Genomic DNA, 56,284 nt, shown 5'->3' with positions numbered 1-56,284 from the left:
ACGTCGTGAGAGGCCCGCATGGTTCCTTTACGGCGAAAACCGCCTCCGGGGCCATGTCCCGGAAAATCCTGTGACTCCGGCGGCCGTCGGCGGGATCATGGGAGGCATGTCAGGGCCGCCCCCACTCGTCGTCCGCGGCTCGGTCTCCGTACCGGATGCCGAGCTGATGTGGCGTTTCTCCCGTTCGTCCGGACCGGGCGGCCAGCATGTGAACACCTCGGACAGCCAGGTCGAACTGCGATTCGATCTCGCCAATTCCGAGTCGCTGCCCACGGTGTGGAAGCAGCGCGCCCTGGAGCGGCTCGCCTCCCGCCTGGTGGGCGGCGTCCTGGTCGTACGGGCCTCCGAGCACCGCTCGCAGTGGCGCAACCGGGAGGCGGCGATGACCCGCCTGGCGGCGCTGCTCGCCGAGGCCACCGCGCCGCCGCCCAAGGTGCGCAGACCCACGAAGATCCCGCGCGGCATCAACGAGCGGCGGCTGAAGGAGAAGAAGCGCCGCGGCGACACCAAGCGCGGCCGCGACCCGCGGGGCTGGTCCTGAGCTCCGGCGGTGTCCTTGCCGCGGGGACGTGCGGCGCGCCTCAGCCGAGGTGCCGGTAGCGGCCCCGGAAGTACATCAGCGGGGCGCCGTCCGCGCTGGGGGTGCGCGCGGTCAGCACGCGGGCGATCACCAGGGTGTGGTCCCCCGCCGGGACGCGCTGCTCGGTCTCGCACTCGAGCACGGCCAGGCCGCCGCCGAGGATCGGGGCGCCCGAGGCCTCGCCGCGGTAGTAGGCCACGTCCTCGAAGAGCAGCCGGTCGCTGATGCGGCCGCGCATGGCGAAGCGCCCGGCGATGTGCCGCTGGCTCTCGCTCAGCACGGACACCGCCCAGCGCCCCTGGCGCTCCAGCAGCTCGTCCATCCGGGATCCCTCGCGCAGGCTCACCATCACCAGGGGCGGCTCCAGGGAGACCGAGACGAAGGCGGTCGCGGTCATGCCGACGTCCTCCCCCCGCGGGCCGTCCTCGGGGTCGTGGGCGGTCACCAGGACCACCCCCGCGGCGAGGCGGCTCATGACGGCGCGGAAGGCGTCGCTGTCCACGCCGGACAGGGGTGGCTCGGAACCGTCGGGCACGGTCCCAGGATGCGGGATGCGGGGCGTGGAGGTGATTGACTGTGACACGCCCCGACGCTAGCCGGACTGCCGCATCACCCGCATCGGACTTCGGATCGAGCCGGGTCCTAGGACCTCCGGCTGTAGTCGCCTCCGGTCGTACAACCCCCGCTCACCTGCTCGATTGTGTTCAATGGGTGAGGGGGAGCACCCGGTCTGCTCTACGCTGCGTGATCGGAACACGACAACCAGATGTGACTTGAGTCACAAGGGGCATGAATTGTTGACCCTGTGTACCGGTCGAACTGCTCGCTGTGATTCAGTTGCGGTGGGAATTGGACCACAACGGACCACAAGCAGTCTCAGGAGTTGTCGTCGAGGGCCCGGGGAGAGCGCATGGACACCGAGTCGGAGCCGTATGTCCGCCTCGCGACCCTGCGCCAGGTGCACCAGGTCGTGGCGGACCTCAACTGCGCGCGCAGCCTCGCCGACACCCTGCAGGCCGTGGCCGACGGCGTCGTCAAGGGCCTCGGCTTTGAACTGGCCGTGGTCAACCTCGTCCGCCCCGACGGCGACCTGGTCGTCGCCGCCGTCGCCGGGAGCGCCGCCGCGGAGGCCCTGATGGCCGGCCGGGTCGGCTCACGCGCCTCCTGGGAGCGCCGGCTCACGATGGGGGAGCGCTGGGGCACCCTGCGCTTCATACCCCACCACGAGGGCTGGGTGCTGGACGGCGACGACGTCCCCAGCTGGCCCGGTGACGGCCCGCCGCCCCGCTTCCCCGACGAGTGGCACCCCGAGGACCGCCTCCTCGCCCCCATGCACGCCAACCCGGCCGGCGCGGGCGAGCTGATCGGCGTCATATCCGTCGACCGCCCCGTGGGCGGCCGCCGTCCCGGCCCGTGGGGCCGCGAGGCGTTGCAGATGTACGCCTTCCAGTCCGCCATCGCCATCAGCAACGCGCGTCTACGTGCAAATATGCAACGCGCCCTGGTCCGTCTGGAGCGCGAGCAGCAGGCGCTGCGGGCCAGCGAGGAGAGCTTCCGGCAGGCCTTCGAGTACGCCCCCAGCGGCATGGCCATCGCCGAGATGGGCGGCGACCAGCACGGCAAGCTCGTCCGCACCAACGACGCGCTGTGCCGGCTGCTCGGCCGCCCCGCCGCGGTGCTGCGCCGCCACTCCTTCTCCGACCTCGTCCACCCCGAGGACGTCGGCGTCCTGCTGCGCACCAGCGCCGAGGGCGGCCGCGCCGAACTGCGGCTGCAGCGCCGCGACGGCAGCTACGTGTGGGTCAACCTGCGCAACTCCGTCGTCGCCGACACCGCCGACGGCCCGCGCTTCCTGCTCACCCACGTCGAGGACATCGAGGAACGCAAGGGCCGCGAACTCGCCCTCGCCCACCGCGCCAGCCACGACTCGCTCACCGGGCTGCCCAACAGCGCCGAGCTGCGCGCCCGGCTGTCCGGCAAGATCTGCGCCCGCCCGCAGGCCCCGGACGCCGACGGCCACACCGCCGCCCACGCGGGCACCGACGAGTTCGCCTACACCTACGACTACGACCCGGTCGACGGCACCGCCCGGCTGTCCGGCTTCGACCACCACACCCACACCGTCCAGCCGTCCGACGAGGCGGACGGCGGCAAGGGCCTGGCCGTGCTCTTCTGCGACCTGGACGGCTTCAAGTCGATCAACGACCGCTTCGGGCACCACACCGGCGACGCCGTGCTCATCGAGGTCGCCCGCCGCCTCACCAGCGCGGTGCGCGACGGCGACACGGTGGCCCGGCTGGGCGGCGACGAGTTCGTCGTCCTCGCCGACGGCCTCGGCCGCGAGGACGCCGAGGACCTCGCCGTCCGCCTGCGCAACGCGATCATCCCGCCGATCCGCTTCGAGGGCCGCGCGGTCCGGGTCGGCGCCAGCTTCGGCATCGGCTGGGCCGGCTGCGGGATGACCGCGGACGAGGTGCTGCAGTCCGCGGACCAGCGCATGTACATCGAGAAGCGCTCCCGCAACGGCACCCGCAGCCACCGCCGCGCCGCGGGCTGACCGGGCGGGGGCGCACCCCCGGGCGGCCCGCCGCCTCCTCCTCGGCGGAGGGCGCGCGTCCACCCTGGGGAGTACCCCGGATCGCTCCTCCGGTTGACTCCCGCACACATCCGGGATGCCTACGCTGGGTTACGTGCAGCGTCTCTACGATTTCCTCCGCAGGCACCCGACCTGGGTCGACAGCTTCTGGGCTCTCGTCCTGCTCGGGTTCTCCTCCCTGTGGATCGCCAACGACGAGCTGCACGCGCACTCCCGGGCCGCCGCCGTGCCGCTGGCGCTCGCGCTGTCCGCCGTGGTCGCGCTGCGCCGCCGCATGCCGGAGAAGATGCTGCTGCTCGGCATCCTCGTCGGGGTGCTCCAACTGGTGCTGGACGTCCAGGCCAACCCGGGCGACTTCGCCATGCTGGTGATCATCTACACCGTCGCGGCCAACGGCGCCCGCTGGGCGTCCCGGCTCGCCTTCGCCGGCGGCCTGGTCGCCTCCACCATCTCCACGCTGCGCTGGCCCAACGAGAGCGAGGGTCAATGGGCCGACGCCGTCTCCGCCGTCTTCCTCGCCGTCCCCTTCCTGCTGGCCTGGGTGATCGGCGACAGCCTCCGCACCCGCCGCGCCTACTACGCCGAGCTGGAGGAACGCGCCGCCCGCCTGCAGCGCGAACGCGAGGCCCAGTCCAAGGCCGCGGTCGCCGCCGAACGCGCGCGCATCGCCCGCGAACTGCACGACGTCGTCGCCCACAACGTCTCCGTCATGGTCGTCCAGGCCGACGGCGCCGCCTATGTGCTGGACGCCTCGCCCGAGCAGGCCAAGCAGGCGCTGGAGACCATCTCCACCACCGGCCGCCAGGCCCTCACCGAGATGCGCCGCCTCCTCGGGGTGCTGCGCACCGGAGACGACGGCGGCGGAGAGTACGTGCCGCAGCCCGGAGTCGACCAGCTGACCGACCTCATAGAGCAGGTCCGCGGCGCGGGGCTGCCCGTCGCCTTCGAGGTCGCGGGGGAGTCCCGGCCGCTCGCCAGCGGCGTCGAGCTCACCGCCTACCGCATCGTGCAGGAGGCGCTCACCAACACCCGCAAGCACGGCGGACCCGAGGCGCACGCCAAGGTCCGGCTCACCTTCGGCGACGGCGACCTCAGCCTCCTCATCGAGGACGACGGACGCGGCGCCCAGCAGGAGCTGTACGAAGGCGGCGGCGAGGACGGCCAGGGCCAGGGCCTCATCGGCATGCGCGAACGCGTCGGCATGGTCAGCGGCACCCTGGACGCCGGGCCCCGCCCCGGCGGGGGCTTCCGCATCAGCGCGGTGCTCCCGGTGAAGGCCGCGCGCTAGCGGGACGCGCTGCGCGGCAGCGGCAAACAGAGACGACAGGCAAAGGGAAAGAGGGACCGGACCGATGGCGATCCGCGTGATGCTCGTCGACGACCAGGTGCTGCTGCGCACCGGCTTCCGCATGGTGCTGCAGGCCCAGCCCGACATGGAGGTCGTCGCCGAGGCCGGGGACGGCGCGGAGGCCGTCGAGACCCTGCGCACCACGGCGGTGGACGTGGTCCTCATGGACGTCCGCATGCCGCGCCTGGACGGCGTCGAGGCCACCCGCCATATCTGCGGCGCCCCCGACCGCACCCCTGACGACGGCGGGCCCCGCGTGCTCATCCTGACCACCTTCGACCTCGACGAGTACGCCTTCTCCGCCCTCAAGGCAGGCGCGAGCGGCTTCATGCTCAAGGACGTCCCCCCGGACGAGCTGCTCGCGGCGATCCGCGCCGTCCACAGCGGCGACGCGGTCGTCGCCCCCAGCACCACGCGGCGCCTGCTCGACCGCTTCACCCCGCTGCTGCCGAGCGCGAGCCAGCCGACGCACAAGGAGCTGGACCGGCTGACGGACCGTGAGCGCGAGGTGCTGCTGCTGGTGGCCCAGGGGCTGTCCAACGGGGAGATCGCGGCGAAGCTGGTGCTCAGCGAGGCGACGGTGAAGACGCATGTCGGGCGGATCCTCACGAAGTTGGAGCTTCGGGACCGCGTGCAGGCGGTGGTCCTCGCGTACGAGACGGGTCTGGTCCGCGCGGGCGCCGGCGCGGGCGGCGGCGCCTGACCCGTGTCGCCGTGTGCGGGTCGTTTGCGCCTGCGGCGGGCGGCTCTCCCACCCTCCCGCCCGATTGCCCGGCGCGGTCAGTGCGGGCCTCGCGCCGTGTGCGTGGGTCGGGGCCGCGCCGGCGCACGTCCTCAACGCTCGCGGTTTACGTCGACATCATTCGGCGCCCGGGTCCACCGCTCGTCGTTTCCGGGCGCACCCCGCCACACCCCCTCCCGTTTGTTGGGGCGCATGACGGCCGGAGGGTGTGGAGGGCGGTCCGGGGTTGCCGCACGTGCCTAACTGAACCCCCCCTCCGGCCGTCAGCCGCCCATGCGACAGAAGGGGGTGTGGCGGGGTGCCCCCATGGGGGTCCCCCCGGCCGAAGGCTGGGGGAGACGAGCGGAGCACGCGGCACGGAATGACGTGAGGCAGCGCCGCGAGCGCCGAGGTGGGGGTCCCCCCGGCCGAAGGCTGGGGGCGTACCCCGGCGCGGCACCGACCCCATACGTACGCAGCGAGGTGGTCACTGACCGCGCCGGGCAAACGGGCGGGCGGCGGGGAAACCGCCCGCCGCAGGCGCAAACAACCCGCACACAACCACCGAGCCGCACACAACCACCGGGTAGCCCGGCCCAGCCGCGATCAGGCGGCAGCCACGAGGCGGAGGAAGTCCGCGACGGCGTCCCCCACGGTGGCGGGGTCCCACTCGAGCGCGGACGCCCCCACCGTGACCTCCGTCATCGCGACCCCCGGCACCTCCGCCGGGGCCCAGCGCCCGAAGAGCGCCGTCTTGGTCTCCTCGGCCTGCCGCACCGTGGCCTCGTTGAGGACGTCCGGGGACTCCGCCAGCCACACCTGGAACTGGTGCGTGTGCGGTACCTCCGGGTGCACCCGGACCCAGCCCGCCCCCGCGGCGAGCGCGTCCCGCAGGGCCGCCGCGACGCCCTTCGCGTGGGCGACGTACTCCGGCAGGCGCGGCAGTTCGTGGTCGAGCCCGTCGAGGGCGGCCAGCACCGCGGGCCACTGCTGGAAGACCAGGCCGCCGTACCGGTGCCGCCAGGTACGGGCCTCCGCGGCGAAATCGGCGGGGCCCGCCAGCGCGGCGCCGGAGACGCCGCCGAGGGACTTGTAGAAGGAGACGTACACGCTGTCGGCGAGGCCGGCGATCTCGTCCAGGGGGTGCCCGAAGTGCGGCGGGCACTCCCACAGGCGGGCGCCGTCGAAGTGGACGACGGCGTCGCGCTCGCGTGCCGCTTCGACGACGGCGGTGAGTTCGTCCCAGGTCGGGAGGACGAAGCCGGCGTCCCGGAGCGGCAGTTCCAGCATGAGCGTGCCGAAGGGCTCGTCCATGCCGCGCACCTCGTCGGCGTCGGGTATCCGGCGGGCCGTGGTGGGGTGGACGGTCCGCAGCCCGCTCAGCGCGGACAGCGCGCCGCGCTCGTGCATCTCGGGGTGGGCCAGCGGGTGCAGCGCGACGACGGGGTTGCCGGTGCGTCCCGCCCAGCAGCGCAGGGCGACCTGCTGGGCCATCGTGCCGGTGGGGAACCAGACGGCCTCCTCCGTGCCGAGCAGCCCGGCCACCCGGTGCTCCAGTTCGGCGACGATCCCGTCGCCGTACATGTCCACGGGGCCGTCCAGGCCGTCCCGTCCGGCCAGCCTGGCCAGCCGTTCGCGCATCGTGGGGGGCTTCCCGTGGGACAGCACGCGGTCGCAGGAGCGTATGGCGGCGATGCGCCGCGCCTTCTCGTCGTCGGCAGAGGTCATGGACCGATCCTGCCGCCCCGGAGGGCGCCGGGAAACATTCGCGTAGCATTGACGAGAACGTCCGGTACCCCCGTGAGGACTGGAACGGAAGGCCAGCGCAGCGTGAACGCATCGCACACCCCGGGGCCCCTGCCCCCCGACGTGGAGGCCCGCCCCGCGCGGCTCACGGTCGGTGTCGTCGGCGCGGGGCGGGTCGGTCCCGCGCTCGCGGCCGCGCTGAAACTGGCCGGGCACCATCCGGTCGCGGCGTCGGGTGTGTCCGACGTCTCACGCCGCCGCGCCGCCGCCCTGCTGCCCGACGTGCCGATGGTCGAGCCGGCCGAGGTGCTGGCCCGCGCCGAGCTGGTCCTGCTGACCGTGCCGGACGACGCGCTGCCCGGGCTGGTGACCGGGCTCGCCGAGACCGGGGCCGTACGGCCGGGCCAGCTGCTGGTGCACACCTCGGGCCGGTACGGGACCGGCGTGCTGGCGCCCGCCCTGCGCGCGGGAGGGCTGCCGCTGGCGCTGCACCCCGCGATGACCTTCACCGGCACCTCCGTCGACGTGCAGCGGCTGGCCGGCTGCTCCTTCGGCGTCACGGCCCCCGCGGAGCTGCGGATGGCCGCCGAGGCCCTGGTGATCGAGATGGGCGGCGAGCCCGAGTGGATCGAGGAGTCGGCGCGTCCGCTCTACCACGCGGGCCTGGCGATCGGCGCGAACCACCTGGTCACCCTGGTCGCCCAGTCGATGGAGCTGCTGCGCGCCTCGGGCGTCACCGAGCCCGGCCGCATGCTGGGCCCGCTGCTGGGGGCGGCCCTGGACAACGCCCTGCGCTCCGGTGACGCCGCCCTGACCGGCCCGGTCGCCCGCGGCGACGCCGGCACGGTCGCGGCGCACCTGGCGGAACTGCGCCTGCACGCGCCGGAGATGGTGGCCCCGTACATCGCGATGGCCCGCGCCACGGCGGACCGCGCGCTGGCGGGCGGAATGCTGAAGGCGGAGTTCGCCGAGGCGCTGCTGGGCGTCCTCGCGGACGGTGCCGAGGGGGGAGAGCGATGACCGGGCTGGTGCACACCGCGCGGGAACTGCGGGAGGCCGTCGAGGGCAGGCCCGGCGGGGTCGGCGTCGTCATGACCATGGGCGCGCTGCACGAGGGGCACGCCACGCTCGTGCGGACCGCCCGCGAGCGGGTGGGGGACGGCACCGTCGTCGTCACCGTCTTCGTCAACCCGCTGCAGTTCGGGCCGAACGAGGACTTCGACCGCTACCCGCGCACCCTCGACGCCGACGTCGCGACCGCCGCCCGGGCCGGCGCCGACCTCGTCTTCGCGCCCTCCGTCGACGAGGTGTACCCCGGCGGGCAGCCGCGGGTGCGGATCAGCGCGGGGCCGATGGGCGAGGGCTACGAGGGCGCCTCGCGCCCCGGCCACTTCGACGGCATGCTGACCGTCGTCGCCAAGCTGCTCCACCTGACCCGGCCGGACGTGGCGTTCTACGGCCAGAAGGACGCCCAGCAACTGGCCCTGATCCGCCGCATGGTGACGGACCTGAACTTCCCGGCCGAGATCGTCGGCGTGCCCACGGTCCGCGAACCGGACGGCCTGGCCCTGTCCAGCCGCAACCGCTACCTCTCCGACGGCGACCGCGAGAGCGCCCTCACCCTCTCCCGGGCCCTGTTCGCGGGTCGCGAGGCGCTGGACGACGGCCCGGACGCGGTACGCGCGGCGGCCCGGACGGTGCTGGAGAAGGGCGACGGCCTGGCGGTGGACTACCTGGCCCTGATCGACCCGGATGACTTCACCGAGGCCGCCCCCGGCCACACCGGACCGGCGGTGCTCGCCGTCGCCGCCAAGGTCGGCACGACCCGGCTGATCGACAACGTCCCCCTGGAGTTCGGAGTCCGCCGATGAGCGGCACAGGTACAGGCATACGGCTGCACGCCCCCGCGCCCGGCTGGGAGCACGAGGCGGACGTGGTGGTCGTCGGTTCCGGCGTCGCCGGGCTGACGGTCGCGCTGCGCTGCGCCGCGCAGGGCGCCAAGGTCACCGTCGTCACCAAGGCACGGCTCGACGACGGCTCCACGCGCTGGGCGCAGGGCGGCATCGCCGCGGCCCTGGGCGAGGGCGACACCCCGGAGCAGCACCTGGACGATACCTTGGTGGCGGGCGCCGGGCTCTGCGACGAGGAGGCCGTGCGCACCCTGGTCACCGAGGGCCCCGACGCCGTCCGCCGGCTGATAGCGACGGGCGCGCACTTCGACACCAGCGAGACGACGGGCGAGATCCTGCTGACCCGGGAGGGCGGTCACCACCGCCGCCGGATCGCGCACGCGGGCGGCGACGCGACGGGCCTGGAGATCTCCCGGGCGCTGATCGAGGCCGTAGGCGAGGCCGGGATCGAGTTCATCGAGAACGCGCTCGTGCTGGACCTGCTGACCGACGCCGAGGGCCGCGCCGCGGGCGTCACCCTGCACGTCATGGGCGAGGGGCAGCGCGACGGCGTCGGCGCCGTGCGGGCCCGCGCCGTGGTGCTGGCCACCGGCGGCATGGGGCAGGTCTTCTCGGCCACCACCAACCCGGCGGTGTCCACCGGGGACGGGGTGGCCCTCGCGCTGCGCGCCGGCGCGGAGGTCTCGGACCTGGAGTTCGTGCAGTTCCACCCGACGGTCCTCTTCCTCGGCCCGGACGCGGAGGGCCAGCAGCCGCTGGTCTCCGAGGCCGTGCGCGGGGAGGGCGCCTTCCTCGTGGACGCCGACGGGGTGCGCTTCATGCAGGGGCAGCACGAGCTGGCCGAGCTGGCGCCCCGCGACATCGTCGCCAAGGGCATCACGCGCCGCATGCAGGAGACCGGCACCGAGCACATGTACCTCGACGGCCGGCACTTCGGCCCGCGGATGTGGGAGCGGCGCTTCCCGACGATCCTGGCCGCCTGCCGCGCCAACGGCATCGACCCGGTCACGCAGCCGATCCCGGTGGCCCCCGCCGCGCACTACGCCTCCGGCGGCGTCCGCACCGACCTGCACGGCCGCACCACGGTGCCGGGCCTGTACGCGTGCGGCGAGGTCGCCTGCACGGGCGTGCACGGCGCGAACCGGCTGGCGTCCAACTCCCTCCTGGAGGGACTGGTCTTCGCCGAGCGCATCGCCGCCGACATCGCCGAGCACCCGGCGTCCCCCGGCGCCCCCGTGGTCCCCGACCCGAGCCGCTTCCCGCTGCTGCCGGCCGGGGCGCGCTTCGAGATCCAGCGGATCATGACGCGCGGCGCCGGGGTGCTGCGCAGCGAGGCCAGCCTGGACGGGGCGGCCGGGGCGCTGGGCCGGATGTACGCCGACGCCGCGGAACTGCTGGAGCGCGACGGCAAGACGGCCGAGCCCTGCGTGGAGAGCTGGGAGGCGACCAACCTCTGCCTGGTCGCCCGGATCCTGGTGGAGGCGGCCCGCCGCCGCGAGGAGACCCGCGGCTGCCACTGGCGCGAGGACCGCCCCGAGCGGGACGACGAGAACTGGCGCAGGCACATCGTCGTACGGCTTCCGTCCGGTGCGGCGGCACCCGTCGCACCCACTAGTCTCACCATCCGCACCACCCCCACAGCGGACCTTCCCCCGACCCGTTCCGGAACGGAGCACCTGCGATGAGCACGCCCGACCTCCCCCTCCTGCAGATCGGCGGCGCCGGAGGCGGTGGCTGCGGCGACGGCTGCGGCTGCGGTTCCGACGGCGACTACGCGCACGACCCGGGCGAGTGCGGTCTCGACCCCGACCTGGCGCAGCTGCTCGTCGACGCCGGGCTGGACCCGGTCCTGGTCGAGGACGTCGCGCACATGGCCATCGAGGAGGACCTGGACGGCGGGGTGGACGTCACCACGGTGGCCACCATCCCCGAGGACGCCATGGCCACCGGTGACTTCACCGCGCGCGAGGCCGGCGTGGTCGCCGGTCTGCGGGTCGCCGAGGCGGTCCTGTCCATCGTCTGCACCGACGAGTTCGAGGTCGAGCGGCACGTCGAGGACGGCGACCGGGTCGAGGCCGGTCAAACGCTGCTCTCGGTGCGCACCCGTACGAGGGACCTGCTCACCGCGGAGCGCAGCGCGCTCAACCTGATGTGCCGGCTGTCCGGGATCGCCACCACCACGCGCCGCTGGGCGGACGCGCTGGAGGGCACCAAGGCGAAGGTCCGCGACACCCGGAAGACGACCCCGGGCCTGCGGGCGCTGGAGAAGTACGCGGTCCGCTGCGGCGGCGGCGTCAACCACCGCATGTCGCTGTCGGACGCGGCCCTGGTCAAGGACAACCACGTGGTCGCCGCGGGCGGCGTGGCGGCGGCCTTCAAGGCCGTCCGCGACGAGTTCCCCGAGCTGGCGATCGAGGTCGAGGTCGACACCCTGCACCAGGTCCGCGAGGTCCTGGACGCGGGCGCGGACCTGATCCTGCTGGACAACTTCACCCCCTCCGACACGGAGGAGGCGGTCGCCATCGTCGCGGGCCGCGCCCTGCTGGAGTCCTCCGGCCGGCTCACCCTGGACAACGCCCGCGCCTACGCCACCACCGGCGTCGACTACCTGGCCGTGGGCGCCCTGACGCACTCCTCGCCGATCCTGGACATCGGACTGGACCTGCGGTCCGAGGGGTCGGAGCGGGACTGATGCTTCTCACCATCGACGTCGGCAACACCCACACCGTCCTGGGGCTGTTCGACGGGGACGAGATCGTCGAGCACTGGCGGGTCTCCACCGACCCGCGCCGCACGGCGGACGAGATGGCCGTGCTCATGCAGGGCCTGATGGGCATGCACCCGCTGCTCGGCGAGGAACTGGGCGACAACATCCACGGGATCGCCATCTGCTCCACCGTCCCCTCCGTGCTGCACGAGCTGCGCGAGGTGACGCGCCGCTACTACGGGGACGTGCCCGCGGTGCTCGTGGAGCCCGGCGTCAAGACCGGCGTCCCGGTGCTCACCGACAACCCCAAGGAAGTCGGCTCCGACCGGATCATCAACGCCCTGGCCGCCGTGCACCTCTACGGCGGGCCGTGCATCGTGGTGGACTTCGGCACGGCCACCACCTTCGACGCGGTCACGGCGCGCGGCGAGTACGCGGGCGGCGCCATCGCCCCCGGCATCGAGATCTCGGTGGACGCCCTGGGCGCCCGCGGGGCCCAGCTGCGCAAGGTGGAGCTGACCCGCCCGCGCAGCGTCATCGGCAAGAACACCATCGAGGCCATGCAGTCCGGCATCCTCTACGGCTTCGCGGGCCAGGTGGACGGCGTGGCCGAGCGGATGGCGCGGGAGCTCGCCGACGACCCGGACGACGTCACGGTCATCGCCACCGGCGGACTGGCGCCGCTGGTGCTGGGCGAGTCGGCGGTCATCGACGTCCACGAGCCCTGGCTGACCCTGATAGGCCTTCGGCTGGTCTACGAGCGGAACGTGTCCACGACCTGACGGCCCGACGAGCTGCGGCCCGACGACCCGCGGTCCGCCGGGGGACGGACGCGGCACGCCCGGCCATATCTGGTTACGCGTATTTTGTCCGGTTAGTACGTAAAGTCGGACCATGCCCACGCCACACGGGTCCCGAGGCGGAATGGCGTTCAGCGCGGATGAACTGCGCGTGCTCCGGCGCGCCCTCTCAGCGGCCCTCCAGTCCAGCACCATGATCCCCACCCCCGACGAGGTCAGGGACTATCTGCGCCTTGCCGAGGACGTCGACGAGGCGGCCCGCGAGGGCGGGCGGCTGCGGACCTTCCAGCTCGCGGAACTCGCCAGGTACCGGGCGGCGCTGCCGGGCAGCGCCGCCGGCTACCTCGAGCGGCTGACGGGAGCGCTCGACATGGGGTACGTACCCCTGCCGGACGACCTCGCCGCGCTGCGCCGGCTGCACGACGCGCCGTGCACCGACGCCGAGGCGCAACGCAGGCGGGCCGTGCTGCGCCGCTGCGAGCACCTGGCGGAACTCGACGTGCGCGCCCGCCTGGAGGCGCGCATCCCCGCTCCCTCGCAACCCTGCGGCACGCCCTCCGCGGGCAGGGCCCGGCTGCGCGCGCTGCCCGGCGGACGGTCCGCCTCCGACGACCCCAAGCCGGGCCCCAAGCCCGAGCCGAAGGCGCCCCCCGCCGAGCCGGCCGCGCCGGAACCCGGCGAGGAGAAGCGCAAGGTGCCGACGCCGGCCGAGATCTTCCCGCCGCGCCGCCGCTCCGCGCCGCCGCCCGAGGAGCGCGCCACGGGCTGACGCGAAGTCACCGCACAACCTTCCGGAGACGTCACGGGTCCTTCCCGTGACGTCTCCCGTGCGTTCACGGGTGCGCCACCCGGCCGTCGACTTCCTCAGGGGGAACCCGGATGAGACCCACCAGGTCCGCGGTGTGCGCCGCGGCCGCCGTCACGATCCTCGCGGCGTGGTTCGCCGCCGCCGCGGGCCCGGCATCCGCCGCTCCCGCCAGGGAGTTGTACGTGAGCGCCCCGGTCGACGTCGGCGTGGCCGCGTCGGGCACCGCGTACAAGACCTTCGAGGTGACCGCACGGGCGCAGCGCCTGGGCGAGGTGTCGGAGCCCGCCCACGAGGTCGTCGTCACCCTGGACCTCGCCGGCCTGGCCGGGGTCGTGGACGTGCTGCTCCCCGCGGACCTGTGCGCCACCTCCGGCACCACCGCCACCTGCGCCCTGGGCGAGGTCGACCACATCGGCACGGCGATACCCGTGAAGGTGCGGGCCGCCCCCGGGCCGCTGACCGACGACGCCGGGACACTGCGCTACGCCGTCACCGCGAAGGACGCCACGGCGCATCCGGACAACACCTCCGCCACCCGGATCAGGGTCGGCACCGGCCCGGACCTGACGGTGCCGAAGCGCTCCACCGTCTCCGGCGTACGGCCCGGCGACGCCCTCGAACTGCCGGTCGTCATCGCCAACACCGGCGACCGGCCGACCCGCGGCGGGGTCTCCGTCCTGGTGCAGACCGGCCTGACCGACTCCTCCGGGCAGGATCTGGTGGTTGCGGGGGACTTCGGCAACTGCCGGTACCGCCTGGAGTATCCCCAGGGCGATCCGCAGAACGGCTTCGTCTGCCACTTCGGCGTCGACATCGCCCCCGGTGAGGTGTGGCGGCTCGCGCGGCCGCTGCGGATCGAGGTCGGGCCGCGCGCCGCCGACGGCGCGGTGGGCTACCAGGCCGACGTGATCGGCGGGGACCTCGACGAGAAGGCGGTCCGCGGGACCCCCGGCGCCGGAGCCCCCCTCACCCTCGTCCGCACGAGCCCCGCACCCGCGCCGAAGGACGCGGCAGGCGAGGGGACGGCCCTGCGGACGTCCGCCGCGCCCGAGGGCCGGGACATCGACTACGGCGACAACACCGGCGGCCTGGCCGTCCGGCTCGCCGCCCCCGGCTCCCCGTCCCCCGGCCACCGCGGAGCGGACCTGGTCGCGGTGGGCGACACGGTCCGGACGACGGTCGGCGACCGCACCGAGGCCGTCGTGGGCCTGCGCAACGAGGGCGACGAGGCCGCGTCCGCACTCGGCACGAGCAAGACCGCGCCAGCCACCTGGGTCGCGGTGGAGATCCCCCGCGGGGTGCGGGTGACCGCGCGCGACCGCGCCTGCAGGCCGACGACGAACGCGGACTGGGGCGACTACCCGGGCGGCGCCACCTTCGGCGACGACCCGCGGGACGTCGCCCCCGTCCCGACCGGAACGATCTACTACTGCCACACCCGGCACTCGATCGGGCCCGGCGCCGGCCAGACCTTCTCCTTCACCCTCGTCGCCGACCGGGCCATGGACGCGGCCACCGGCCTGGTCTTCGCGGCCTCGGAGTACGGCGCCGACCTGAAGGGCCAGAAGAACAACGCGGGCGTCCTCACGGTGACGGCGCAGGCGCCGTCCGGTTCCGGGGGGAGCGCCTCCGGCGGCTCCGGCGTGGTCCCGGCCGGCGGTCCGGGCGGGTCCCTGGCGGCCACCGGCGCGGCCTCCGTGCGACCCCTGGCGGCCGGCTCGGCGGCCTTCGCGGCACTGGGGGCGCTCCTGGTCGCGGCGGTCCGCCGCAGGGCGCGTACGGGCGCGTAGCCGCCCCGGAGCGAACGGACCGCGGCCCCGGCCGGCGCCCCCGCCGGCCGGGGCCGCGGCACGACCGGCGGGGGACCCCTCCGCCGCCGGTGGTGGTCCGCCGCGGGGCGCGCAAGGGGGCGTGGCTACCCTGGTGCCATGGACTACGTCTCCGCGCTCGTGCCCCCCACCGTGATGGCCATCGCGTTCACCTTCCTCATCCGGACGCTGATCAGGAGCCAGGGCGGGGTCAACAAGGCCAAGGAGGACGCGGTGATCGACGCCGCGCTGTCCGGCGCGCAGCCCCCGGCCCAGCGGCCGGGCGGCACCGAGCACCGGGTCTGACCTCAATGTTTCCGGCATTCCGGGCATTGCGCCCGTAAGCAACTAGTATTCGGGTGTGCCCCGTCCATTGGGAGACCTCGAAGACGCCGTGATGACCCGGGTATGGCGCTGGAACCACCCGGTGACGGTGCGCGAGGTGCTGGAGGATCTCCGCCGGGAGCGCTCGATCGCGTACACGACGGTCATGACCGTAATGGACAACCTTCATCAGAAGGGCTGGCTCCGGCGAGAAGCCGAAGGGCGCGCCTATCGCTATGAGGCGGTTTCCACTCGCGCCGCTTACTCGGCGGCGCTCATGCACGAGGCGTGGTCCGCGAGCGACAACCCCGCGGCGGCCCTTGTCGCCTTCTTCGGCATGATGTCGGCGGAACAGCGAGAAGCGCTCCGCGACGCAATGCGCGTGGTGCAATCCGCTGATCCGGGTGACCCCGGGGAGACGGACGGATCGGACGGGCGATAGCGTCCGCACATGCCCGCCGCATCAAAAGACGTCACCATCCGCCGGGCCCGGACAGCCGACGTGCCGGCTGTCCGGCGACTGCTCGACGCCTATGTCCGCGACCGCATCCTGCTCGACAAGCCGACGGTGACGCTTTACGAGGACATCCAGGAGTTCTGGGTGGCCGAACACGACCACGACGCCGAGGTGGTGGCCTGCGGCGCGCTGCACGTGATGTGGGAGGACCTCGCTGAGGTGCGCACCCTCGCGGTCTCCCCGGCGCACCACGGCAAGGGCGTCGGGCATCTCGTGCTGGAGAAGCTGCTGCAGACCGCGCGGTGGCTGGGAGTGCGGCGAATTTTCTGCCTCACCTTCGAAGTGGACTTCTTCACGAAGCACGGCTTCGTCGAGATCGGTGAGACGCCGGTCGACGGCGATGTCTTCGGTGAGCTGCTGAGGTCAAAGGACGAGGGTGTGGCCGAGTTCCTCGACCTCGAACGAGTGAAACCCAACACCTTGGGCAACAGCCGGATGCTGTTGCATCTGTGAGGCCGCCCACGGTGTCCGTCCGGCACAACAGTATGTCCGAAACGTTCCGCTGAAGACGGCGGCGATGCCTACCTGGCAGGGAGCAGTTCGGGCAAGGGGTTTGAGTTTTCCGGGAAAAGGCGGTTTGCTTTTACCGGTAATCCGTATTCGATGAAAGGGAAGCCGGTGGCACAGAAGGTTCAGGTCCTTCTTGTTGACGACCTCGACGGCGGCGAGGCGGATGAGACCGTGACGTTCGCACTCGACGGAGTGACGTACGAGATCGACCTCACCACCGACAACGCCGACAAGCTGCGCGGTCTCCTCGGCCCGTACGTGGACGGCGGCCGCCGCACCGGTGGCCGTGCCGGCCGCGGGCGCACCACGAAGGGCGCCGCCCGCGGGGGCGCCGCGAGCCAGGACACCGCGAAGATCCGCGCGTGGGCGAAGGAAGAGGGCTACGAGGTCAACGACCGCGGTCGCGTTCCCGCGCAGATCCGTGAGGCGTACGAGAAGGCGCACGGCTGATCGGTCCGGGCGACGCGCAGCCGGACCCGGTGGCAGGCGGTCGCGAGCGCGGAGACCAGGGCCGTGAGGCCCACGGTCCCCCCGGAGCGTCCGTCCGCCGCGGGGCCGGGCTGTGTGCGGAGCGACATCGCGGGCAGATGGAGCGGCGCGCCGGCGTGGCGCCCGCCGTCCGGAACGGGCGGCCGGAGCCAGGCGGGCGCGCCGTCGTCGTAGGCGGCCTCCGGCCCGCACAGCGGCACGAGGTCGAGCGGGATGCCGCTCCACTCCAGCCAGTCCAGCAGGCCGGGCAGCTCCTCGGCGCCGCCCGGGGCGACGAAGAACCGCATGCGGTGCCCGGCCAGGGCGACCGGTCCCGTCCGGGGCGCCGGGAAGCGGCCGAGCACCTCGTGCCCCGCCTCCGCGGGGACGTCGAGCGCGTCCGCGTGTTCCAGGGTCGCCGGGACCCGTGAGGCCTGCATGCCCTGCGCAACGTTCCCCGGGGGTCCCGGGTTACGAGGTGGGTCACCGGGAGTGCCCGGTGGGCCGGTTCCGTCACGTTCCGTGAATCCACACGACGCAAGTCTGTTCGCCCATAGCAGACAGCGGGCGTGCTCCCTGCATGGACTGTCCGTGCGGGCGGGTAAGAAATACCTAGTGGGAACGGACGACGGCCATGTCGGACAGGCGGGACGTTCGCCCTCGGCGTACTGGATAAAGGGCTATCCGCCTGGCCTGCGGGAACATCGTCTCGCACCATCGGGTTGAGGCTGTTGTCGACGGCGCGGGGGTAAACGACCTCGCAAGGTGTCGACGGTTGAAGTGAGCTGCCCCGCTGTGCGGGACTAGCATGCGGAAGGACAGGGAGGGGACACGCCCCTAACTGCCCGACCGCTCTGAGGAGCGATTAACGATGTTCGAGAGGTTCACCGACCGCGCGCGGCGGGTTGTCGTCCTGGCTCAGGAAGAAGCCCGGATGCTCAACCACAACTACATCGGCACCGAGCACATCCTCCTGGGCCTTATCCACGAGGGTGAGGGTGTCGCCGCTAAGGCCCTGGAGAGCCTCGGGATTTCGCTCGAGGCGGTCCGCCAGCAGGTGGAGGAGATCATCGGCCAGGGCCAGCAGGCCCCGTCCGGGCACATCCCCTTCACCCCCCGGGCCAAGAAGGTCCTGGAGCTGTCGCTCCGCGAGGCCCTCCAGCTCGGCCACAACTACATCGGCACCGAGCACATCCTGCTCGGCCTGATCCGCGAGGGCGAGGGCGTCGCCGCCCAGGTCCTCGTGAAGCTGGGCGCCGATCTCAACCGGGTGCGGCAGCAGGTCATCCAGCTGCTCTCCGGCTACCAGGGCAAGGAGGCCGCCACCGCCGGCGGTCCCGCCGAGGGCACCCCCTCGACCTCGCTCGTCCTGGACCAGTTCGGCCGCAACCTCACGCAGGCCGCTCGTGAGACCAAGCTCGACCCGGTGATCGGGCGCGAGAAGGAGATCGAGCGCGTGATGCAGGTGCTGTCGCGCCGCACCAAGAACAACCCCGTCCTCATCGGCGAGCCCGGCGTCGGCAAGACCGCCGTCGTCGAGGGCCTGGCCCAGGCCATCGTCAAGGGCGAGGTCCCCGAGACGCTGAAGGACAAGCAGCTCTACACCCTGGACCTCGGGGCCCTGGTGGCCGGCTCCCGCTACCGCGGTGACTTCGAGGAGCGCCTGAAGAAGGTGCTCAAGGAGATCCGCACCCGCGGCGACATCATCCTGTTCATCGACGAGCTCCACACCCTGGTGGGTGCGGGTGCCGCCGAGGGCGCGATCGACGCCGCCTCGATCCTCAAGCCGATGCTGGCCCGCGGTGAGCTGCAGACCATCGGCGCCACCACGCTCGACGAGTACCGCAAGCACCTGGAGAAGGACGCGGCCCTGGAGCGCCGCTTCCAGCCCATCCAGGTCGCGGAGCCGTCGCTGCCGCACACCATCGAGATCCTCAAGGGCCTGCGGGACCGCTACGAGGCCCACCACCGGGTGTCCATCACGGACGCCGCCCTGGTGGCCGCGGCGACCCTCGCCGACCGCTACATCTCGGACCGCTTCCTGCCGGACAAGGCGATCGACCTGATCGACGAGGCCGGTTCCCGGATGCGCATCCGCCGGATGACCGCTCCGCCGGACCTGCGCGAGTTCGACGAGAAGATCGCCGACGTGCGCCGGGAGAAGGAGTCCGCGATCGACTCGCAGGACTTCGAGAAGGCCGCTTCCCTCCGCGACAAGGAGAAGCAGCTGCTCTCCGCGAAGACCAAGCGGGAGAAGGAGTGGAAGGCCGGCGACATGGACGTCGTCGCCGAGGTCGACGAGGAGCTGATCGCCGAGGTCCTGGCCACGGCCACGGGCATCCCGGTCTTCAAGCTCACCGAGGAGGAGTCCTCGCGTCTGCTGCGCATGGAGGACGAGCTGCACAAGCGCGTCATTGGCCAGAAGGACGCGATCAAGGCCCTCTCGCAGGCCATCCGCCGTACGCGGGCCGGTCTGAAGGACCCCAAGCGCCCCGGTGGCTCGTTCATCTTCGCCGGCCCGTCCGGTGTCGGTAAGACCGAGCTCTCCAAGACGCTCGCCGAGTTCCTCTTCGGCGACGAGGACGCGCTGATCCAGCTCGACATGTCCGAGTTCAGCGAGAAGCACACCGTCTCGCGGCTCTTCGGCTCCCCGCCCGGATACGTCGGCTACGAGGAGGGCGGCCAGCTCACCGAGAAGGTGCGCCGCAAGCCGTTCTCCGTCGTCCTCTTCGACGAGGTCGAGAAGGCCCACCCGGACATCTTCAACAGCCTGCTGCAGATCCTGGAGGACGGTCGCCTGACCGACTCCCAGGGCCGGGTCGTGGACTTCAAGAACACGGTCATCATCATGACCACCAACCTCGGCACCCGGGACATCTCCAAGGGCTTCAACCTCGGCTTCGCGGCCGCGGGCGACGTCAAGACCGGGTACGAGCGGATGAAGGCCAAGGTCGGCGAGGAGCTCAAGCAGCACTTCCGGCCCGAGTTCCTGAACCGTGTCGACGACATCGTGGTCTTCCACCAGCTCAGCGAGGAAGACATCATCCAGATCGTCGACCTGATGATCGCCCGGGTGGACGAGCGCCTCAGGGACAAGGACATGGGCATCGAGCTCAGCCCCGAGGCCAAGTCCCTGCTCGCCAAGAAGGGCTACGACCCCGTGCTGGGCGCCAGGCCGCTGCGCCGGACGATCCAGCGGGAGATCGAGGACGTGCTCTCCGAGAAGATCCTCTTCGGTGAGCTGCGCACCGGTCACATCGTGGTCGTGGGCACCGAGGGCGAGGGCGAGAACATCAAGTTCACCTTCCGCGGTGAGGAGAAGGTGGCCGTCGCCGACGCGCCTCCGGTCGAGGCGGCCGGCGGGCCGAACCTCAGCAAGGAAGCATAACCGCAGGTAATCGCAGAGCGATCCGACCCCGTCCGCACAATAGTGCGGGCGGGGTCGTCGCGTTTTGTGTTCCCCATGAACCCACCCTTGTTGCGCCGGTTGCATTTGTGGAAAGGTGAGCGATGTTCAGCACGGACCCTTCCTTCTCCGTGCTCCGGCCGGTGTCGTGCCGTCATTCCGGCAGGCATTCGAAAAGATCAGCCGAGAGTGAGGAGAGGCCGCCTTGCCCCTCCGTCGGCGCCCCGGCCTCACCTCCCCCCACGTAGCTGCGTCCCGCGCCGGCGCATTGGTTCGTACTTTTCCCGGCGGGGCGAACGCGGAAGGAAACTCTCGTTGAAGGAATCCCCGCATCCGAATTCCGCGCACCCCGGCCGGCTGTTCGGCGTACCGGACGAGTCGCTGTCCGGAGAGATCGGAAAGTCCCTGGGAAAGGAAGACGCGCACCAGCCGTTCGAGGAGTTGCTGGCCCGCCATTGGCGGCCGGTCTCCGAGTACGCGGAGTTGTGCACGGTCTCCGGACACGCCGCCGGGATACTCGCGGCGGCCGCGTTCACCCGGGTCTTCGTCGACACCCTGCGACTGACCGGGCCAACGGCCGCCTGGCGCCCCGAGTTGCTGATCACCGTCCACAAGATCGCCGAGGAGTGGGCCGTCGACCGCCGGCGGGCCTGGCTCCACCGGCGGCTGCGCCCCCGCCCCGACCAGGCCGACGCCCGGCTGGCCGTACCCGAGAACCGCCGGCTGGCGAACCGGGCCTTCATGCGCCTCCCCGAGCCCGCCCGCTGCCTGCTCTGGCACGCCGAGGTCGACGCCGAGCCGCTGGACGTACCGGCGGGGCTGCTCGGCATCGACCCGGAGCGGGCCGCGGCCCAGCTGGAGCTCGCCCGCACCCGCTTCCGCGAGGCCTGCGTCCAGGCGCACCGGGACCTCGCGCCGTACGAGGCCTGCCTGCAGTTCAGCCGCCTCCTGGACATCTCCATCCACCGCGGCGGCGCCGGGCTCGTGCCCGATCTGCAGCGGCACATCGCCCGCTGCGACCACTGCCGCTATGCGGCCGAGCAGCTCGACCACTCAGGGGACCGGCTGGGCGTGCTGATCGCCGAGGCGGTGCTGGTCTGGGAGGCGCGGGGCTACTACGACTCGCGCCCCACCCGCCGGGCGGCGCATGACAACGATGCCGGGAACGGCTCGGGCGGCTCCCCGGGACGTCGCCGCGGCGGCCGCAGGCGCCGGGCCGCGAGCGGCGTCCGCCGGCGGCTCACCGCGGCCCTGCTGGGCCTCGGCGGCTTCGTCCTCGTGACCGCCCTGGTCGTCGGCCTCACGACCGGCGACGGCGGTGGCGAGGGACGTGCCTCCGGCACGGCGCCCACCGCGGCCACGGCGTCCGCCACGGTATCGGCCGCGGTCACCACCTCGGACACCGCGCCCGGCTCGGGCACGGTCACCGCCGACCCCGTCCCCGCCGACGGGCTCCGCGGCCGGCTCCGGAACAAGGACAACGACCTGTGCGTCGACCTGACCGGCCGCCGGACCGTCATCGGCACCGAGACGGCCACCGCGCGCTGCGACACCGGTGCCACGCAGTTCTGGTCGTACGAGCCGGACGGGCTGATGCGCAGCGTCGCCCAGCCCGCGTACTGCCTCAACTCCCACCGCGGCCGCGCGCTGGAACTCGGCCTGTGCACGGCGTCCTTCGTCACCGGCGCCGAGGACGTGCGCTACGACCTCACCCTGACCGGGGACCTCATCCCGCGCTGGAACCAGCAGCTCGCGGTCGCCCCCGCGGGCCGCGAGGCGGGTGCCGAGGTCGTCCTCAGGCCCCGCGACGGCCGGCCCGTCCAGCGCTGGACATTCGACACCTCCGTCACCCCGCCCCGCTTCCAGTCGGTGGCGTACACCTCCGGCTCGCGGTTGACCGCGGGCGCCACCCGGGTGGCTGCGCTGCCCTCGGCGCCGCCGAGCCCGACGCCCTCGGCCACCGGCTCGCCGACCGCCGGCGGGGACCCCTGCGACGGGCACTGTGACGGCGACGGCCACGACGGCCGGGGCCACGGCGGCCGGGGCGGCTGGAGGGACCGGGACGGCGACTAGCCTCCCTGACGCGGTCCGGGGACGACGGTCACGCCCGCGGGCAGCCGGTCGGCTCCGGTCAGGCGGTCGGCGGGCAGCGGGACGCGCACCGTCAGCGGCCCGGGGTGGGCGGCGAGCGGTGACAGGTCGAGCCGGCCGTCGTCCGGGGCGGCCAGCTCCAGCTCGCGCAGTGCGGGTAGCCCGCCGATCGACGTCCAGTCGGCGGGCGCGCCCGGGCCGAGCAGCGCGAGCCGGCGCAGCCCCTGCTGGCCCGCGAGGAAGCGCAGGTCGGGCAGGGCGCAGTCCTTCACCCTGACCTCGGTGAGCGCGAGCCCGGCCACGTACCCGGCCAGCTCGTCCACGGGCAGGTCGCCCCGCAGGTCGAGGCGGGTGGGCCGCAGACCGAGCCCGCGCAGTTCGCGCAGCTGCTCGGCGGAGCGGATGGTGAAGTCCAGGCCGTCCGGGTCGAGACGGGCGACGACCTCCCGCGCGTACACGGCGCAGTCGAAGCGGTGCCAGGACCACATCAGCTGGGCGCGGACCCGCAGGGACCGGTGCGCGGCGAAGCCCGCCAGGTACCGGGCGGCCCGGTCCGAGGGCAGGTGGCAGGCGGTCACCACGACGTGGAGGGCGTCCGCGTCGGAGAGCCCGCCGGGGCCTGGGAGGAGACCCAGGACGAGTGGCCCGGCCTCGGCCAGGGCGCGGGCCTCTGCCGCGTCGGCGGGCGGGACGAGCGCCGCGGCGCGCCGCTCCACGGCTTCGCGCACGCCCGGATCGAGGGCTTCGGCGTCCTCCAGGCAGGCGGCGGCGAGCAGATGGAGCCGGGCCCGGGTGCGCCGGTCCGCGGCGAGGTCGCCGCGGTCGAGGAGGTCCCGCAGGATCGCGGCACGCTCCGGCGGGCGGGCGAGCGCGACCGCCATGCGCAGGACGTCCTCCCACCGGTCGTCGGCGGCGTGCGCGGCGAGCAGCCCGAAGTCGGCCTCCTCCACGGCGGCGCGGGCGCCCAGGTAGTCCTGGAAGGTGCGGTGCACGAAGTCGACGGAAGCGGGTGCGGGCCTGCGCAGCACGCCGCCGCGGTCGAGGAGGCGCGCCAGGACGGCGCCGGCGTCGCCGAGCGCGGCGGCCTCGGGGACGGCGGGCAGCGCCCGCGCGACGACGGCCTCGGCGCGGCCGAGGTCCATCTCGGTGCGGCCGTTGCGGACCAGCCAGTACGCCAGCCGTTGCAGCAGCTCGGTCTGCGCCTCCTCGCGCAGCGGTACGACCGCCGTCTCCCGTTCGCGGTCCCGGCGGACCAGCAGCATCGACAGTGCGGCGGCGTACAGGTCCTTCCTGGCCCTGGGCAGGTAGCCGCGGCGGTCGTGGTGCAGGGCGCAGATCAGCCCGCACATCAGCGGGTTGGTGGCGAGCCGGCCGAGGTCCGGTTCGGCGCGTACGGCGCCGAGCAGCCCTTCGGCGTACCCGGCCGCCTCCGGCCCGGCGGCGGCGTGCCAGCGCCGGACGAAGGCGGCGACGTCGGCGGGGCCCATGGGGGTCAGGGCCAGCTCGGTGAAGCCCTCCCCGGCCAGCCAGTCCTCCCGTACGGCGGAGGGGCGGGAGGTGACCAGCCAGCGGTTGCCGGGATGGGCGTCGAGCAGGTCGCCGAGCCAGGCCCGGGCGCGGCGGCGCTCGGCGTCGGGGATCTCGTCGATGCCGTCCACCAGCAGCAGCCCGCGGCCCTCCGCGAGGACGCGGGCCTCCCAGCCGGCCGGCTGCGTGCCGGCGAGCGGGCAGCCGGCGGAGGCGAGGAAGTCGCGGGGCGCGGGGAGGCGCCCGCCGTGGCGGGTGAGGGTGCGCAGCGGCAGGACGAAGGGGATCCGGTCCTCCAGGTACGCCATGCCCTCGTCCGGGTCCTGGCGCGCGCAGGCGGTCGCCAGCCACTGCACGAGGGTGGTCTTCCCCGACCCCGCCTCGCCGCGCAGCAGGACCCGCTCGTGCGCGGCGAGGGCCCGGTCGGCGGCGCGGGGCCCGGCGAGCCCCTCCGTCCCGCCGTCCGCGGGGCCGGCGGACGGCACCGCCTCCAGGCTGAGGTAGGCGGTGTCCAGCGGCCAGCGGTCCGGGGCGTCCGCCAGGTCGAGGCCGTGGATCGTGAGCCGCCCGTACTTCTTCGCGACGTAGTCCAGGTAGCGCCGCTCGAAGGCCGCGTCCTCGCCGCCCGGCAGCGGGGTGCGGGTGATCAGCGCGTCGACGCGGGCGGTCAGGTCGCCCAGCGCCCGGCTCTGCTCGACCAGGGTGGCGGCGACGAAGGTCGAGCGCTGGGTGAAGAAGTGCAGGATGTGCAGGCAGGCCGTGTCCAGCAGCCGTTCGTGGAAGTGCGCGCCGTCGGCACTGAGTTCCCGCTCCGGGGAACCGGCGGCGCGGCGCAGGGCGCGGGCGAACGCGGTGTGGCCGAGGTCCACGGCCTGCACGTCGGTGAGGTCGAGGTCGCCCAGGGCGTGCAGGGAGGCCGCGAGGGCGTCGGCGACGGCGGTCTCCTCGTCCGCGCCGACGGGGCGTTCCCCGGCGCGCAGGGCGCGGCGCACCAGCCTGGCGGCCAGGGCGCGCAGGTCCGCGTCGGTGAGGGTGCGCTTCTCACCCCTGAAGGAGACGCGGGAGGAGATGCGGACCGGCCGGTCGACGAGGCCCGCGCCGGGGCCCTCCGCCACGAAGAGCCTCTTGACCAGCGGCCCCGCGACGGCCGACGCCAGCCGTACACCCACGGCCGAAGGATCCACGTTCCCGCCCCCCGTCATGCGGATCGCGTGCTCTTCGCCTTCCCGCGCTCCGCCGGCTCCCGGATTTCTCTTTCCGTGTGACCCGGGCCACGGGACCTAGGTCCCGAAGGGCAATTCCTTTGGTCCCGGGACCGGTGACGTGACCCACGTGACCTGGGCCACGTACGAATCACCTTAGGGGACGGCGCCCGTGCGGCAGGCGGGGGAGCGGGGTGCGGTCAGCCCCGGCTACGAAATACGGTAGTAAACGGGGGGGTTTGTCCTGGGCCGGAATGTCGGGTTACCAAAGGATCCGCGGCGAACGCGTCGCATTGTTCTTGTCCGGCTATTTCCGCGAGGTAATTCCGAATGCGTATGCCCAAGATCTCGAACTCCGTCTTCCGTGGCCGTCGTACCGTCGTCACCGCCGGCGTGTGCGCCTCGCTGGCACTCGGTGCGGCGGGGACGGCCATGGCACAGACGCAGAGCGAGAGCCTGCTGGGCCTCGGCGCGGCCGGGAAGCTGGCGGACGTGACCCGGGCGCAGGCCGACGTGCAGCAGCGCGCCGCCCACGCCGCGAAGGCCGACCGCCACGCGCGCGCCGAGCTGCACTGGAAGCACCGGAACCACGTGGGGCAGTCCGAGAAGAGCGCCCCGCAGCAGCAGAGCCGCAGCAACAGCGGCTGGTCGGTGCCGGTCAAGAAGTACGCGCTGTCCGCCGGCTACATGCAGAACGGCGCCCGCTGGGCCCACAAGCACTCCGGCCAGGACTTCGCCGTGCCGATCGGCACCAACGTCCACGCCGTGAGCGCCGGCACCGTCGTCGAGGCCGGCTGGGGCGGCGCCTACGGCAACAACATCGTGGTCCGCCACGCCAACGGCATGTACTCGCAGTACGGCCACCTGTCGAAGATGCAGGTGCGCGTCGGCCAGTACGTCGGCCAGGGCCAGCAGATCGCGCTGTCCGGCAACACCGGCAACAGCACCGGCCCCCACCTGCACTTCGAGATCCGCACGACCCCGTACTACGGCTCGTCCGTGAACCCGCTGCCCTACCTGCGGTCTCACGGCGTGTCGGTCTGACCCCGGTAGGTCTGGGCGATCAACTCCTGGGCGACCTCGAGGACGGCGGCACGCTTGTCCTCGGGGTCGCCCTCGAGGTTCTGCATCGCGAACATCCCGGCGTGCATCGCGAAGACCGCGGTGATCGAGCGCACCTGGTCGGTCAGCGGCGCGTCCGGGTCCTTGAGCAGGGAGTGGACGGCGAGCAGCTTGGTCTTGAAGGTCTCGCCGATGCTGAGGTCGCGGACGGTGGCCTGGTTCTCCTGGATGAAGCGGAACAGCGGGCCGGCGCTCCACAGCGCGTCCGCGTAGCGCCGCAGCACCTCGCACTTGGTCTCCAGGGTGCGCGGCTGCTCCGTGGCCCAGGCGATCAGCTCGTCGACCGGTGAGGCCAGGTCCTCGACGATGCTGTTGAGGATGTCCTCCTTGGTCCTGAAGTGGTAGTACAACGCCGCTTTGGTCACGTCCAGGTGCTCGGCGATCTCACGCAGGGACGTCTTCTCGTATCCCTGCTCGGCGAAGAGTTCCAGCGCGACGTCCTGGATGCGGCGTCGCGTATCACCTCTGCGTGCGTGGGGCGTTGCCATGGGCGAACTTTAACTTACTTGACGCCCGGCTAGTAAGCCGCATACTGTCAGGGTGCCCCAGGCAACTAGCCGGGCGGCAGGTAAGCAACCGAAGAGAAGCAAGAAACAAGTAGGGGAGCTTGTGATGGCGGAGACCGCCGAGACCCCGCAGCGCAGCGTGCGCGTGGTGTTGTTCGGGCTCATGATCGCGATGCTGCTCGCGATGCTGGACAACATGATCATCGGCACCGCGATGCCCACCATCGTGGGTGAGCTGGGCGGCCTGGAGCACCTGTCGTGGGTGGTCACCGCGTACACGCTCGCCACCGCCGCATCGACGCCCGTCTGGGGCAAGCTCGGCGACCTGTACGGCCGCAAGGGCATCTTCATGTCGTCGATCGTGATCTTCCTGATCGGATCGGCGCTGTCCGGCATGGCGCAGGACATGGGCCAGCTGATCGCCTTCCGCGCCGTCCAGGGCCTGGGCGCCGGCGGTCTGATCGTCGGTGTGATGGCGATCATCGGTGACCTGATCCCACCGCGGGAGCGCGGCAAGTACCAGGGCATGATGGCCGGCGTCATGGCGGTCGCGATGATCGGCGGACCGCTCGTCGGCGGCTACATCACCGACAACTGGGGCTGGCGCTGGAGCTTCTACATCAACCTCCCGCTCGGCGTGGTCGCCCTCTTCATGATCTCGGCGGTGCTGCACCTGCCGAAGAAGCAGATCAAGACCAGCATCGACTACCTCGGCACGGTGCTGCTCACCATCGGCATCACCTCGCTCGTCCTGCTCACCACCTGGGGCGGCAACCAGTACGAGTGGGGCTCGCCCCAGATCCTGGGCCTGCTGGTGCTCGGCGTGGCCGCGCTGGCCGGATTCCTCTACGTGGAGACCCGCGTCGCGGAGCCCGTCATCCCGCTGCACATCTTCCACAGCCGCAACTTCTCGCTGATCTCCGTGATCGGCTTCCTGGTCGGTTTCGTGATGTTCGGTGCGATGACCTTCCTGCCGCTGTTCCAGCAGATCGTGCAGGGCGCCTCGGCGACCAACTCCGGCCTGCTGCTGCTGCCGCTGCTGCTGTCGATGATGGTCGTCTCGCTCATAGCCGGCCGGGTCACCACCCAGACCGGCAAGTACAAGATCTTCCCGATCGTCGGCGGCGGCCTGATGACCGTCGGCCTCTACCTGCTGTCGACGATGGACACCGGCACCAGCCGCTTCGTCTCCGGCGTGTGGATGGCCGTGCTCGGCGCGGGCATGGGCTTCCTGATGCAGATCACCATGCTCATAGCGCAGAACAGCGTCGAGATGAAGGACATGGGCGTCGGCTCCTCGTCCTCCACCCTCTTCCGGACGATCGGCGGTTCCTTCGGCGTCGCCCTCTTCGGCGCGATCTTCACCCACCAGGTGCAGAACACCATGACGGACCGCCTCGGCGAGGCCGCCGCGGGAGCCGGCTCCGGCGCCGCCCAGATGGACCCGGCGGGCCTGGCCAAGCTGGCGCCGCCGGTGAAGGACGCCTACCTCCACGCCGTCGCGGGCGGTACGCACCACGTCTTCCTGTGGGGCGCCGTCGTCAGCGTCATCGGCTTCCTGCTGGCCTTCTTCGTCAAGGAGATCCCGCTCCGCTCGGCGCCCACCGCGCCCAGCACCGAGGAGGCGGTCGCCGCGGTCGAGGTGGTCTGAGCCGCCCGGCCCGCCCCTCCCACCCGCTGCCGATGCTCGCACGGGGGTCGTTGTCCGACCCGCGTGCGAGCATCGTCCGTATGGCGGAGAACCTGCGGCTCCTGCGCCAGTTGCGGCTGGCCAAGGACGCGATGGACCGCGACTGGGCCCAGCCGCTCGACCTGGACGCGGTGGCCGCGCACGCCGGTTACTCCCGCTACCACTTCGTGCGCTCCTTCAAGGCGGTGTACGGGGAGACCCCCGGCCAGTACCTGAGCCGCCGCCGCATGGAACGCGCGGAGGAGATGCTCCGCACCGCCGACCTCGCCGTCACCGAGATCTGCAACCTCGTCGGCTTCTCCAGCCTCGGCACGTTCTCCAGCCGCTTCAAACGGCACACCGGACTCACCCCCACCGAGTACCGGAGCAGGCACCTGCACCGCGGCGCCGCCCTCATCCCCGGCTGCTACGCCCTGTTCTGGGCCGGCGGCTTCCGCAAGGAGGAGGCCCGCGGCGAGGACCGCAATTCCGGAGAAGCACGCTGACTCCGCCGCCTAGCGTGAAGGGACAGGCAAGCACGCCATCCCCTCAGGAGCAGGCCATGATCACCGGCATTTCCATCGTCACCGTCTGGGTGCAGGACCAGGAACGCGCCAAGGAGTTCTACACCGGCAAACTCGGCTTCGAGGTCCGGACGGACATGAGCATGGGCGAGATGCGCTGGCTGACGGTCGGCCCCAAGGAGCAGCCCGACGTCGAGATCACCCTGATGGTGCCCGGGCCCCCGGCGCTCGACCCCGAGTCGGCCGAGCAGCTGAGGTCGCTGGTCGCCAAGGGCGTCCTCGGCGCCGGTGTGCTCCGTACCGACGACATCCACGCCACGTACCGGGACCTCAAGGACAAGGGCGTGGTCTTCCTCCAGGAGCCGCAGGAGCGCCCCTACGGCACCGAGGCGATCATGCGCGACGACTCCGGCAACTGGTTCAGCCTGACCCAGCGCCGCGAGGGCGGCCTGGACCTCGGCAAGCCGTGGGACGACTGCGTCGAGGACGCGGACCGGGACTGACGCCCCGGCCGCGCGCCCGCCGCCGGCCGGCCGCCCGGCCTACTCCCGGGGCAGCAGCAGCCGGGCCACCGCCCCGCCCCCCTGCTCCGCGGGCACGTTGCGGAAGGTGAGCCGGGCGCCGAGGACGCGGGTCTGGCCGGTGGCGATCGTCAGCCCCAGGCCGTGGCCGCTGCCGGCCCGGTCGCTGCTGCCCGTGCGGAAGCGGCTCGGACCGTCGCGGAGCAGGTCGTCGGGGAAGCCCGGGCCGTGGTCGCGGACCTCCACGTACGGGCCGTCGACGGTGACCTCGATGGGCGGACGGCCGTGCCGGGCGGCGTTCGCCAGCAGGTTGCCCAGGACGCGCTCCAGCCGGCGGGGGTCGGTGCGGACGACGGCGTCGCCGCGGACGGTCACGGCCGCCTCGGGCGCCGCGGCCGCCACCCTGCGCCGTACGAAGTCGCCCAGCGCCACGTCCTGCAGGTCGGCCTGCTCGGCCGCGCCGTCCAGCCGGGCGACCTCCAGCACGTCCTCCACGAGCGTGCGCAGCGCCTGAGCACGGTCCCTGACCAGCTCCGCGGGGCGCCCCGGCGGGAGCAGTTCGGCCGCGGTGACCAGCCCCGTCACCGGGGTGCGCAGCTCATGGGCGATGTCCGCGGTGACCCGGCGCTCCGCCTCCAGCCGGCCGGCCAGGGCGTCCGCCATGGCGTCCACGGCCCGCGCCAGCTCGTCCGTCTCGTCGCGGACCCGGCCGCCGATCGCCTCGCGCACCCGTACGTCGGTCTCCCCGTCGGCCACCCGGCCCGCCGCCTCGGCCGCCTTGCGCAGCCGCCGGGACAACTGCCCGCCGATGAGCACGCCCAGCGCCGTGCCGCCCACCACGACCGCCGACGAGCCGATGACCAGGGCCTGGTCCAGGTCCTCCAGGACCGAGAAGCGGTCGGTGAAGGTCGCCTTCAGCGAGAGGATCTTGCCGTCCTTCAACGGGGTCTCCGCCCACACCACGGGCGCGCCGCCGTCGTCGGAGACATAGGTGGCCAGCTTGCCCTCCCGGGCCAGCAGCTTCAGCGGCGCGGGCAGGTCGGGGTCGTCCAGCCGGGCGTTCATGGTCAGCCGGCCGGTGGACTCGTAGATCCGCTGGGCGAACTGCACCCGCTCGTTCTGCGCGTCCCGGGAGTTGTCGATCATGCTCGCCCGGGCCGCGTTGTGCACGACCAGGCTCAGCACCAGCGCGACCAGCGCCGACACCACGGCGATCGCCACGCAGACCTTCCAGCGCAGCCCGATCTTCGGCATCCGACGGCCCCTCCTCGCGGCGGCGTCCCCGGGTCGTGCGGTCACCGCGTCAGCCCTTGAGCTTGTAGCCGAAGCCGCGCACCGTCTCGATGCGCTCCTGCCCGATCTTCGCCCGCAGGCGCTGCACATGGACGTCCACCACCCGGGTGTCGCCGCCCCAGTCGTAGTCCCAGACCCGCTCCAGCAGCCGGTCCCGGGACAGCACCGTCCCGGGCGCCGCCGAGAACTCCAGCAGCAGGCGCATCTCCGTGGGCGTCAGCGCGATCCGCTCACCGGCGCGCCGCACCTCCATCCCCTCCGGGTCCACCTCCAGGTCGCCGAAGGTCAGCACCCCCGCCCCGGCCGGGGCCTCGTCCACCGCGGCCACCCGGAAGCGCCGCAGCACCGCCCGCATGCGGGCGGTCAGCACGGCCCCGTCGAAGGGCTTGGTGACGTAGTCGTCGGCGCCCGCCTCCAGGCCCAGGACGACGTCGATCGCGTCGGCCCGCGCCGAGAGCATGATCACCGGCACCGTCGACTCGTCCCGGATGCGCCGGCACAGGCTCACCCCGTCCAGGCCCGGCACCATCACGTCCAGCAGCGCCAGGTCCGGCTGCCGTGCCCGGAACGCCTCCAGCCCGGCGAGCCCGTCCGGCACGGCCGTCACCTCGAAGCCGTCCCGCTCCAGCGCCAGCGTGGTCGCCTCGCGGATGACGTCGTCGTCCTCGACGAACAGGACGTGCGTCTCAGCCATGCGAACCGCTCCCGGTGCCGTCGTCCGTCTCGTAGTCGCGGTGGGAGAAGGAGACCTCCTCGAAGCGGTTCCCGTTCCACCGGTAGGTGGTCACGTCCTCGCCGGAGGGGTTGGAGACCGCGTCCTGCGGCTCGTACACCTGGTGGGTCACCTTCAGGGTGCCGTCGCCGATCTCGGCGAAGACGGGGGGCTGCTCGTCGGCGAAGACGTTCACGTACCCGCCGTCCACACGGCGGTAGACGTAGCTTCCGATGCCCACGCTGTCCGCGCAGGTCGAGACGTTGACCACCAGGTCCGTGGCGTCCTTCCCGGTCAGCCGGCCGGAGCGGCGGTCCACCGGGTACGGGTCCACCGGGGCGCTCGGACGGGCCGCCACGCCCGCTGACGGCGTGGGGCAGGCCACCAGGCTGTCCCGGATGTCCCGGGCCACCTTCGGGTCGCGCTTCACCAGGTGCACCACGTCCGCGGCGGCCTTGGCGTCCGCCGTCCGCGGGTCCGCCGACCGCCCGCTGCCCAGGGGGTGGGCGTCCGGGGCCGGCGGCGACGCCGAGGGGGACGCCGGGGCGGGGGAGGCGACCGCGGCGGTGCCCTCCTCGCGGACACCTCCGGCGTCGCGGCAGCCGGTCACGGCGACGAGCGCCCCGCACACCGCGACAGCGGCGGCAGCGGCTCCCACCGGGACTACGCTGCGGCGCACACGCCCTCCGTACCGCCCGTGGCGGGCTCCACGGGCCTTCCGTAACCGTTGCTCTGCCGCTCCAGCTCGGCGCGCAGCCGCGCCAGCGCCCGGTGCAGCGTGCTCTTCACGGTACCCACCGACATGCCCAGCGCGTGCGCCGTCTCCTCCGTGCTGAGCTGCCGGTAGTGGCGCAGCAGCACCACCTGGCGCTGCTTGGGGGCCAGCATGCCGAGCGCGTCCAGCAGCATCGCCCGGTCGGCCCGCTGCTCGGCGCCGTCGTCGACCGAGCCCTCCGGCAGCTCGGGGGTCGGCACCTCCTCCAGCCTGCGGGCACGCCACCACTCGGTACGGGTGTTGATCATCACCCGGCGCATGTAGGCGTCCGCCAGGCTCTTGTCGGCGATGTCGCCCCAGCGCGGGTAGGTGCGCGCCAGCGCCGTCTGGACGAGGTCCTGGGCGTCGATCGGGTCCGGGACGAGCCGGCGCGCACTGCGCAGCAGGGCCTCCTGCCGGTTCCGCACGTACTCCTCGAAGTCCATGACCTGGGCTGTCCCCTGGGCGTTCGCCGCCATGGCGTCCCTCCGTCCGGCGCGCTCGATTACGACCAGCCCGACGCTACGGAGCGGATGTACGGCTTTGACGACCGCCGCCGCACAGCGGACCCACAGCCACCCATCGGTTGTGTAACGACGCGGCCGTCCGGGGAGTGCGGCTCTCAGCCGGGCAACCGGTACATACCGTCCTGGAGAGGCTCCACCAGACCGTCGGCGACCAGGCCGTCCAGCGCCCGGGCACGCTGGACGGGCTCGTGCCACACGGCGTCCAGCGCCGCCTGCGGCACCGGCTCCGTGGCCTCCCGCAGCACGGCCAGCAGCCTGCCCCTGACCTGGCGGTCGGTGCCGGCGTACGTCTGGCCGCGGCGCGGCGGGCCGTCGTGCTCGGGGGAGCCGGCCAGCCGCCAGGCGCACTGCCCTGCGATCGGGCAGCGCACGCACTCGGGGCCGCGGGCGGTGCAGATCAGGGCGCCCAGTTCCATCGTGGCCGCGGCCCAGCGGGCGGCGGTGGCCTCGTCGGCGGGGAGCATCCGGTGGGCGACCCGGCGTTCGGCGGCGGTCGTGGCGTTCGGCGGGTACTCCACACCGGTCACGGCACGCGCGAAGACCCGGCGCACATTGGTGTCCAGCACCGCGTGGCGCTGCCCGTACGCGAAGGAGGCCACCGCGGCGGCCGTGTACTCGCCGACCCCCGGCAGGGCCAGCAACTCGGCGTGGTCCGTGGGTACTTCGCCGTTGTGCAGCTGGGCGATCGCGGTCGCCGCGGCGTGCAGCCGCAGCGCCCGGCGCGGATAGCCCAGCCGGCCCCAGGCGCGCACCGCCTCCCCGGAGGGGTCCGCCGCGAGGGCGCCCGGAGTGGGCCAGCGCTCCAGCCACTGCCCGTACACCGGCAGGACCCGGCTGACCGGGGTCTGCTGCAGCATGAACTCGCTGACCATGACGCCCCAGGCGCCCGCCTCGGGACGGCGCCACGGCAGATCCCGGGCGTTGTCGTCGAACCAGTCGATCACGGGTGTGTGCAGCGGGTGGTGGTCGCGGTCGTCGTTCATAGCGCCTCCGATCCTACGTCCCCGGGGCCGCCGCGGCGGGCAGCGCCGACGGGCGGGGGAGTTCCCGGAACGGAGGGGAGATCTGCTGATCAATCACACAAGTTGCCAGCGTGCCGCGCGTGCCTTGGTCCGATTCAAGGGAAACCGCATAAGGTTTGCGCGTGGGCTCTATGCGCAATCCCGTAGGACCTCTCCCGTCCTCCATCTACTGGCGGCGACGGGCGGTTGTGCTGCTCCTGCTCGCGCTGCTCACCGTCCTGGCCGTATGGGCCGTCAATTCCCGTGACGGCGGCGGGAACAGCGCCAACGGGCCGGACGGCCGTTCACCCGTGCCGTCCATCACCCCCGGTCCGTCCGCGAGCGGTCCGCTCAACAGCTCCCGCCCGGGCGGTTCGGTCGGCGGCGGTGGCGGCGACGACGGCGGTGACGCCTCGGACGGCGGCTCGGGCGACTCCGGTGCCACGGAGGGCAGTTCGCCGGGCGGCGACTCCGGTGCCACCGACGGCGGCGCGGACTCCGGCGCCTCGGGCTCCGCGGGCACGGGTGGTACGGGTGGCTCCGGCGGCAGCGGAGGCGGCGGGAACGGCAGCGGCGGTGCGCAGTTGCCGGCGGGCTCCTCGCTGCCGGACTGCGGGTCCGGCGTCTCGCTGAGCGTGCGCAGCACCGACAACGCCTACGAGCCCGGAGAGCGGCCCCGGTTCACGCTGACCGCGACCAACCCCTCGGCCACCGCGTGCAAGCTGGACTTCGGCCCGGACTCGGCGGTGCTGTCCATCACCGACGTCAACGACCACCACGTGTGGGCCAGCGACGACTGCCCCAAGAGCCGGGCCCCGTACCTGCTCCAGGTCCCGGCGGGCGGCTCGACCTCGTACGACGTCGAGTGGGACCGCCGGACGAGCTCCCCGCAGTGCGCCACACCCAAGGGCGGGGCGGCCCCGTACGGCACCTATCTGCTCGAGGTGAAGCTGCCCGGCCGCTCCGCGAAGCAGACGTCCTTCGTCCTGAAGAACGTCTAGGGACGACGCCGGGAACGCGCGGGCCGCCCGGGACGCCCTGGGCGTCCGGCGCGGGGCGGGTCCTCAGACGTAGCGCTCCAGGATCGAGGACTCCGCGAGGCGCGACAGGCCCTCGCGGACGGAGCGGGCCCGGGCCTCGCCGACACCGTCGACCGTCTGCAGGTCGTCCACGCTGGCGGCCAGCAGTTTCTGCAGCCCGCCGAAGTGCTCGACCAGCCGCTCCACGATCGTGTTCGGCAGCCGGGGCACCTTCGCCAGCAGCCGGTACCCGCGCGGCGACACCGCGGAGTCCAGCGCCTCCGGGGAGCCCGCGTAGCCCAGCGCCCTTGCCACCGTGGGCAGTTCCAGCAGCTCGCCCTGGGGCAGGGCGTCCAGCTCGGTGAGCGCCTCGGCGACCGTGCGGCTGCGCTTGGCGGTCGGCTCCGGCACGTAGTCGCGGACGACCAGCTCGCGCTCCGGCTCGACGCCGGCGATCAGCTCGTCCAGCTGCAGGGAGAGCAGCCGGCCGTCGGTGCCCAGTTCGACCACGTACTCCGCGATCTCCTTGGCGATCCGGCGCACCATCTCCAGGCGCTGCGCGACCGCCGTCACGTCCCGGACGGTGACCAGGTCCTCGATCTCCAGGGCGGAGAGCGTGCCCGCGACCTCGTCGAGGCGGAGCTTGTAGCGCTCCAGGGTGGCCAGCGCCTGGTTGGCGCGGGAGAGGATGGCGGCCGAGTCCTCCAGGACGCGGCGCTGCCCGCCCACGTACAGGGCGATAAGCCGCATCGACTGGCTGACGGACACCACCGGGAAGCCGGTCTGGATGGAGACCCGCTGCGCGGTGCGGTGCCGGGTGCCGGTCTCCTCGGTGGGGATCGACGCGTCCGGCACCAGCTGGACCCCGGCCCGCACGATCTTGGTGATGTCCCGGTCGAGGATGAGGGCCCCGTCGAGCTTGCACAGCTCGCGCAGCCTGGTGGCGCTGAACTCGACGTCCAGCACGAATCCGCCGGTGCACAGCGATTCGACGGTCTTGTCCATCCCCAGCACGATGAGGCCACCGGTGTTGCCGCGCAGAACCCGCTCGAGGCCGTCCCGAAGGCCGGTGCCGGGGGCCACGGCACTCAGGGAGGCGCGCATCAGGCCCTCACCGCCGGAGCCCTCGCGACTCCAGGCCTTGCCGGGAGCTGCCGCCCGGTCGTTGGCTGCCACTGCTCTCCTCCGGTCGTACGGATGCCCGGATGGGCGAGACCAGGGCAAAGTTTACCGTCGGAAGGGTCAGGGACGTGGGGCCCTCTTGGGCAGGACGCGCAGGGCGTCCCCTATGTCCGTCACCTCCGTCACCTTCATCCCCGCCGGGACCTTCCCCGGGTCCGGCGGCACGAGGGCGTGGGTGAAGCCCAGCCGGGCCGCCTCGGCGAGCCTGCGCTGCACCCCGGTGACCCGCCTGACCTCGCCCGCCAGGCCCACCTCACCCACCGCGACCAGGTTCTTCGGCAGCGGCGTGTCGATCGCCGCGCTGGCCAGGGCGAGCGCGACCGCGAGGTCCGCGGCCGGCTCCCCGAGCTTCACGCCGCCGACGGTCGCGGTGTAGATGTCCTGCTTGCCGATCGACCGGATCCGGCCGCGCTGCTCCAGCACCGCCAGCATCATCGACACCCGGGAGGTCTCCAGACCGGAGGTCGTACGGCGCGGGGAGGGGATCTGGGTGTCGACGGTCAGCGCCTGCACCTCGGCGACCAGCGGGCGCTTGCCCTCCAGGGTGACGGTCAGGCACGTGCCGGGGACCGGCTCGTCGCGCCGGGTCAGGAAGAGCCCGGACGGGTCGGCCAGGCCCGTGATGCCCTCGTCGTGCAGCTCGAAGCAGCCGACCTCGTCGGTGGCGCCGTAGCGGTTCTTGATGCCCCGGATCAGGCGGAGCCGGGCGTGCCGGTCGCCCTCGAAGGACAGCACCACGTCCACCAGGTGCTCCAGGAGGCGGGGACCCGCGATCGCGCCGTCCTTGGTGACGTGGCCGACCAGCAGAGTCGACATGCCGCGCTCCTTCGACGCGCGGATCAGGGCGCCCGCGACCTCGCGCACCTGGGCCATGCCGCCGGGGGCGCCGTCGATCTCCGGGGAGGCGACCGTCTGCACCGAGTCCAGGATCAGCAGGGACGGCTTGACGTCGTCGAGGTGGCCGAGCACGGCGGACAGGTCCGTCTCGGCGGCCAGGAAGAGGTGGTCGGAGAGCGCCCCGATGCGGTCGGCGCGCAGCCGTACCTGCGAGGCGGACTCCTCACCCGTCACATAGAGCGTCCGGGTCTGCGGGCCCGAGGCCTTCGCCGCCACGTCCAGCAGGAGGGTCGACTTGCCCACGCCGGGCTCGCCGGCGAGCAGCACCACGGCCCCGGGCACCAGCCCGCCGCCCAGGACCCGGTCCAGCTCCGGCACGCCCGTGCCGCGCGCGGTGGCCTGCCGTCCGTCCACCTGGCCGATCGGCATCGCGGGCGAGGTCACCCGGCCCGGCGCGGTCGTGCGCACCGGCGCCGCGGCGCCGTACTCCTCGACCGTGCCCCATGCCTGGCACTCGCCGCAGCGGCCGAGCCACTTGACCGTCGTCCAGCCGCACTCGGTGCAGCGGTACGACGGGCGGTCCTTGGAAGCGGGGCGGTTGCGGGCAGCCATGTGCCGCACGCTATCGGGTGCCACCGACAACGCGGCACCGCCCGGTGTGCGGGCGCCTGCCGTCCGCTCCGGAAAAGGCTCGTGCACCTGGCCGGAGGGGTCACCCGACAGGGTGAGCCTCGTGTGCTCTTTCGGGCGGGATCACCACCCATTTGGATTAAAGCCCGCCGTGATGCCTGAGGGCGTACGGGTCGTGGTCCTACCGTCACGGAGTGATGAGCAGCAGGTCTGACACACCCTCCCAGACAACCGGCGCGCACCGCCGACACCGCGCGCCGGTCCAGCGTGGCCGCACCGCGCCGGGGACCAGCGGGTCCCCGGCGCGGCGGCGGCCACGCCCGCAGGGGACCCTGCCCGCGCAGCCGCCGGCCCACTACGAGCCGTACCTGGACGGGCTGTTCACCTACTGCCTCTCCGTCCTGTGCGAGCACGACTCCGCCGCCGCCGCCCTCGGCGACGTGCTGGCCGTGGCCGAGCGCCAGCGCGCCCGGCTGCGCGACCCGGAGCTTCGCAGGCCCTGGCTGTACGCGCTCGCCCGCTGGGCCTGCCTGCGCACCCTGGCCGAGGGGCGGCCGGTGTCGGTGCAGGCCTCGGCGGACGTCGCCGCCCGCAGGCGCGGCGAACTGGCGGCGCTGGCCTGGCCCGAGGCGGCCGGCACCACGCCCGAGCAGCGCGAGGCGCTGGAACTCGCCGTCCGGCACCAGCTGGCGCCGCACGAGGTGGCCCTGGTCGTCGGCCGGGAGCCGGACACGACGCGGGCGCTGCTCGCGCAGGCCGCCTGCGAGGTGGAGCGCACCCGGGCGGCGCTCGCCGTGGTCGAGCTCGGCAACTGCGCGGCCGTCGCCCGCCTCGCCGGCGACTCCCGGGTGCTGCTGGGCTCGGCGCTCCGCCGCGAGCTGGTGACCCATGTCGACGTCTGCCCGCACTGCCGGGTCACGGCCGAGCGCGCCGTGGCGACCGGCCCCTGGCCGGGCCTGGCCACCACCGCCGCCACCGCCGTCCTGTCGACGGTCGAGGCGCCCCGCTCGGCCGCGTACGCCGCCCTGCTGCACGCCATGCGGGGCGGCGTCGGACGCTCCCGCCAGGGCAGCCCGCGCTTCGACCGGCACGGCTTCCCGATGGACCTGAAGGAGCGGATGGCGCGGCGGGCCCGGATGCGGCACCGCGCGGTGACCTCCACGGTGGTCGCGGCCGTCGTCGCGGCGCCGGTGCTGGCGCTGTGGGCGGCCTACCACGGTGCGCCGCTGGCCCCCGAGCACAAGGGGGAAGGTTCCTTCAGCGCCGGCGAGGACCTCGACGGCGTCCAGTACGAGAAGGCCGGTGTCGCGGGCGCGGCCGACGCGCGCGGGCGTTCCAATCGCGGCGGCCAGGGCCGTCTGTCGGTCTCCGTCGCCTCCGCCGCCCCCTCGGCGTCGGCCTCCGCCTCCGCCGCGGCCGGCGCCCGCGGCTCCGCCTCGCCGTCCGGCGCCTCCGCGGACGCCGAGGACCCCTCGGCGCCCCGCACGGGCCGGCTGCTCGTGGAGGCGCGCTCGCGCGGTCACATGACCGTCGTCACCCTCACCGCCGAGGGCGCCGGGCCGGTCCGCTGGAGGGCGGCCACCTCCGAGCCGTGGCTGCGGCTCAGCCGCAGCCACGGCAGGCTGCGCCCCGGGGAGAGCATCACGCTGACGGTCTCCGTGGACCGCTCGCGGGAGCCCGTGGGGCCCTGGGCGGCACGGATCTGGTTCGACCCGTCGGGCGCGGTGGTCACGATCGAGGGGCGGGGGCGGCCGCAACCGCCCTCCCCCGACCCCTCACCGACCCCGTCCGCCCCCGACCCGTCACCGAGCGACCCGCCGAGCCAGAGCCCCTCGGCCTCCCCGTCCCCCGTCGAGAGTGAGGGCTAGACGTCGTCTGGGCCCGGCTCAGGCGTCCTCGCCCGGGTCGTGCGTGTCCGCCGCCGGATCCGCGGGGTGCGGCGCCATCGGCAGCAGCGAGGCGAGCCGCTGCTCGCACAGCTCGACGAGCCGGGCGTAGCCCCGCGGCCCCATCAGCTCCGTGAGTTCCGCCCGGTAGGAGACGTAGACCGGTTCGCCCGCGCCGTGCGCGGACCGCGCCCCCGTGCACCACCAGTGCAGGTCGTGCCCGCCGGGGCCCCAGCCGCGCCGGTCGTACTCGCCGATCGAGATCATCAGCACCCGCGTGTCGTCGGGGCGGTCCACCCAGTCGTACGTCCGCCGGATCGGCAGCTGCCAGCACACGTCCGGCTTGGTCTCCAGCGGCTCGCGGCCCTCCCGGAGCGCCAGGGTGTGCAGCGCGCAGCCGGAGCCCGCGGGGAAGCCGGGGCGGTTGAGGAAGATGCAGGCACCCTGGTGCCGCCGGGTCTGCCGGTCGCCGTCCTCGTTGACCTCGGTCCAGCCGTCCTCCTCGCCGACCGCGTGGAACTGCCACAGCTCGGGGGTGAGCCGTTCCACATTCCTCGCGACGCGCTTCTCGTCGTCGTCGTCCGAGAAGTGCGCGCCCAGGGTGCAGCACCCGTCGCTCGCCCGGCCCGCCTCGATGCCCTCGCAGCCGCGGCCGAAGACGCAGTTCCACCGTGAGGTGAGCCACGTCAGGTCGCACCGGAAGACCTGTTCCTCGTCGGCCGGATCGGGGAACTCGACCCATGCGCGCGGGAAATCGAGCCCGACCTCGTCCGACACGTCCGGGTGATGCTGCCGCTTCGTCGCCTTTTTCACCTTCGCCACGATGTCAGGGTAAGCATGTGAAGCTTCTCGAGTGGTCACCCGCGCAGGTGCCCATACCCCGCATGTCCCCGGTCCGAGCCCGGCGCAGTAGCGTTCCGGGCATGAGACTCGGTGTCCTCGACGTGGGTTCGAATACCGTCCACCTTCTGGTCATGGACGCGCACCCGGGCGCGCGCCCGCTCCCCGCCTACTCCCACAAGGCGGAGCTGCGGCTGGCGGAGCTGCTGGACGAGGACGGCGCGATCCGCGAGGACGGCGTGCGACGGCTGGTCGCCCAGGTCGCCGAGGCCCTGGTCGTCGCCGAGGACAAGGGAGTCGAGGACGTCCTGCCCTTCGCCACCAGCGCGGTGCGCGAGGCGGCCAACGGCGAGCAGGTGCTCGCGCGGGTCGCCGCGGAGACCGGGGTCAACCTGACCGTGCTGTCCGGGGAGGACGAGGCGCGGCTCACCTTCCTCGCCGCCCGCCGCTGGTTCGGCTGGTCCTCCGGCCGGCTGCTCATGCTGGACATCGGCGGCGGCTCCCTGGAGGTCGCGTACGGCATGGACGAGGACCCGGACGCCGCGGTCTCCCTGCCGCTCGGCGCCGGCCGGCTCACCAGCGGCTGGCTCCCCGGCGACCCGCCCACCGCCGACGACGTGCGCGGCCTGCGCAAGCACGTACGGGCCGAGATCGCCCGCACCGTCGCCGAGTTCAGCCGGCTCGGCGCGCCCGACCACGTGGTGGGCACCTCCAAGACCTTCAAGCAGCTGGCCCGGATCGCGGGCGCGGCGCGTTCCGCCGACGGCCTGTACGTGCAGCGCACGCTCACCCGCAGGACGCTGGAGGAGTGGGTGCCGCGGCTGGCCGCCATGACCGAGGGCGCCCGCCGGGAGCTCCCGGGCGTGTCGGAGGGCCGGGCCCGCCAGTTGCTGGCCGGGGCGCTGGTCGCGGACGCGGCGATGGACCTGTTCGGGGTCACCGAACTGGAGGTCTGCCCGTGGGCGCTGCGCGAGGGCGTCATCCTGCGCCGCCTCGACCTGATGACGAGCGACCGGGGCTGAGGGCGGCGCACACCCCGCGCCGGCCGCGGGGCCGGTGCGCCACCCGCGTGTCGATCGCGTCACGTCGGCCGGGTGCGATGTGCCGCTCGGCCGACCGGCCGCCGTACGCTGTTCCCCGTGGCAGCCCCTGACCCTGTGGACCCGAACGGACACACCGTGCGCGTACCGGACGCGAAGGTCGCGCTGTCCACGGCCTCGGTCTACCCCGAGTCCACCGCGACGGCCTTCGAGATCGCGGCCCGGCTGGGCTACGACGGCGTCGAGGTGATGGTGTGGACCGACCCGGTCAGCCAGGACATCGAGGCCCTGCGCCGGCTGTCGGACTACCACGCCGTCCCGATCCTGGCGGTGCACGCGCCCTGCCTGCTGATCACCCAGCGGGTCTGGTCCACCGACCCGTGGGTGAAGCTGCAGCGGGCCCAGGCGGCGGCGGAGAAGCTGGGCGCCTCGACCGTGGTCGTCCACCCGCCGTTCCGCTGGCAGCGCAGCTACGCGCGGGAGTTCGTCGCCGGCATCTGGCGGATGGCGAACGAGACCGACGTACGGTTCGCCGTCGAGAACATGTACCCGTGGCGCTACCGCGACCGGGAGATGCTCGCGTACGCCCCCGACTGGGACCCCACCACGGACGACTACCGGCACTTCACCATCGACCTCTCGCACACCGCCACGGCCAGGACCGAGACGCTGGAGATGCTCGACCGCATGGGCGACCGGCTCGGCCATGTCCACCTGGCCGACGGCAGCGGTTCCGGCAAGGACGAGCACCTGGTGCCCGGACGCGGCAAGCAGCCCTGCGCCGAGGTGCTGGAGGGCCTGGCCTCGCGCGGTTTCGACGGCCACGTGGTGATCGAGGTCAACACCCGGCGCGCGATGTCGGCCGCCGAGCGCGAGGCGGACCTCGCCGAGGCGCTGGCCTTCACCCGGCTGCACCTGGCCGCGGCCGCGCGGGTGCGCTGATGGCCCCGGAAGACGGCGGTACCGGCAGGCGCGGCCGCGGCCGCCCCGCCGGGAGCCGCTCGGGCACCCCGGAGACCCGCGACCGGATCCTCGCCGCGGCCCGCGAGGAGTTCTCCGCCCGCGGCTACGACAAGACCTCGATCCGCTCCATCGCCAAGTCCGCGGGCGTGGACTCCTCGCTGGTGCACCACTACTTCGGGGCGAAGGAGCAGATCTTCGCCGCGTCCATCGAGCTGAGCTTCGAGCCCGCCTTCGGCGTCCCCGACGTCCTCGCGGCCGGCCCCGAGGGCGTCGGCGAGCGGCTGGCCCGCTTCTTCGTCGCCATCTGGGAGAACCCGGTCTCCCGGGCCCCCATGCTGGCGATCCTCCGCTCCGCCGTGACGAACGACACCGCCGCCGCCGTGCTGCGCGGCATCGTCCTGCGGCGGCTGCTGGAACGGGTCGCGTCGGAGCTGAAGGTCCCCGAGCCCCGGCTCCGCGCGGAACTCGCGGGCGCCCAGATGATCGGCATCGCGATGATGCGCTACGTCATCAGGATCGAGCCGCTGGCCTCGGCGGACATGGAGGAGGTCGTCGCCCTCGTCGCGCCGACGCTCCAGCGCTATCTGACCGATCCGGGACCCGTCACGGGCTGAGCCGGCACCACGGCGAACGGGTCGACAACGGGGAGGGCACCCCGTCGCGGCCGGCCCCGGAGCGTCATCCACACCGTGGAATCGCCGTCCGCAATACGGACACACCGCCGTCCGCCGCGACCGGAGGCGTACGCTCGAAGGCTCCGGATGGAAACGTAGGGAGTGGTCCCCGTGCCCGAGCTGAGGTCCCGCACAGTCACCCACGGCCGCAACATGGCGGGCGCCCGCGCCCTCATGCGGGCCTCGGGCGTAGCGAGCGAGGACATCGGCAAGCCGATCATCGCGGTGGCCAACAGCTTCACGGAGTTCGTGCCCGGGCACACCCACCTGCAGCCCGTCGGCCGCATCGTCAGCGAGGCGATCAAGGCCGCGGGCGCCGTGCCGCGCGAGTTCAACACGATCGCCGTCGACGACGGCATCGCCATGGGCCACGGCGGCATGCTCTACTCGCTGCCCTCCCGCGACCTGATCGCCGACTCCGTCGAGTACATGGTCGAGGCGCACTGCGCCGACGCGCTGATCTGCATCTCCAACTGCGACAAGATCACCCCGGGCATGCTGATGGCGGCCCTGCGCCTCAACATCCCCACCGTCTTCGTCTCCGGCGGCCCCATGGAGGCCGGCCGCGCCACCCTCGTCGACGGCACGGTGCGCACGCTCGACCTGATCGACGCGATCGCCGACGCCGTCAACGACAAGGTCTCCGACGAGGACATCCTCCGCATCGAGGAGAACGCCTGTCCCACCTGTGGCTCGTGTTCCGGCATGTTCACCGCCAACTCGATGAACTGCCTCACCGAGGCGATGGGCCTGTCGCTGCCCGGCAACGGCTCGGTCCTGGCCACCCACACGGCCCGCAAAGCGCTGTACGAGGACGCCGGCCGCACCGTCGTCGACCTCACCCGGCGCTACTACGAGCAGGACGACGAGTCGGTGCTGCCGCGCTCCATCGCCACTTTCGACGCCTTCGAGAACGCGATGGCCCTCGACATCGCCATGGGCGGCTCCACCAACACGATCCTCCACCTGCTCGCCGCGGCCCAGGAGGCCGGCGTCCCCTTCGGCCTGACCGACATCGACGCCGTCTCGCGCCGGGTGCCGTGCCTCGCCAAGGTCGCGCCCAACGTCGCGAAGAGCCGTACGTACTACATGGAGGACGTGCACCGCGCCGGCGGCATCCCCGCCCTGCTGGGCGAGCTCCACCGCGGCGGCCTGCTCAACGAGGACGTCCACGCGGTCCACTCCCCCTCCCTCGCCGACTGGCTCAAGACCTGGGACGTCCGCGGCGGCTCCCCCTCCGCCGAGGCCGAGGAACTGTGGCACGCCGCCCCCGGCTGCGTCCGCTCCGCGGAGGCCTTCTCCCAGTCCGAGCGCTGGGAGGCCCTGGACACCGACGCCGCGGAGGGCTGCATCCGCTCCGTCGAGCACGCCTACTCCAAGGACGGCGGCCTGGCGGTGCTGCACGGCAACCTCGCCGTCGACGGCTGCGTGGTGAAGACCGCGGGCGTGGACGAGTCCATCTGGACCTTCGAGGGCCCGGCCGTGGTCTGCGAGTCCCAGGAGGAGGCCGTCGACAAGATCCTCCGCAAGGAGATCACGGAGGGCGACGTCGTCGTCATCCGCTACGAGGGCCCCAAGGGCGGCCCCGGCATGCAGGAGATGCTCTACCCCACCTCCTTCCTCAAGGGCCGCGGCCTCGGCAAGTCGTGTGCCCTGATCACCGACGGCCGCTTCTCCGGAGGCACCTCCGGACTCTCCATCGGCCACGCCTCCCCCGAGGCGGCCTCCGGCGGCACGATCGCCCTCGTCGAGGACGGCGACCGCATCCGCATCGACATCCCCGGCCGCAGCATCGAACTCCTCGTCCCCGAGGAGGAACTGGCCGCCCGCCGTACCGCCCTCGGCGGCGCGTACGCCCCCAAGGCCCGCGACCGCAAGGTCTCCCTGGCCCTCAAGGCCTACGCCGCGATGGCCACCAGCGCCGACAAGGGCGCCGTCCGCGACGTCTCCAAGCTCGAGCGCTGACCCCGGCACATCCGGACCCGCCGCCGTCCCCAGGGACCCCTTCCGCCGATCCCCGTGATCACCAGCGAGAGGGGTCCTCTGCGTCCACGGCGAACACGCTGCCGTCGGGCGCGGTCGCGAACACCTTCCCGTCGGCCACGAGGGGGGAGGGCGGGGACTCGGTGTTGCCGGGACCGTCGCCCAGGCGGGGTTTCGTCTGCCCGAGGAACACGCCCCGCTCGGTGTCGACGGCGAGCAACCGTCCGTCGCTGGAGGAGAGGTACAGACGGTCTCCCACGACGACGGGCCGGGAGCCGTCGCTGACCGAGGTCTCCAGTCGCCAGGACCGGGCCCGCGCCTTGGACCCGCCCGAACCACCGGTGTCGACGGCCAGCAGCGTGCCGCCGTACCCCAGTACGTACACCACGTCATCGCGGACCACCGCCTGTGCGGCGTCCAGCGGTTTGGCGAGGGGGAAACGCCTGGTCGTGCCGTCGCGCAGGTCCAGTCGGAGAATGGCGTCGGTACGGGAGTACGCGTCGGAGGAGGCGAGGTAGACACCGGAAGCGGAAGCCCCGACGACGTCGAGGTCCCCGTCGAGGCGGTGCTGCCCCGACAGCTTTCCGTCAGCCGGGTCCACCGAGCTCACCAAGGTGTGCTTGCCGTCATCCGAGACCTCGGTGGCATAAGCGGTTGCGGAGCCCTGGAGCGTCGTGAAGACCGGCAGCGAATGACCATGCAGTTTCTTGTGCCACCGCTCTGTGCCGGTCCGGCCGTCGACGGCGGTCACCGAACCGTCGCGCCCCACGAGCAGCACCGAATCGGCGGCATCGTAGAAGGCACCGTAGGCGGCGGAGATGTCGAGTGCCCAGATCGACTTGCCGTCGGCCGGGTCCAGACCTTCGAGACGCTTCCCACCGCGGGTGACCACGCGCAGGACCCCGTGGTCGAGAACGGGAGGGTGGGACGACTTCCGTACGTCGTCCACGCCGGCATCGCCGTGGACGGACCACTGCAGGAGTCCGTTGCGCGGGTCGACCTTCGCCGCGTTCACGCCCCGCTGGGAGCAGAACAGGAAGTGCGTCGCATACGTGCAGCCTGCCAGCGCGTTCTCCGTCGTACCGCCGAGCAGGGAAGTGGACCAGGGCTGAAATCCCACGGAGGAAGCGGTGCTTGCCGTGTGACGGGCATCGCCGAAGGGGCCGCCGTAAACCTGGATCGCGGTGACGCCTCCGGCGATCAGCAGCGCCGACGTCGCCGCCACCGCGGCGATCCGGCTCATGCCGCGCCCACCGCTGCCCGAGTTCCTACGGGACGGGGATTCCCCGGCGCTCCGTGATTCCTCGGAGGCGGCCCGGCGCTGCGCGGGGATGAGACCTTCGGTGTCGAGCCTTTCGACGTCGAAGGCACTGAAGGTCTGTGTGTCGTAGGAGGCCGAGATCGTCCTGAGCTCGGTCATCAACGCGTCCGGTGTGGGCCGGTCATCGGGGTCCTTGGCGAGGCAACGCCGGATGAGCGGGAGCAGATCCGCGGGTATGCCCGTCAATTCGGGCTCGTCGTGGACCACCTGGTAGGCCACGATGTACGGGCTGTCGGAGTCGAAGGGGCTTCGCCCGGTGGCGGCGTGCACCAGGACGCTCGCCATCGCGAAGACATCGGCTGCCGGGCCCACCGACCGGGGTCGCCGGAACTGTTCGGGAGCCATGAACGGAGGGGTCCCGATGAGCTTGCCCGTCTCGGTGCGCAGTTCGCTGTCCGAGGGGCGGGAGATGCCGAAGTCGATCACTTTCGGACCGTCCGCGGCCAGCAGCACGTTGCTCGGCTTGAGATCCCGGTGGACGACGCCCGCTCGGTGAATATCGCGCAAGGCCTCGGCGAGGCCCGCCATCAGATAGCGCACCTGGGCCGGTGCCACCGGACCGTTCCGCTTCACGAAAGCTGCCAGTGTCGGCCCGGGTATGTACAGCGTGGCCATCCACGGCCGCTCGGCCTCGGGATCGGCGTCGACGACGGGCGCGGTGAAGGCCCCGCTCACGAGGCGGGCGGCGGCGACCTCCTGCCGGAAACGCGCCCTGAACTCGGCGTCCTTCGCGAACTCCTCATGGACGACCTTCACGGCCAGGCGCATGCCCGAGGTGGAGCGCGACAGGTGGACCACGCCCATGCCGCCGGAGCCGAGCCGGCCCTCGAGCCGGTACTGCCCCGCGTATTCCGGATGTTCCGCTTCCGGGTCGGTCCCGGTTCTCCGCACTGGCGGCATGGCCCACCCCCGTGTGTTCGTCCACAGCCGCAACTCGGTGAGCCTAGTGGATCCTCGTAACGACGACGGCTCGAATTGCTAGCCTGCACTTGACAGAGCGTGAATCTTCACGGGGGAGAACCAGTGGCCGAGAAGAGCCTTGACGAACCGGCGGCCGAGCAGAACGAGAAGGCCGTGGCCGCCGCCGACGTTTCCTTGGTGTACTACTCCGTTGCGCCCGATACGCGGCTCAACGTCCGTAGCGGTCCGGGCACCAGCTACCAGATCGTCAAAATCCTGCCGTACGACCAGAAGGTGCCGATCTTCTGCCAGACGCCGGGTACGAGGGTGAGCGGCTACTACGGCACCTCGAACATCTGGGACCGGATCGGTCCCAACCAGTACGTCTCCGACGCGTACGTGCACACCGGCAGCGACGGGTACGTCGCCGGACGCTGCGTCTGACACAGGATCGCGGGCCGGGAACGGTCACGCCTCCTCGCACCTCATGCACCATGCACCGCCGGGCTCCGTGGCTTGCCAGGGGGCCCTCGGCGTGTGCGTCCACAAGTGGTCCGTCCATCGGAGGAATGCGTTGAGCGAGAACAAGGACAAGAGCAGGCGCGCGGTACTCGCCTCCGGCGTGGCCGTGCTGACCGGGGCGGCGCTCCCGATGCTTGGCGGCGCCGGCGATGCCGCGGCGGCCCCGGCTTCGGCGTCGAGCGATCTCATCTACTACTCGGTCGCGCCGGACGTGCGTCTCAATGTCCGCTCCGGGCCCGGCAGCAACTATCACATCGTCAAGGTCCTCCCTTATGACGCCAAGGTGCCCCTCTTCTGCCAGACCCCCGGTACGACGGAGAGCGGCTACTACGGCACCTCGAACATCTGGGACTGCATCGGCACCAACCAGTACGTCTCCGACACCTACGTGCACACCGGCCGCGACGGGTATGTCACGTCGCGCTGCAGCTGACGCGGCGGCGTCTCGCCGCGATGTCCTGGATCGGTACTGCGGGAGGAACGTGTTGAGCAAGAACGGGCGTGCAGCGCTCGTGACCGGTGCGGCCGCGATGGCCGGGGCGGTCTTCCTCGTCCTGGGAGGCGCCGCCGAAGCCGTGGCGGCACCCAGCCTCGTGTACTACCCGTCAGCCCCCGGGGTGCGCGTCAACGTGCGCAGCGGCCCCGGCACGAGTTTCCAGCTCCTGAGGACCCTGCCCTACGACCAGAAGATGCCGATCTTCTGCCAGACGCCGGGTGAGACGGTGAGCGGCTACTACGGCACGTCGAACATCTGGGACCGGATCGGCCCGGACCAGTACGTGGCCGACGTCAACATCCTGACCGGCAGCGACGGTTACGTCGCCCCCCGCTGCACCTGACCGAGCCCGCACGGTGGGTCGCGCCCGTGTCCCACGGGGAAGGACAACCCCCATGACCACACAGCCGGCCCACCGCGTGCTCGCCCGGTCGTTCGACACCGTTGCCGCGCAGTACGCCGCGGCCCGCCCCGGTTACCCCGGGGAGCTGTTCGACGCCGTCGAGGAGATCGGCGGCCGTCCCTTCGCCGGGGCCACCGTCCTGGACGTGGGGGCCGGGACGGGGATCGCCACCGCGCTGATGCGGGCGCGCGGGGCGCACGTGACGGCCGTGGAGCCCGGGTCGGGGATGGCGGCGCAACTGCGGGCGGGGCAGCCGGACGTGCCGCTGGTGCGCGCGGACGGGGACGCGCTGCCGTTCGCGTCCGGGGTGGCGGACTTCGTGACGTACGCCCAGGCCTGGCACTGGACGGACCCGGCGAAGTCCTCCCCCGAGGCGGCGCGGGTGCTGCGCCCGGGCGGCGCGCTCGCGCTGTGGTGGAACGTGCCGGACACCGGGGTCGCCTGGGTGCGCGACCAGGAGGAGCGGCTGGCCCGGGCGGTGCCCCGCTACCACGAGAACGGCCTGACGGGCACGGCGCAGGACATCCTCCGCTCGCTCGGCTCCCGTCTGGGGATGCGCACGGAGACCCGCGTCCTGCGCTGGTCGCGCACCGTCCCGCTGGACACGCACCTCACGATGCTGGGCAGCCGTTCCTACTTCGCCGTGCTCGCCCCGGGGGCCGCCCGCCGCATCCTCAGCGACGAGCGGCGCGCGCTGCTCGCGCTCTTCCCGGACGGGCAGGTGGCCGAGCCGTACAAGGTCGACCTGACGGTGGCGGTGAAAAGGCCCGACGGGCGCTAGCCGGACCGCCGCTTCCCCGCCACCGCACCGACGACGCCGACCACGCCCGCGACGAGTACGCCTCGCCACAGGCCGTCCCAGAGGCTGCCGAAGAAGCCCTCCGAGGTCAGGATCTGGCGCATCACGACGTCGGTGACGAGCAGCATCGCGGCCGGCACCAGCGCGACGCGCCAGGGGTGGGCGGCCGCCCAGCGACGTATGCGGCGGTCGGCGCGCGGGCCGCGGCCGGTCACCGCGCCCGCGCCGCCGACGAGGAAGAAGAGCATCAGCGCGACGGACACGGCGCCCGCGACGACGCCGAGCCCGAAGTCGCCGCTCAGGGCGGACGCGGCGAGGGACACCCCGCCGCCGATCGCGCCGACGGCCGCCGCCGGGCGCCAGGGGCCGAGGGTGGCCGAGGCCACCGCGAGCTGCCGCTTCTCGGCTCCGGTCACGTCCCGGGATCCATCGGTAGAACGCCTCATACGGCCACGGTCACTCCGCTTCGTCCCCGAAGCCATAGGGGATGACCCTGAGACGGCCCGGAACCGTGCGTCAGGGGCGGCGCCCCCTCGCGCCCGGTCCCGGGCCGCCCCGTCACACCGGTGCGCCCTGCACCCGGACCGGCGTCACCCCTTCCTCGTTGTGCCGCTCGGCCCAGCCGAGCAGGGCCATGCCGCAGGCGTGGTCGAGGTGCCGCAGCCGGCGCAGGTCCAGTTCCATCGGGCGGTCGCGGGGCAGCGCCTCCAGCTGTTCCAGCAGCTTGGGCAGCCGCAGGAAGGTGGCGTTGCCCAGGACGCGGACGACGATCGGCCCCTCGCCCTTGTCGTGGATCTCCACATGGGTCTGCGAGGTCTCCCAGGCCGCCTTGACCACGGCCGTCAGCAGCCCGATGAGCACGCCCTCGAACATGTTGGTGACCACGATGCCCGTCGCCGTCACGATCAGGACGACGGCCTCGCCCCGGTGCTCGCGCCACAGCGGCACGATCTCCTTCACCGGTACGAGCTTCCAGCCGGCGTGCACCAGCACGCCCGCCAGCGTGGCCACCGGGATCACCCCGAGCGCGCCGGGGAGCAGCGCGGCGAACAGCAGAAGCCACACGCCGTGCAGCACACGTGCCGCCTTCGTACGGGCACCGGCCTGCACGTTGGCGGCGCTGCGCACGATGACCGCGGTCATCGGCAGGGCGCCGAGCGCTCCGCAGACGGCGTTGCCGGCGCCCTGCGCGATGAGTTCCTTGTCGTATTCCGTGCGCGGCCCGTCGTGCAGCCGGTCCACCGCGGCGGCGCTGAACAGGCTCTCGGCGGAGGCGATCAGGGTGAAGGCCAGCACAGTGCCGATCATGGACAGGCTTGCCAGCCCCGCGAACTGCTCGGCGCCCGGCGGCTGGACGACGTCGAGCAGCCCCGCCACCTCCACGCGCTCGACGGGAAGGTCGAACAGCACGGCCGCGCCGGTGGCCAGCCCGACCGCGGCCAGCTGTCCCGGCAGCAGCCGCGCCGCGCGCGGGATGCGGGGCCACAGGACGAGCACCGCGATGGTGCCGCCGCCGACGGCGAGCGCGGTGAGCGCCGTGGGGGAGACGACGGTGCCCGCGACCAGTCCGGGTAATCCGGCGATCTTCGCCGGGCCGCCTGCCGGTGCCGCGGTGTCGGTCAGGGCGTAGACCTGTCCGGCGATCAGCACCAGGCCGATGCCGGCCAGCATGCCCTGGACGACGGCGACGGAGATGGCCCGGAACCAGCGGCCGAGCCGGAGCACGCCCATGGCGAGCTGCAGCCCGCCGGCGCAGAGCACGAGCACGCCCAGCGAGGGCAGCCCGAACTCCTGGACGGCCTCGTAGACCAGGACGGTCAGCCCGGCGGCCGGGCCGGACACCTGGAGGCTGCTGCCGGGGAGTATGCCGGTCACGATGCCGCCGACGATGCCGGTGACCAGTCCGAGTTCGGCCGGCGCCCCGGAGGCGACGGCCACGCCCACGCACAGCGGCAGGGCGACGAGGAAGACGACGAGGGAGGCGGTGACGTCGGCGCGCAGCGACTGCGGACGGGGCAGTCGCGACGCGGCGCGGATGAGGCCGCTCACCGGGTGGGGGCGGGGGTGAGGGAGCCGCGGACGGGCCGGATGGGCCCGACGGCTGGTGGGGGGAGGGCGGAACAGGGGGTGGTCCATGGGGGGATGAAGGTCTTCACGCGGGTGTCCTCCATTGCGCCCCGGCGCCGGCGTGGGCGGGGGCGTACGTGGTCGAGCGGTGTGGGGGGTCGGTCTCCCGGATCGCGGGCGCCGCGTACGAGTGCATGTGCGTGCACGTGGACGCGCGGGTGCCGGCGAGGACCCGGGCCGGGGTAGGGCCCGGGCCGCGGGCGACGACCGCGGTCAGGAGGGAGGAGCAGGCGGCAGGCCGTGCCTCAGCAGCGGAACGCGCCGTGGGCGACCGGTAGTTCTCCGGATCTGGAGAGGGGTACCGCCTGCCGGGCGGTCCGCGGCGCCGTCACGGCGGCGGACACCTGGGCGTCGTCCACCGGAACCGTCTCGTCGGTTCCGGTGCCGCCCCGCGGTGCGGATGCCGGGGCCGGGACGCTCACCGTCCCGGGCAGCACCAGGCGTATGCCGTTGCTCCCCTGCCTCCGTGCGAGGCAGTTGCGGGTATCGGGCTCCGCGCGCGCCACCGTCGTGCCCGTGCCGCGGCCGGAGGCGGGAACGGGCTCGGCGGCGGCGCAGCCTATCGCCGCGAACAGGGAGAGCAGCAGTGCCGCCATGACGGCGACAGCACGCGCAACTCCCTTGGCCGATACCACAGGTGCCCCCGTTCGGATGCGTAGCCGCCCTTCATTTTGCGCAGACAGCCACTCCATTTTGCAAGCTCTTTAAGTAAACGGAGCGTAAATGATCCGTCACCCAAACGGATACATCTGCCGCTTCTTGACGTCCCGACAGGTCCCGGAGCATTATTCACCGCATGATGAATAAAGCCGAGGAGCCTCGGGAACCGGGCCCCGGATCCGCCGTGCACGCCTCCGGGCTCACCGTCGTCCGCGGTGGCCGCACCGTCCTGGACGCCCTGCAGTTCACCGTCCCCCGGGGCGAGATCACCGGCCTGCTCGGCCCCAGCGGCTGCGGCAAGTCGACCCTGATGCGCGCCGTCGTCGGCACCCAGGCGGCCGTCACCGGCACCCTCGACGTCCTCGGCCTGCCCGCCGGCCACCGCGACCTGCGCCCCCGCATCGGCTACGTGACCCAGGCCGCCTCCGTCTACCTCGACCTGACCGTCCGCCAGAACCTCGCGTACTTCGCCGCCGTCCTCGGCGGCGACGCCCCCGGCCACGTCGAACGTGCCATCGCCGACGTCGACCTGACCTCCCACGCCACCGCCCTCGCCGGCAACCTCTCCGGGGGGCAGCTCAACCGGGTCTCCCTCGCCGTGGCGCTGCTCGGCACCCCCGAACTGCTCGTGCTCGACGAACCCACCGTGGGCCTCGACCCCGTCCTGCGCCGCGACCTGTGGGAGCTCTTCCACCGCCTCGCCGCCGAACGGGGCGCCACCCTCCTCGTCTCCAGCCACGTCATGGACGAGGCCGAGCGCTGCCACCGGCTGCTGCTGATGCGCGAGGGCCGCATCCTCGCCCAGGGCGCCCCCGACGCGCTCCGCGCGCGCACCGGCGCCCCCACCGTCGAGGACGCCTTCCTCCGCCTCGTCGACGAGGCCGCCGGAAAGTTCCCCCACCAGGCCGAGGAGAACGTCCGATGAGCACGCGCCGCACCCTCGCCACCGCCCGCCGCGTACTGCTGCAACTGCGTCACGACCCGCGCACCATCGCCCTGATGGTCGTCGTGCCCTGCGTCCTGCTGACCCTGCTGTGCTGGGTGTACGACGCCAGCCCGCGCACCTTCGACACCGTCGGCGCCTCGCTGCTGGGCATCTTCCCGCTCATCACGATGTTCCTGGTCACCTCGATCGCGACCCTGCGCGAACGCACCTCCGGCACCCTGGAACGCCTGCTGTCCATGCCGCTCGGCAAGGGCGACCTGCTCGCCGGGTACGCCCTCGCCTTCGGCGCCGTCGCCGTCGTCCAGGCCGCCCTCGCCACCGGGCTCGCCGTCCTCGCGCTCGGCCTCGACGTCACCGGCTCCGCCTGGCTGCTGCTCCTGGTCGCCCTCGCCGACGCCTTCCTCGGCACCGCCCTCGGGCTCTTCGTCAGCGCCTTCGCCGCCAGCGAGTTCCAGGCCGTGCAGTTCATGCCCGCCGTGCTGCTCCCGCAGATCCTGCTCTGCGGACTGCTCATGCCGCGCGACCGGATGCAGCCCGTGCTGGAGGCCGTCTCCAACGTCCTGCCCATGTCGTACGCCGTCGACGGCATGCAGCAGGTGCTCACCCACACCGGCGTCACCGGCGACTTCGTCCGCGACCTCGCGGTCGTCGCCGGCAGCGCCGCCCTCGCCCTCGCCCTCGGCGCGGCCACGCTCCGCCGCCGTACGGCCTGATCCCCGCGGGTGACCGCACCGTGGACGGCACGGCCTCCGGGCCGCCCACGGTGCGAGGATGGCCGCATGACGCAGAAAGTCGCGGTGCTCGGCACCGGCAAGATCGGTGAGGCCCTCCTGTCGGGCATGCTCCGTGCCGGCTGGAAGCCGGAGAACCTGCTGGTGACCGCGCGCCGCCCGGCCCGCGCCCAGGAGCTGCACGTCCGCCACGGCGTCGAATCGGTCTCCAACGAGGAGGCGGCCAAGACCGCCGACACCCTCATCCTCGCCGTCAAGCCCCAGGACATGTCCGCCCTCCTGGAGGAACTCGCCCCGCACGTCGCCGCCGACCGCCTGATCATCAGCGCCGCGGCCGGCGTGCCGACCTCGTTCTTCGAGGAGCGCCTCGCGGACGGCATCGCGGTCGTCCGCGTCATGCCCAACACCCCGGTCCTGGTCGACGAGGGCATGTCCGTCATCTCCGCCGGCAGCCACGCCGCCGAGGAGCACCTGCTGCGCGCCGAGGAGATCTTCCAGCCGGTCGGCAAGACCCTGCGCATCCCCGAGTACCAGCAGGACGCCGCCACCGCCCTGTCCGGCTCCGGACCCGCGTACTTCTACTACCTGGTCGAGGCCATGACCGACGCCGGCATCCTCCTCGGGCTCCCGCGCGCCCAGGCCCACGACCTGATCGTGCAGTCCGCGATCGGCGCCGCCGTGATGCTGCGCGACAGCGGCGAGCACCCCGTCAAGCTCCGCGAGGCCGTCACCTCACCCGCCGGCACCACGATCAACGCCATCCGGGAACTGGAGAAGCACGGCGTGCGCCACGCTTTGATCGCCGCCCTGGAGGCCGCCCGCGACCGCAGCCGCGAGCTGGCCTCCGGCAACGGCTGACCGCCCCCCGGCCGGGGCCGGCGGGCCCCCGCCGCCGTCCGCACGTCCTCAGCCCGGCGGCAGCAGCCCGATCGCCCGGTAGGCGGCGTCCACCGTCGGCCGGGCCAGGGCCCGTGCCCGCTCCGCACCCTCCCTGAGCACCCCGTCCACGTACCCGGGGTCGGCCACCAGCTCCGCGTGCCGCTCCCGCAACGGCCGAAGCTCCTCCACCACGGCCTCGGCGGTGTCCTTCTTCAGGGCGCCGTACGAGTCGTACCCCGCCGCGAGGTCCTGCGGCGCCCGGCCGGTGCACGCCGCCAGGATCTCCAGCAGGTTCGCCACCCCGGGCCGCTCCTGCGGGTCGTACGCCACGTCCTGCCCGCTGTCCGTCACCGCCCGCAGCACCTTCCTGCGGACGACCTCCGGCTCGTCGAGCAGATAGACGATCCCGGGACCGGTGTCCTCGGACTTCCCCATCTTCGACCCCGGGTCCTGCAGGTTCATCACCCGCGCCGCCACCTGCGGCAGCACCGCCCGGGGGACGGTGAACACGGGTCCGTAGCGGTGGTTGAACCGCACGGCCAGATCCCGGGTCAGCTCCACGTGCTGCGCCTGGTCGTCGCCGACGGGCACCTCGTCCGCCCCGTACGCCAGGATGTCCGCCGCCATCAGCACGGGATACGTCAGCAGGGACAGCCGCACACTGCCGCCCCGCCGCTGCTCCCTGGCCGCCTTCTCCTTGTACTGCACCATGCGCCGCATCTCGCCGTCCGCGGCGGTGCACTCGAGGAGGTACGCCAGCCGGGTGTGCTCGTCCACATGGCTCTGCACGAAGAGCGTGCAGACCCGCGGGTCGAGGCCTGCCGCCAGCAGGAGCGTCGCCGCCTGCCGGCTCAGCCGCCGTACGCGGGCCGGATCGTGCTCGACGGTGAGCGCGTGCAGGTCGACGACGCAGAAGAGCGACTCGGCCCGGTGCTGGTCCACAGCCGCCCACTGCCGCACGGCGCCCAGGTAGTTGCCCAGGGTCAGGTGCCCCGTCGGCTTGATCCCGCTGAAGACCCTCGTCATCGGTGTTCCTTCCGGCTGTGGGACCGCCGCGATCGGCCGGCCGGAGCAGAAACACCTACGGCCGCCGAAGCGGCGGCCGTTGGATGCATGCGCTGGGGGTCGGCCGCCGTCAGGCGGCCCACCACAGGTACGAGTGCGCATGCTCGGTCATGGCTCGAAGGTAACGCGCAAACCTGTTGACGGCCACAGGTTTGAAGCACCGTGGGGCGTGGTGTAGTGTTCTCTAGCTGCCTCGGACGGGGTCACCTTTCCAACGGCGGCCACTCAAGCCGCCCGGCGGCAAACCACTACCGCACGATCTCCCCTCGGGGACGATTTCGGCATGCCGAAATCCGAACCGAAAGGCTCGATTATGAACCGCCGGGGAAATCCGCTAACGTAGTGGGCACGCCGGAAGGCGCGAAACAAAAACCCCGCTCCAGCAGGGGGCCGGAAACGAAGAGCGGAAACGCGAAACGGATCTGGTAAGGTTGGAGACAACGAAGGGAAAGCCCGGAGGGGCCGGTGAAACGGTCTCGAAGGAAGCTTCCGTTCCTTGAGAACTCAACAGCGTGCCAAAAGTCAACGCCAGATATGTTGATACCCCGTCCATCCGTTCGGATGGTCGAGGTTCCTTTGAAGAAATACACAGCGAGGACGCTGGGCACGTCGGGATTATTCCTCCCGATGGTGCCGCTCTCGTGAAGACATTCACGGAGAGTTTGATCCTGGCTCAGGACGAA

Annotated in this window: 52 protein-coding genes; 34 read left to right on the top strand and 18 right to left on the bottom strand. The window is 72.8% G+C overall.

The annotated features are described in order from the left end of the window. Window positions 1-97: 97 nt before the first annotated feature. The gene (gene arfB, locus CHF15_RS33200) at window positions 98-541 is read left to right on the top strand and encodes an alternative ribosome rescue aminoacyl-tRNA hydrolase ArfB (protein WP_089227709.1); all 444 of its coding nucleotides are present in this window, start codon (window positions 98-100) and stop codon (window positions 539-541) included. Window positions 542-581: 40 nt separating this feature from the next. On the opposite strand, the gene CHF15_RS33195 is transcribed toward arfB, so the two are convergent. After that, on the bottom strand, window positions 582-1,082 hold the full coding sequence (locus tag CHF15_RS33195; protein ID WP_018559571.1) for a flavin reductase family protein: 501 nt from the start codon (window positions 1,080-1,082) through the stop codon (window positions 582-584). Between the two features lie 408 nt (window positions 1,083-1,490). Between CHF15_RS33195 and cdgB the strand changes: the two genes are divergently transcribed. The 3 genes from cdgB (at window position 1,491) to CHF15_RS33180 (ending at window position 5,227) form a co-directional block, all read left to right on the top strand. Next, entirely contained in the window at window positions 1,491-3,137 is a 1,647-nt protein-coding gene (gene cdgB / locus CHF15_RS33190) for a diguanylate cyclase CdgB (protein ID WP_089227625.1), read from the top strand. A 133-nt stretch (window positions 3,138-3,270) separates the two neighbouring features. Continuing rightward, window positions 3,271-4,464, top strand: coding sequence for a sensor histidine kinase (locus CHF15_RS33185; RefSeq protein WP_107418593.1), 1,194 nt, complete (start codon window positions 3,271-3,273; stop codon window positions 4,462-4,464). Between the two features lie 64 nt (window positions 4,465-4,528). Beyond that, window positions 4,529-5,227: a response regulator gene (locus tag CHF15_RS33180; RefSeq protein WP_089227623.1), complete on the top strand. Its 699-nt coding sequence runs from the start codon at window positions 4,529-4,531 to the stop codon at window positions 5,225-5,227. Between the two features lie 624 nt (window positions 5,228-5,851). Here CHF15_RS33180 and CHF15_RS33175 read toward each other — a convergent pair. Further along, entirely contained in the window at window positions 5,852-6,973 is a 1,122-nt protein-coding gene (locus tag CHF15_RS33175) for a threonine aldolase family protein (protein WP_089227622.1), read from the bottom strand. A gap of 102 nt (window positions 6,974-7,075) precedes the next feature. Here CHF15_RS33175 and CHF15_RS33170 point away from each other — a divergent pair, with 102 nt between their 5' ends. The 11 genes from CHF15_RS33170 to CHF15_RS33115 all read left to right on the top strand — a co-directional run bounded on the left by CHF15_RS33170 (window position 7,076) and on the right by CHF15_RS33115 (window position 16,825). Next, window positions 7,076-8,011, top strand: coding sequence for a Rossmann-like and DUF2520 domain-containing protein (locus CHF15_RS33170; protein ID WP_179280077.1), 936 nt, complete (start codon window positions 7,076-7,078; stop codon window positions 8,009-8,011). Further along, window positions 8,008-8,862, top strand: coding sequence for a pantoate--beta-alanine ligase (gene panC / locus CHF15_RS33165; protein WP_089227621.1), 855 nt, complete (start codon window positions 8,008-8,010; stop codon window positions 8,860-8,862). The genes CHF15_RS33170 and panC overlap by 4 nt, the downstream gene beginning before the upstream one ends. Next, entirely contained in the window at window positions 8,859-10,586 is a 1,728-nt protein-coding gene (locus CHF15_RS33160; RefSeq protein ID WP_089227620.1) for an L-aspartate oxidase, read from the top strand. Before panC ends, CHF15_RS33160 begins: the two co-directional genes overlap by 4 nt. Further along, window positions 10,583-11,593, top strand: a complete 1,011-nt coding sequence (gene nadC, locus CHF15_RS33155) for a carboxylating nicotinate-nucleotide diphosphorylase (protein WP_089227619.1) — start codon at window positions 10,583-10,585, stop codon at window positions 11,591-11,593. Before CHF15_RS33160 ends, nadC begins: the two co-directional genes overlap by 4 nt. Then, window positions 11,593-12,390, top strand: coding sequence for a type III pantothenate kinase (locus CHF15_RS33150; protein WP_089227618.1), 798 nt, complete (start codon window positions 11,593-11,595; stop codon window positions 12,388-12,390). The genes nadC and CHF15_RS33150 overlap by 1 nt, the downstream gene beginning before the upstream one ends. Window positions 12,391-12,502: 112 nt before the next feature. Continuing rightward, complete coding sequence (locus CHF15_RS33145; protein WP_089227617.1) at window positions 12,503-13,177, top strand: hypothetical protein; 675 nt, start codon at window positions 12,503-12,505, stop codon at window positions 13,175-13,177. A 110-nt stretch (window positions 13,178-13,287) separates the two neighbouring features. Then, window positions 13,288-15,006: a hypothetical protein gene (locus tag CHF15_RS33135; protein WP_143681697.1), complete on the top strand. Its 1,719-nt coding sequence runs from the start codon at window positions 13,288-13,290 to the stop codon at window positions 15,004-15,006. Between the two features lie 138 nt (window positions 15,007-15,144). After that, window positions 15,145-15,330, top strand: coding sequence for a hypothetical protein (locus tag CHF15_RS33130; RefSeq protein WP_089227614.1), 186 nt, complete (start codon window positions 15,145-15,147; stop codon window positions 15,328-15,330). Window positions 15,331-15,385: 55 nt separating this feature from the next. Beyond that, complete coding sequence (locus CHF15_RS33125; RefSeq protein ID WP_078619908.1) at window positions 15,386-15,790, top strand: BlaI/MecI/CopY family transcriptional regulator; 405 nt, start codon at window positions 15,386-15,388, stop codon at window positions 15,788-15,790. Window positions 15,791-15,799: 9 nt separating this feature from the next. Beyond that, entirely contained in the window at window positions 15,800-16,318 is a 519-nt protein-coding gene (locus CHF15_RS33120; protein WP_089227613.1) for an amino-acid N-acetyltransferase, read from the top strand. A gap of 165 nt (window positions 16,319-16,483) precedes the next feature. Continuing rightward, entirely contained in the window at window positions 16,484-16,825 is a 342-nt protein-coding gene (locus CHF15_RS33115; protein ID WP_018559557.1) for a histone-like nucleoid-structuring protein Lsr2, read from the top strand. On the opposite strand, the gene CHF15_RS33110 is transcribed toward CHF15_RS33115, so the two are convergent. After that, window positions 16,756-17,283, bottom strand: coding sequence for a hypothetical protein (locus tag CHF15_RS33110; protein ID WP_089227612.1), 528 nt, complete (start codon window positions 17,281-17,283; stop codon window positions 16,756-16,758). The genes CHF15_RS33115 and CHF15_RS33110 overlap by 70 nt on opposite strands. Window positions 17,284-17,714: 431 nt before the next feature. Here CHF15_RS33110 and CHF15_RS33105 point away from each other — a divergent pair, with 431 nt between their 5' ends. Together CHF15_RS33105 and CHF15_RS33100 are read left to right on the top strand one after the other, a co-directional pair. Then, the gene (locus tag CHF15_RS33105; protein ID WP_089227611.1) at window positions 17,715-20,231 is read left to right on the top strand and encodes an ATP-dependent Clp protease ATP-binding subunit; all 2,517 of its coding nucleotides are present in this window, start codon (window positions 17,715-17,717) and stop codon (window positions 20,229-20,231) included. A 333-nt stretch (window positions 20,232-20,564) separates the two neighbouring features. Then, window positions 20,565-22,322, top strand: coding sequence for an RICIN domain-containing protein (locus tag CHF15_RS33100; RefSeq protein WP_089227610.1), 1,758 nt, complete (start codon window positions 20,565-20,567; stop codon window positions 22,320-22,322). Here the strand turns inward: CHF15_RS33100 and CHF15_RS33095 are convergent. Then, a complete protein-coding gene (locus tag CHF15_RS33095; RefSeq protein ID WP_410169676.1) occupies window positions 22,319-25,051 on the bottom strand; it encodes an NACHT domain-containing protein in 2,733 nt (910 codons plus the stop codon). The two genes, CHF15_RS33100 and CHF15_RS33095, sit on opposite strands and share 4 nt — an antisense overlap. A gap of 348 nt (window positions 25,052-25,399) precedes the next feature. Between CHF15_RS33095 and CHF15_RS33090 the strand changes: the two genes are divergently transcribed. Further along, a complete protein-coding gene (locus tag CHF15_RS33090) occupies window positions 25,400-26,113 on the top strand; it encodes a M23 family metallopeptidase (protein WP_089227608.1) in 714 nt (237 codons plus the stop codon). Here the strand turns inward: CHF15_RS33090 and CHF15_RS33085 are convergent. Then, window positions 26,095-26,679 (bottom strand): TetR/AcrR family transcriptional regulator, encoded by a 585-nt coding sequence (locus CHF15_RS33085; RefSeq protein ID WP_089227607.1) that lies wholly within the window; start codon window positions 26,677-26,679, stop codon window positions 26,095-26,097. The genes CHF15_RS33090 and CHF15_RS33085 overlap by 19 nt on opposite strands. Before the next feature lie 124 nt (window positions 26,680-26,803). Between CHF15_RS33085 and CHF15_RS33080 the strand changes: the two genes are divergently transcribed. The 3 genes from CHF15_RS33080 (at window position 26,804) to CHF15_RS33070 (ending at window position 29,393) form a co-directional block, all read left to right on the top strand. After that, a complete protein-coding gene (locus CHF15_RS33080) occupies window positions 26,804-28,348 on the top strand; it encodes an MDR family MFS transporter (protein WP_179280076.1) in 1,545 nt (514 codons plus the stop codon). Window positions 28,349-28,428: 80 nt separating this feature from the next. Then, window positions 28,429-28,872: a helix-turn-helix transcriptional regulator gene (locus CHF15_RS33075; RefSeq protein ID WP_089227606.1), complete on the top strand. Its 444-nt coding sequence runs from the start codon at window positions 28,429-28,431 to the stop codon at window positions 28,870-28,872. 56 nt (window positions 28,873-28,928) lie between these two features. Next, the gene (locus tag CHF15_RS33070) at window positions 28,929-29,393 is read left to right on the top strand and encodes a VOC family protein (RefSeq protein ID WP_089227605.1); all 465 of its coding nucleotides are present in this window, start codon (window positions 28,929-28,931) and stop codon (window positions 29,391-29,393) included. A gap of 39 nt (window positions 29,394-29,432) precedes the next feature. Here the strand turns inward: CHF15_RS33070 and CHF15_RS33065 are convergent, their stop codons facing one another. From CHF15_RS33065 to CHF15_RS33045, 5 genes are all read right to left on the bottom strand, one after another. Next, complete coding sequence (locus tag CHF15_RS33065; protein WP_089227604.1) at window positions 29,433-30,665, bottom strand: sensor histidine kinase; 1,233 nt, start codon at window positions 30,663-30,665, stop codon at window positions 29,433-29,435. Between the two features lie 49 nt (window positions 30,666-30,714). Further along, on the bottom strand, window positions 30,715-31,398 hold the full coding sequence (gene cseB / locus CHF15_RS33060) for a two-component system response regulator CseB (protein WP_089227603.1): 684 nt from the start codon (window positions 31,396-31,398) through the stop codon (window positions 30,715-30,717). Next, entirely contained in the window at window positions 31,391-32,095 is a 705-nt protein-coding gene (locus tag CHF15_RS33055) for a hypothetical protein (RefSeq protein ID WP_245939166.1), read from the bottom strand. Before CHF15_RS33055 ends, cseB begins: the two co-directional genes overlap by 8 nt. Beyond that, on the bottom strand, window positions 32,080-32,649 hold the full coding sequence (locus CHF15_RS33050; RefSeq protein WP_089227602.1) for a SigE family RNA polymerase sigma factor: 570 nt from the start codon (window positions 32,647-32,649) through the stop codon (window positions 32,080-32,082). The genes CHF15_RS33055 and CHF15_RS33050 overlap by 16 nt, the downstream gene beginning before the upstream one ends. 143 nt (window positions 32,650-32,792) lie before the next feature. Continuing rightward, window positions 32,793-33,680: an HhH-GPD family protein gene (locus tag CHF15_RS33045; RefSeq protein WP_089227601.1), complete on the bottom strand. Its 888-nt coding sequence runs from the start codon at window positions 33,678-33,680 to the stop codon at window positions 32,793-32,795. 170 nt (window positions 33,681-33,850) lie between these two features. Here CHF15_RS33045 and CHF15_RS33040 point away from each other — a divergent pair, with 170 nt between their 5' ends. Further along, the gene (locus tag CHF15_RS33040) at window positions 33,851-34,699 is read left to right on the top strand and encodes a hypothetical protein (protein ID WP_322975712.1); all 849 of its coding nucleotides are present in this window, start codon (window positions 33,851-33,853) and stop codon (window positions 34,697-34,699) included. A gap of 63 nt (window positions 34,700-34,762) precedes the next feature. On the opposite strand, the gene disA is transcribed toward CHF15_RS33040, so the two are convergent. Together disA and radA are read right to left on the bottom strand one after the other, a co-directional pair. Further along, on the bottom strand, window positions 34,763-35,893 hold the full coding sequence (disA, locus tag CHF15_RS33035; RefSeq protein ID WP_018559543.1) for a DNA integrity scanning diadenylate cyclase DisA: 1,131 nt from the start codon (window positions 35,891-35,893) through the stop codon (window positions 34,763-34,765). A gap of 66 nt (window positions 35,894-35,959) precedes the next feature. Continuing rightward, entirely contained in the window at window positions 35,960-37,348 is a 1,389-nt protein-coding gene (gene radA / locus CHF15_RS33030) for a DNA repair protein RadA (protein WP_089227599.1), read from the bottom strand. A 215-nt stretch (window positions 37,349-37,563) separates the two neighbouring features. Between radA and CHF15_RS33025 the strand changes: the two genes are divergently transcribed. Beyond that, entirely contained in the window at window positions 37,564-39,234 is a 1,671-nt protein-coding gene (locus CHF15_RS33025) for a BACON domain-containing protein (RefSeq protein WP_089227598.1), read from the top strand. 18 nt (window positions 39,235-39,252) lie between these two features. Here CHF15_RS33025 and CHF15_RS33020 read toward each other — a convergent pair whose 3' ends face one another. Continuing rightward, window positions 39,253-40,074 carry a hypothetical protein gene (locus CHF15_RS33020; RefSeq protein ID WP_245939165.1) on the bottom strand — a complete coding sequence of 274 codons (822 nt, stop codon included), beginning with the start codon at window positions 40,072-40,074 and terminating at the stop codon, window positions 39,253-39,255. A gap of 101 nt (window positions 40,075-40,175) precedes the next feature. On the opposite strand from CHF15_RS33020, the gene CHF15_RS33015 reads away from it, so the two are divergent. The 4 genes from CHF15_RS33015 to ilvD all read left to right on the top strand — a co-directional run bounded on the left by CHF15_RS33015 (window position 40,176) and on the right by ilvD (window position 44,734). Beyond that, window positions 40,176-41,114, top strand: a complete 939-nt coding sequence (locus CHF15_RS33015; RefSeq protein ID WP_089227597.1) for a Ppx/GppA family phosphatase — start codon at window positions 40,176-40,178, stop codon at window positions 41,112-41,114. A gap of 156 nt (window positions 41,115-41,270) precedes the next feature. Further along, the gene (locus tag CHF15_RS33010) at window positions 41,271-42,074 is read left to right on the top strand and encodes a sugar phosphate isomerase/epimerase family protein (protein WP_089227704.1); all 804 of its coding nucleotides are present in this window, start codon (window positions 41,271-41,273) and stop codon (window positions 42,072-42,074) included. Then, a complete protein-coding gene (locus tag CHF15_RS33005) occupies window positions 42,074-42,709 on the top strand; it encodes a TetR/AcrR family transcriptional regulator (RefSeq protein ID WP_089227596.1) in 636 nt (211 codons plus the stop codon). Before CHF15_RS33010 ends, CHF15_RS33005 begins: the two co-directional genes overlap by 1 nt. 171 nt (window positions 42,710-42,880) lie before the next feature. Continuing rightward, complete coding sequence (ilvD, locus tag CHF15_RS33000) at window positions 42,881-44,734, top strand: dihydroxy-acid dehydratase (RefSeq protein ID WP_089227703.1); 1,854 nt, start codon at window positions 42,881-42,883, stop codon at window positions 44,732-44,734. 58 nt (window positions 44,735-44,792) lie between these two features. Here the strand turns inward: ilvD and CHF15_RS32995 are convergent, their stop codons facing one another. Further along, window positions 44,793-46,973 (bottom strand): serine/threonine-protein kinase, encoded by a 2,181-nt coding sequence (locus CHF15_RS32995; RefSeq protein ID WP_089227595.1) that lies wholly within the window; start codon window positions 46,971-46,973, stop codon window positions 44,793-44,795. A 123-nt stretch (window positions 46,974-47,096) separates the two neighbouring features. Between CHF15_RS32995 and CHF15_RS32990 the strand changes: the two genes are divergently transcribed. From CHF15_RS32990 to CHF15_RS32975, 4 genes are all read left to right on the top strand, one after another. After that, window positions 47,097-47,417 (top strand): SH3 domain-containing protein, encoded by a 321-nt coding sequence (locus CHF15_RS32990; protein WP_089227594.1) that lies wholly within the window; start codon window positions 47,097-47,099, stop codon window positions 47,415-47,417. A 130-nt stretch (window positions 47,418-47,547) separates the two neighbouring features. Further along, entirely contained in the window at window positions 47,548-47,928 is a 381-nt protein-coding gene (locus CHF15_RS32985; protein WP_089227593.1) for a hypothetical protein, read from the top strand. A gap of 52 nt (window positions 47,929-47,980) precedes the next feature. Then, entirely contained in the window at window positions 47,981-48,334 is a 354-nt protein-coding gene (locus CHF15_RS32980) for a hypothetical protein (protein WP_089227592.1), read from the top strand. Window positions 48,335-48,386: 52 nt separating this feature from the next. Continuing rightward, window positions 48,387-49,175 carry a class I SAM-dependent methyltransferase gene (locus CHF15_RS32975; RefSeq protein WP_089227591.1) on the top strand — a complete coding sequence of 263 codons (789 nt, stop codon included), beginning with the start codon at window positions 48,387-48,389 and terminating at the stop codon, window positions 49,173-49,175. Here CHF15_RS32975 and CHF15_RS32970 read toward each other — a convergent pair. The 3 genes from CHF15_RS32970 to CHF15_RS32960 all read right to left on the bottom strand — a co-directional run bounded on the left by CHF15_RS32970 (window position 49,172) and on the right by CHF15_RS32960 (window position 51,916). Beyond that, window positions 49,172-49,609: a hypothetical protein gene (locus CHF15_RS32970; RefSeq protein ID WP_089227590.1), complete on the bottom strand. Its 438-nt coding sequence runs from the start codon at window positions 49,607-49,609 to the stop codon at window positions 49,172-49,174. The two genes, CHF15_RS32975 and CHF15_RS32970, sit on opposite strands and share 4 nt — an antisense overlap. A gap of 142 nt (window positions 49,610-49,751) precedes the next feature. Next, a complete protein-coding gene (locus tag CHF15_RS32965) occupies window positions 49,752-51,242 on the bottom strand; it encodes a SulP family inorganic anion transporter (protein WP_089227589.1) in 1,491 nt (496 codons plus the stop codon). A 323-nt stretch (window positions 51,243-51,565) separates the two neighbouring features. Beyond that, window positions 51,566-51,916 (bottom strand): hypothetical protein, encoded by a 351-nt coding sequence (locus CHF15_RS32960; RefSeq protein ID WP_089227588.1) that lies wholly within the window; start codon window positions 51,914-51,916, stop codon window positions 51,566-51,568. A gap of 200 nt (window positions 51,917-52,116) precedes the next feature. Between CHF15_RS32960 and CHF15_RS32955 the strand changes: the two genes are divergently transcribed. The 3 genes from CHF15_RS32955 (at window position 52,117) to proC (ending at window position 54,515) form a co-directional block, all read left to right on the top strand. Then, window positions 52,117-52,905, top strand: coding sequence for an ABC transporter ATP-binding protein (locus CHF15_RS32955; protein ID WP_089227587.1), 789 nt, complete (start codon window positions 52,117-52,119; stop codon window positions 52,903-52,905). Further along, window positions 52,902-53,639, top strand: coding sequence for an ABC transporter permease (locus CHF15_RS32950; RefSeq protein WP_089227586.1), 738 nt, complete (start codon window positions 52,902-52,904; stop codon window positions 53,637-53,639). Before CHF15_RS32955 ends, CHF15_RS32950 begins: the two co-directional genes overlap by 4 nt. 66 nt (window positions 53,640-53,705) lie before the next feature. Then, window positions 53,706-54,515 (top strand): pyrroline-5-carboxylate reductase, encoded by an 810-nt coding sequence (gene proC / locus CHF15_RS32945; RefSeq protein WP_089227585.1) that lies wholly within the window; start codon window positions 53,706-53,708, stop codon window positions 54,513-54,515. 48 nt (window positions 54,516-54,563) lie between these two features. Here proC and trpS read toward each other — a convergent pair whose 3' ends face one another. Next, window positions 54,564-55,562: a tryptophan--tRNA ligase gene (trpS, locus tag CHF15_RS32940; protein ID WP_089227584.1), complete on the bottom strand. Its 999-nt coding sequence runs from the start codon at window positions 55,560-55,562 to the stop codon at window positions 54,564-54,566. Window positions 55,563-56,284 lie beyond the last annotated feature (722 nt).

Origin of the sequence: Actinacidiphila glaucinigra (assembly GCF_900188405.1) — a bacterium.
Taxonomy (GTDB): Bacteria; Actinomycetota; Actinomycetes; order Streptomycetales; family Streptomycetaceae; genus Actinacidiphila; species Actinacidiphila glaucinigra.
The sequence above is the reverse complement of the archived record's forward strand: the minus strand, read 5'-3'. Positions and strand labels throughout refer to the sequence as shown.

Excerpts from the sequence above, each read along its gene's own strand:
- arfB (WP_089227709.1), top strand. The coding sequence starts at position 98 with ATGGGAGGCATGTCAGGGCCGCCCCCACTCGTCGTCCGCGGCTCGGTC.
- cdgB (WP_089227625.1), top strand. The coding sequence starts at position 1,491 with ATGGACACCGAGTCGGAGCCGTATGTCCGCCTCGCGACCCTGCGCCAG.
- CHF15_RS33180 (WP_089227623.1), top strand. The coding sequence starts at position 4,529 with ATGGCGATCCGCGTGATGCTCGTCGACGACCAGGTGCTGCTGCGCACC.
- CHF15_RS33175 (WP_089227622.1), bottom strand. The coding sequence starts at position 6,973 with ATGACCTCTGCCGACGACGAGAAGGCGCGGCGCATCGCCGCCATACGC.
- panC (WP_089227621.1), top strand. The coding sequence starts at position 8,008 with ATGACCGGGCTGGTGCACACCGCGCGGGAACTGCGGGAGGCCGTCGAG.
- CHF15_RS33160 (WP_089227620.1), top strand. The coding sequence starts at position 8,859 with ATGAGCGGCACAGGTACAGGCATACGGCTGCACGCCCCCGCGCCCGGC.
- nadC (WP_089227619.1), top strand. The coding sequence starts at position 10,583 with ATGAGCACGCCCGACCTCCCCCTCCTGCAGATCGGCGGCGCCGGAGGC.
- CHF15_RS33150 (WP_089227618.1), top strand. The coding sequence starts at position 11,593 with ATGCTTCTCACCATCGACGTCGGCAACACCCACACCGTCCTGGGGCTG.
- CHF15_RS33145 (WP_089227617.1), top strand. The coding sequence starts at position 12,503 with ATGCCCACGCCACACGGGTCCCGAGGCGGAATGGCGTTCAGCGCGGAT.
- CHF15_RS33135 (WP_143681697.1), top strand. The coding sequence starts at position 13,288 with ATGAGACCCACCAGGTCCGCGGTGTGCGCCGCGGCCGCCGTCACGATC.
- CHF15_RS33130 (WP_089227614.1), top strand. The coding sequence starts at position 15,145 with ATGGACTACGTCTCCGCGCTCGTGCCCCCCACCGTGATGGCCATCGCG.
- CHF15_RS33120 (WP_089227613.1), top strand. The coding sequence starts at position 15,800 with ATGCCCGCCGCATCAAAAGACGTCACCATCCGCCGGGCCCGGACAGCC.
- CHF15_RS33110 (WP_089227612.1), bottom strand. The coding sequence starts at position 17,283 with ATGCAGGCCTCACGGGTCCCGGCGACCCTGGAACACGCGGACGCGCTC.
- CHF15_RS33105 (WP_089227611.1), top strand. The coding sequence starts at position 17,715 with ATGTTCGAGAGGTTCACCGACCGCGCGCGGCGGGTTGTCGTCCTGGCT.
- CHF15_RS33090 (WP_089227608.1), top strand. The coding sequence starts at position 25,400 with ATGCGTATGCCCAAGATCTCGAACTCCGTCTTCCGTGGCCGTCGTACC.
- CHF15_RS33085 (WP_089227607.1), bottom strand. The coding sequence starts at position 26,679 with ATGGCAACGCCCCACGCACGCAGAGGTGATACGCGACGCCGCATCCAG.
- CHF15_RS33080 (WP_179280076.1), top strand. The coding sequence starts at position 26,804 with ATGGCGGAGACCGCCGAGACCCCGCAGCGCAGCGTGCGCGTGGTGTTG.
- CHF15_RS33075 (WP_089227606.1), top strand. The coding sequence starts at position 28,429 with ATGGCGGAGAACCTGCGGCTCCTGCGCCAGTTGCGGCTGGCCAAGGAC.
- CHF15_RS33070 (WP_089227605.1), top strand. The coding sequence starts at position 28,929 with ATGATCACCGGCATTTCCATCGTCACCGTCTGGGTGCAGGACCAGGAA.
- CHF15_RS33065 (WP_089227604.1), bottom strand. The coding sequence starts at position 30,665 with ATGCCGAAGATCGGGCTGCGCTGGAAGGTCTGCGTGGCGATCGCCGTG.
- cseB (WP_089227603.1), bottom strand. The coding sequence starts at position 31,398 with ATGGCTGAGACGCACGTCCTGTTCGTCGAGGACGACGACGTCATCCGC.
- CHF15_RS33050 (WP_089227602.1), bottom strand. The coding sequence starts at position 32,649 with ATGGCGGCGAACGCCCAGGGGACAGCCCAGGTCATGGACTTCGAGGAG.
- CHF15_RS33045 (WP_089227601.1), bottom strand. The coding sequence starts at position 33,680 with ATGAACGACGACCGCGACCACCACCCGCTGCACACACCCGTGATCGAC.
- CHF15_RS33040 (WP_322975712.1), top strand. The coding sequence starts at position 33,851 with ATGCGCAATCCCGTAGGACCTCTCCCGTCCTCCATCTACTGGCGGCGA.
- radA (WP_089227599.1), bottom strand. The coding sequence starts at position 37,348 with ATGGCTGCCCGCAACCGCCCCGCTTCCAAGGACCGCCCGTCGTACCGC.
- CHF15_RS33025 (WP_089227598.1), top strand. The coding sequence starts at position 37,564 with ATGAGCAGCAGGTCTGACACACCCTCCCAGACAACCGGCGCGCACCGC.
- CHF15_RS33015 (WP_089227597.1), top strand. The coding sequence starts at position 40,176 with ATGAGACTCGGTGTCCTCGACGTGGGTTCGAATACCGTCCACCTTCTG.
- CHF15_RS33005 (WP_089227596.1), top strand. The coding sequence starts at position 42,074 with ATGGCCCCGGAAGACGGCGGTACCGGCAGGCGCGGCCGCGGCCGCCCC.
- CHF15_RS32995 (WP_089227595.1), bottom strand. The coding sequence starts at position 46,973 with ATGCCGCCAGTGCGGAGAACCGGGACCGACCCGGAAGCGGAACATCCG.
- CHF15_RS32975 (WP_089227591.1), top strand. The coding sequence starts at position 48,387 with ATGACCACACAGCCGGCCCACCGCGTGCTCGCCCGGTCGTTCGACACC.
- CHF15_RS32960 (WP_089227588.1), bottom strand. The coding sequence starts at position 51,916 with ATGGCGGCACTGCTGCTCTCCCTGTTCGCGGCGATAGGCTGCGCCGCC.
- CHF15_RS32955 (WP_089227587.1), top strand. The coding sequence starts at position 52,117 with ATGATGAATAAAGCCGAGGAGCCTCGGGAACCGGGCCCCGGATCCGCC.
- CHF15_RS32950 (WP_089227586.1), top strand. The coding sequence starts at position 52,902 with ATGAGCACGCGCCGCACCCTCGCCACCGCCCGCCGCGTACTGCTGCAA.
- proC (WP_089227585.1), top strand. The coding sequence starts at position 53,706 with ATGACGCAGAAAGTCGCGGTGCTCGGCACCGGCAAGATCGGTGAGGCC.
- trpS (WP_089227584.1), bottom strand. The coding sequence starts at position 55,562 with ATGACGAGGGTCTTCAGCGGGATCAAGCCGACGGGGCACCTGACCCTG.